Source organism: Gottfriedia sp. NPDC058432, from assembly GCF_042721555.1.
GTDB lineage: Bacteria > Bacillota > Bacilli > Bacillales > Bacillaceae_G > Gottfriedia.
The window spans coordinates 173,014-219,804 of record NZ_JBHXLC010000005.1; the positions used below are offsets into that span (position 1 = coordinate 173,014).

Below are 46,791 nucleotides of genomic sequence, written 5' to 3' on the forward strand. Positions count from 1 at the left end.
TAGTTGCAATTGTATTTCCCTTTTCATCAATCAACGTAATTTTAATTTCTTTTAATAAGCTAGATGGTAATTCATTTACGTCTAGTTTAAATCCTACCTTATAAGCAAAATATCCAGCATTATAGTTATTTGAAAATTTGAAGTCCTGTACATGTACATAGTCCTCTGAATTTGCGATCATGACTGGTCCAGCAACTACAACTTTTACGCTTGCCTTCTTCGTTGTATCAGCTACAGTACCATAAACAGTATAAGTGCCTGCCTTGCTAAAGTTAGTTTGATTCCATTGAACAGCTTTAGAAACCTTTGTACCGTTTACTAGTGTTACGACTACTGTTTTTGGAAGGGGTACATTTTCTTTGCCGTTAACTTTAATGTCGCTAATATTGCTTATACTTGAAACCTGTAATCCAGCAATTTTCTTTGTAATGTCCGACTTAATGCTAGTCAGCTTTGAAATAAAAGCTGATTTAACATTTGCATATTTTAAATTATTTATTACTTTCAAAGCATCATTATAATGAGCAGTCACTTCAGTGCTTGTTGTTTTTACTGTAACATTACCCTTAAATGCTTCAAATTTTTTAATTGCATCATTTGCACCTTTTTCTGCTTTATCTTCTAATGCTTCATAAGAAACTACTTTGTTGTGTTGACTCGTAATTTGTTTAGTAAATAAGCTTTTCTTTGTTTTATATTTACTCGTTAATTTTGCTACTTCTTTTCTAGCGGTAGATTCTAATGATGCGATTCTTTTTTCATCAGAAGTTTGCTTAGGTAGGCCAGCTTTTACAAATTTATCTGTTGCCTTTGATGCATTTACATAAGTTGTATAAGACGAAGCAGCATACGCTGGGGTTACTGAGGTTGCTATTATTGCAGCGATCACTGTTGTAGATAAAACCTTTCGAACAGACTTAAATTGTTCTTTCACTATGATGTTCCTCCTAAGATGTAGCTAGTTAATTTACTTAATTGAAACGAAAACTACAAACTAACTTAAATAGTTTGTTACATATTTCACAAAACAAATTAAGTTTGTTACTCGTTTCACAAATTTAGTTTACATCCTCGCACTCACATTGTATACAATAATATTAATAAGGCTTAATTTACCATTTTCTTAATTTAATTAGAAGAGCTCCATTTAATAGCAATCATTCAAATTTACATAAGTAAATACAAAAAAATTCTTAATTTAGAAACCTTCTTTCATAAAGAAGGAAAGGCAACGTACCATTGTATACGTTGCCTTTTTTAGATATATTAATTAAATTTTAAAACAGCTCAGTCACATACTCTACTTGCATATCACCAGAGTTTTTTATGAACAAACCCTATTTCTTCACTTTCTCAAGACAAAGTTTTAACACACTATTAAGTAAAACATTCGCCCCTTTAGCACAATCCTCATATGAAGTTAATTCATCTTCACGATGACTATATCCATTTACACTTGGTACAAAAATCATAGCTGTTGGAATATAGGAAGCAATGAATTGAGCATCATGCCCAGCGCCGCTGTACATACGATTTTCTTTATACCCTAACTCTTTGCAAGCATATTCCACAGCATTGACTACTTCTTCTTCAAAGTCAACTGTGTCTCGATCCCATAGTCGGGTGGATTTGATTGGACAGCCACTTATATTTACTGGTAATTCTTCAACCATTCGTGTTACTTCTGCAATAACACTCGGATCTTTATGTCTCGCCTCTAAAGTAAAGGTTACTTCTGAAGGAATGACCGTATGAATATTTGGATATGCATCTATACGACCGATTGTGTAAACGAGCTCTGAATCTAGTCTTTGTAATTGCTTTTGTAAATCTACCACCACATTAGCAGCAGTGAACATCGGATCTTTGCGCATGCTGATTGGCGTCGTACCTGCATGATTGGATTCTCCAAATACAGAGATTTCGTAGCATACCATTCCTAGTACACCTTCTACTACCCCGATTTCTAAGTTTTTACGTTCCAGTACAGGTCCTTGTTCAATATGTAGTTCGATATACGCGCTAGCTTCTTTTAAGCGATTTGCTTCAGAACCATCGAAACCGCTTTCATTTAATGCTTTTGCAAATGTAATTCCATTTTTATCTGTAGAAGCAATCATCTTCTTTTTATCAAATTTACCTGATAGTACGCCAGAAGACATAAGAGATGGCTCAAACCTTGCCCCTTCTTCATTTGTAAAATTGACAACGGTAATTGGATAATCTAATTCAATCTTTTCATCTATAATTGTATATACAGTCTCTAAAGCTGTAAGTACACCTAGTACGCCGTCGAAACGTCCTCCCTTTATAACTGAGTCCAAATGGGAACCAATTACAATTGGAGGTAAGTTTTTTTTCCCTGGTAAAGTAGCATACATATTCCCCATATCATCATGCTTTACTGTCATTCCTACTTCTTCACATAATGCCTGAAATTTCTTCCTTACAGCAATATCTTCAGGAGATAATGCTAGTCTAGTTACTCCATTGTTTTCGGTTTTACCATATTCACTAAACAACTCAATTAATTTTTGAAGCCGATTAGCATTCGTCTTAATCATATGAAGGCCTCCTTTAATTATTGGGCAATTTCTTCTGCACCTTGCTCAGCTTTTTCTCTTTCAACCAATGCATTAGTTACTAAACTTACGCCGACACTGATGATAATATTAATGGCAATTGCTACAAATCCAATGTTAATATCATTTATTGAACTTGGAATATTAGGGAAAATATTAACTAATTTAAATGAAGTTATTGCATTAAATAATACGATAGAAACCCCTGTAATAATACCAGCAATCGCACCGTACTTATTCATTAGTTTTGTATTAAAGAAACCGAAGATCAGTGCTGGCACTAATTGAGTAATTAAACCATATGACATAATGTTTAATACAGCCAACGCTTCTCCGCCTGTAATAGTAAATACATACGCTACTAAAATAATAAATAAAACAAATAACTTTGATACATTCAATTGCTGACGATCGCTTGAGTTTGGCTTAATTAATTTGTAAAATCCCGTCATTAACCCTACTGCTCCAGACATAACCATTACAGATACAGGAACTAATGCAGTTAAAAGTCCTGCCCCACCAACAATTCCTACAAACCAAGGATCAAATGTTTTCATAGTAAGACGTAAAAGAGAAAGATCACCTTCAGGTCCTTTTAATCCTGGCACTTGAATTATTGCAGCAAATCCAATAAAAAAGGCAAATAAAATTAAGATTGTGTACAAAGGCAATGTGATCGCATTTTTCTTTAAAGCACGTTCACTTCTAGCTGCTAATACGACACTAAAAGATTGTGGTAAAAGGTAAAAACCAAACGCATTTAGAACAATTGTCGAAATAAACCAAGGCATACTATAACCTTCAGATGCAAATGTTAAAGCTTCTGGCTTAGCTGTTTGAACAGCTTCAAATAATGGTCGAATACCACCAAAATAGTGATAAGGAATATAGATACCTAAGAATACAATGACAAATAAGATTAAAATATCTTTTAATACTGCATTCCAAGCAGATCCATGGATACCAGAGTTAATAACATAAATTGTAACAATAACTGCACCGATTGTAGAAGCAATTAATGGCGAAATGACACCGTAAGAAGCTTCGGATACGATAATACCTAATCCTTTTAATTGAATTACTATGTACGGTACAAGTGCGATTAAACCGATGAAAGCTACAACCATACCTAAAGCCTTACTATTATAGGTTTTCATGAAATATTGAGGCTGTGAAATAACATCATTCTTCTTTGCGAAACGCCAAATTTTTGGGATAATCCAATAGGAAAGTACATAAGCCAAGCATATATATGCTGGCACATAATAAGCTGCCGCACCGTTTGAATAGGCCCAGCCACTGCCACCTAAAAAAGTAAAAGTCGTATAAACTTCACCAGCAATTAATAAGAATACGAATATTGTACCGAATCCTTTATTCCCTACCGCAAACTCATTTACATTCATTTCTTTCCCACGACTTGCGCTAATCCCTAAATATAACGCAACGGCCCCAATAAAAAAGATAATCAGTAAGGCAACATTCATTAAAATTCACTTCCTTTATTGGTAGGATCTAATTTATAAACGATGAACAGAATGACAGACGAGAGAATCATCCATAATACAATCCAAAATAATAAGAATGGCACCCCAAAAATAAAAGGCTCTATACGATTAGCTAAGGGCAGAAGGACACACATTCCTATGAAGGGAAAAATCAGTAATAATTTAAAATAATTTCTCACTTGCTCCCCACACTCCATCCCTCAAATTGATTTGTATACACTACTTCACCATTTAAGATTGTCGAATCTACTTTTACTTCGAGTAAATCTTCCACATGACAATCTAATATAGAAGTATTTAAAATAACTAAATCAGCCAATTTTCCTGATTCTATGCTTCCTTTAGAATCTTCATCAAAGCTTGCATAGGCCCCGTTATACGTATACATTCGAATCGCATCCATTAGCGATACTTTTTGTTGTTGTCCAAAAGCTGTATTTTGTCGCGTTAAACGAGTAACAGCTGTATATATGCCGACTAATGGATTAACTGTCGTGATCGGAGCGTCTGAACCTGCCGCTGTAATGATGCCTTGGTTCAATAAATCACTTGCCGCGTACATATAATTGGTTCTTTCACCATAGTTACGAATATAACTTTCTCCGAATTCATAAGGGAATGAAGGGTTGAGTATAGGAATGACATTTAGGGCCTTGGCTTTTTCTTGTAAATCTGGTGGACAGACGCCTAAATGTTCAACACGATGACGATGATCATCACGTGGAAATTCACTTAAGATATTTTCTATGACACTCAAATATTGCTCAATCGCTCGGTCACCTTGAGCATGCACTGTAATTTGATAGCCATTTCGATGTGCAGGGGAAAAGATAGAATAAAGTTCTTCTTCTGTATACTGTAAATAACCGTAATTATTTCCATCGCTTGTATATGGTTCACGAGTAGCAATTGTCGGGCCCGTACTACTACCATCAGTGAAAAGTTTAGCTGGTCCAATTTTGAAAAATTCATTTCCTGTATTAGTCATTACTCCAGCCGCTAACATATTTTTAGTAAAATTTTCACAATCGTTCAAACTGCCGATTAACGCATAAACTCGAGCTTTTAATTTCTTATTATTTGAAGCAATTTGCATAATTCTAAAGCTGTTTTCATCGAATCCACCAGCATCATGGACACTTGTAATACCATAAGCAAATAATTGTTCCTGTGCTTTCATTAGTGCATTAAATAATTCATCATTACTATAAGTCACATTTTGATTAAATTCTAAAAAGGCATTTTCAATAAGGCGACCAGTAAACTTGCCGTTATTATCTTTTTCGATTGTTCCTCCTTTTGGATTAGGAGTGCTTGGACCAATTTTGGCGATTTTTAAAGCAGTTGAATTGACAATCCCAATATGTCCACAAGTGCGGGTAATAACAATTGGGTGTTCCTGTGTAAGTTCATCAAGTTCTTCAATCGTAGGATACCGTTGTTCCTTTACCATTAACTCATTAAATCCAAATACACGTATTATTTGTCCATTTTTAGTATTTTGAACGATGTCAGCTAATTTATCTTTTAGCTCTTCAATCGAATTAATTGTGGGATTTTTACAGTCGAGGTGCATTAATGTATTACCGTATAAAAAAAGATGCATATGAGCATCAATAAAACCTGGTAAAACAGATCTTCCGTGCAAATCAATGACTTCCGTTGAGGTAGTTATATATTTTTTTATTTCTTCTGTTGTTCCTACAGCTGCAATCTTATTCCCTTCAATTAGACATGCTTCAAAGACTTCATTTTTACTATTTACTGTAATCACTTCACCATTTAATAAAGCTGTCTTGTTCATTCGCACACCTTCTTTGTCTAAATTTTATGAATATACAAAAAATATAACATAGCTTTTTAATCGCTCGATATAAACATAATGTAAAAAAGTTCCCTTTGTCGTTTTACATTATGTTATATTTTCTGTATAAAGCATTGATAAACCTTTTTCTAAAGAGGAGGCTGTTTATTGTCTTATTCACTTAGGGTTCAAGATTTATTTGATAAAAAACATTTCAAAAAGGCTCAAATTCTAGCTGGTCACAGCGGGATTTTGAATGCTATTAAGTGGGTTCATATACTGGAGTCGAAAGAGATTGGTACTTTCATTAAAGGCAATGAATTAGTATTAACTACCGGAATACAACTAACACAAGAAAAGACGCTGTTCGAATTTGTAGAACAACTAATTAGTAAAGAAGCAGCCGGATTATGTATTGAATTTGGTGAACATATACAATCTGTACCGAATAATGTCATCGAGTTGGCCAATTTATATAATCTCCCAATTATCGTGTTTAAAGAAATCATCCCATTTATAGAGATTACACAAGAAATACATAGTATGTTAATTAATCAACAATATGAAATGATTAAACGGTTGGAAAACTATTCACAAGAAATTAACAAATTAACTTTGAAAATAACTCACTACGAACATATTTTAATGAGACTTTATAAATATTTAAACATTAACGTTGCATTTATTATTAACGGTCAGCAACCTTCCTTTATTCCAAATGAAAAACAGCATATGTATATGAACTTAAGAGACAAATACGAAAAGAAAAACGAAAAAAAACATTTTGCAAAATGTGAAGTAAACATACTAGAGGAAAGCTATGGTGAGGTATGTATTTTCACCGAGAACCGTACAATAAATGAATTCGAGTTATTAGTATTAGACAGAACTGTAACCGCTTTATCTCAATATTTGTTACGCAGTCTATACATAGAAGAGAAACAAAATATTTACTCCCGCGTATTATTAGAATCTTGGTTAAATGGATCATTCGAAGATTCCGTCATTACCTCCTTCTTACAAGAACAAAGCTTTCATAATTTAGTAGATTGCTCTTATTTCGTCCTAATCGATCACATAAAGAATTCAAAAAAAGAATACGATTTAAATTATTATAAATTATACTCCCGAAATATTTTTGAAAATAAAGGTTTCGTTCTATTTTTATTGGAAGAAAAACAAAGACTGATTTATATCATTGCAGATATTTATGGATACGATACAAAAAAGCGTATTTTAGACTGCATTGAAAAAATCAAGAACTTCAGGAAGAATAATAATTATATAGACTTAAATGTCACTTCTGCTGTTGGACAGATTGTAAATGATTATAAATTAGTGCACCAAAGTTTCGAAACTGCACAGGATACATTATTAATCCGCCAAAACGCTATTCAACTTTCTTATTTTTATGAAGATCTCTACTTACATCAATTAATTCTTCAAATGCAAAAAAACAAAGCAATTATGGATTTAGCAAAGAACTATTTATATCCCCTCTATGAATATGATGCAAAAAATAATGGAAATTTGATAGAAACATTACAAGTTTATTTGCAATGTAATTGTTTAAAAAATGAGACTGCTAAAAAGCTATTTATTGTCCGTCAAACGTTATATCATCGCTTGTCCAAAATTGAAAGTTTAATAGGAACTGATTATATGCTTCCACCAAAACGACTCGCTGTTGAATTAATGTTGCTGGCTACTCAGGATAATTTCCAATTTACAGACTTAGAAAAACTTTCGTTATAAACGGCCTTTCATATCCCTTTTCTTTCACTCATTACTTGAATGAAAAAAAGGGGATTTTTTTGTTAACAAAGTGTCAATATGTGAAACAGTTTTTAGTAAACATTTTACATTCTGTCTGATGATAATCGCGTTAAAAGACTTCACAATAAAGACAGATTAACAAATTACTAAAGGAGTGACTCAAATGGAAAATGTTCGTATAGCTGAAAATTTGGTTACAAAAGATGAGAAATATTTATGGCATGCAATGAAGCCTTATAACCCACAAGCTACAACCATTATTCAAAAAGCTGAAGGAGCTTGGCTAACAGATATTGATGGTAATCGTTATTTAGATGCAATGTCTGGATTATGGTGTGTAAATGTTGGTTATGGAAGAGAAGAAATTGCAAAAGCAGCATATGACCAACTTCTAGAGAACAACTATACACCATTATCTCTTAGTCATCCTTCTGCAATTTTACTTGCCGAAAAAATCAATGAATTACTAGGCGGAGATTATGTCGTCTTCTTCTCGAATAGCGGCTCGGAAGCAAATGAAACAGCATTTAAAATCGCGCGTCAGTATTATCAGCAAAAAGGTCAAGGAAATCGCTATAAGGTAGTTTCACGCTACCGCGCATATCATGGTAACACTATGGGAGCACTCGCTGCAACAGGGCAAGCCGAGCGCAAATATAAATACGAACCTTTAGCACCAGGGTTTATTCATGTGAAAGCACCAGATCAGTATCGCTACAATGAAGATGGCTTTAAGAATGCTAGCGAATTACCTTCCGTTAAAGCGGTAGACGAAATCATGACATGGGAACACTCAGAAACAATTGCGGCGATGATTTTAGAACCAATTATTACTGGTGGTGGAGTCATTATGCCTCCTGAAGATTACTTAAGAGGCATTAGGGAAGTTTGCGATAAACATGGCGCACTATTAATTGTTGATGAAGTAATTTGCGGCTTTGGACGCACAGGAAAAGCATTCGGTCATCAACATTACGGAGTGCGGCCTGACATCATTACAATGGCAAAAGGACTTACAAGTGCATACATGCCACTTTCTGCAACAGCAGTAAAGAGAGAAATTTATGAAGAGTTCACTAAAAACGGAAACTATGACTATTTCCGCCATGTAAATACATTTGGGGGTTCACCAGCTGCATGCGCAGTTGCGCTAAAAAACCTAGAAATTATGGAACGCGAAAATTTATTTGAACAGTCTTCAAAAATGGGTGCGATTCTAATTGATGAATTAAAAGAGACCATTTCACACCACCCTCACGTTGGCGATATTCGTGGAAAAGGACTACTAATCGGAATCGAGGTAGTAGAAGATCAATATACAAAAAATCCTTTAAGTGTAGAGAAAGTCAATCAAGTAATTGCTAAATGCAAAGAACGAGGACTAATTATTGGGAAAAACGGTGCAACAGTAGCAGGCTATAACAATGTATTAACACTATCTCCTCCGTTAAATATTACAACCGAGGAAAAAGATTTCATTCTTTCTGGCTTAACACAAGCAATAAATGAAATTTTATAAAATCTAAAGCAAAGATAGCTTGATTATTGAAGGGAGAACTTGAAGATGACAAATATTACTGAACTAAAAGAACTAACTCATTATATAGATGGAAAAATGATTGCTGGTAAAAGTGGTCGTTTCCAAGAAGTATTCAATCCTGCGACAGGCGAAGTGATCGCCAAAGTTCCATTAGCTTCTGTAGAAGAAGTAAAATATGCCATTAAAAAAGCAGAAGCTGCCTTCCCTGCTTGGCGTGACCTTTCAGTTGCTAAACGCGCAGAAATTGTAATGGCATTCCGAAACTTGCTAACAGAAAATAAGGATAAAGTAATCGAATTAATTTGTACGGAAAGCGGAAAAACAGAAGAAGATGCATTGGGCGAAATTACTCGAGGTATTGAATCAGTAGATTTAGCAATTAATGCTCCCCACTTGATGAAAGGAGAATATTCAGTAAATGTTGGCGGACAAATTAATGCTTACTCTGCTAAATACCCTCTTGGAGTAGTTGCAGCAATCTCTCCATTCAACTTTCCAATTATGGTGCCGCTAGCACAAACTTGCATGGCAGTAGCAGTTGGAAATGCAGTAATTTTGAAAGCTTCTGAGCGTGTGCCTATGACAGCTTTATATATAAGTGAGTTATGGACTAAAGCTGGTCTCCCAGATGGAATTTGGACAGTAATCAATGGAGATAAAGAAGCAGTAAACGAATTGCTTGAAAACCCAGTCGTACAGGCAATTTCATTCGTTGGTTCTACACCTGTCGCACGTTATATTTATGAAACAAGCGCTAAGTATGGCAAACGAGTTGTTGCTTTAGGTGGTGGCAAAAATAATATGGTAGTCATGCCAGACGCCGACTTAGAACAAGTAGCTAACGCCTTCATAAGTGCTGGCTATGGAGCTGCCTCCCAACGATGTATGGCAATTTCAACATTAATGCCTGTAGGACAAGAAACAGCTGATCGTTTAGTAGAAATTTTAGAAGAAAAGATTAATAGATTAAAAGTCGGAGCTTACACTCAAGGTGCCGACTATGGACCAGTCATTTCGCAGCAAGCGAAAGAGACGATCCTAAAAGCAATTGATCGCAGTGAACAAGAAGGCGCAAAAATCGTATGTGATGGCCGTAATAAAGACATTACTAAAAATAGCAAGGGCTTCTTTCTAGCCCCGACTTTACTAGACCATGTTAAACCAGGTATGGAAATTTATGATGAAGAAGTATTCGGCCCTGTACGTAATATTGTACGCGTTGATTCATTAGAAGAAGCAATTAGATTAATCAACCAGCATGAATTAGGAAATGGCGTAACGATTTTTACAAACAATGGTTTAGCCGCTAGGAAATTTACCACTGAAATTGACGTCGGTATGGTCGGTGTAAATGTACCAATTCCAATACCTGTAGGTTACCATAACTTCGCTGGTTTTAAAGGCTCAAAATTTGGCGACGGGCAAATGTTTGGTCCTGATCAAGCGCGCTTCTATACGAAGACGAAGATGATTTCGGAGCGTTGGTTGACTCCTAGTGAGAATAGTAGTTTATCATTTGCGTTTCCTAGTAATAAGTAATTATTTGAATAGATGCGGTCCCAGTTATTTAATTGGGATCGCGTCTTTTTGTGTTTGAGTTATGAAAATCGTAAATTACTATCTGCCCTATTAGTTTGAACAGCTAATAGTCCATTTACATTCTAATAGTCCAGCTATACCGTGTGCAAACAATTTCTCTACTCTACTCCCCCCCAACTATCTTCCTCAAACGGTTTCCTTCACGATCTCAATTCCTAAATAATTTGCTTTTTTAAAAAAGAATAATTATAATGCTCCACAATTTCTAGTACTTTTCTAACATCTATTTCTATTAATTGTTTGACTAATTCACTATTTTTCAAATCCTCTATCGTTTCATTTACAGCTTTTTCCCTTTATTCATCTGTTCAACTATATCCCTATGAACTCTATCTTGAATTGACATTAATCGTATCCAATTCAGAAAATTTGTATTATTTTGCTATTTTCCATTGATTTGTGTTAATAAAAAGATATAATTATTTTGAAAACAATTTGTGCAAACGCTTGCAATAAATTAGCATTACCTACATACATATTTTTACTGCATCGTTTGTATAATCGTTTTCCTAATTTAGAAAGAGAAAGGGGTTTTTTCATGAGGAGAAAACAGAGATCAATATTATCGCTTGTTACTGTATTAGGATTAGTTCTCCAGATGTTTCCGGGATTTTTTACAAACGGAACTGTAAAAGCAGCAGAAACGACAGCTAGACAAGTTGTACTTGTAGGAAGCCTTCAAAAGTTGTTAGGAAATTCAGGTGATTGGGACCCATCTTCAAAACAAACAGAAATGGTGTATAAAGGTAATGGTCTCTATACATTTACTGGTACTTTACCAGCTGGAGAATATGAGTACAAAATCGCCATTGGTGGAAACTGGTCAGAAAATTACGGTGAAGGCGGAAATCCTGGCGGCAACAACATTAAACTAACACTATCCGAACAAAAGGATGTCACTTTCTATTATAATGATAACACTCATTCAATTACTGACAGCACTCATTACACTCCAATAGCGGACGAAAGACAACCACGCCTTGTTGGAACAATCCAGCCTGCTATTAATGCAGGGCCAGCTTGGAGCCCAGCAGACTCAACAGCCTTTTTAAAAGATGATAATTTCAAAAATATCTATTCCTTTACTACAAAAGTGCCAAGTGGTACTTACGAATACAAGATTGTACTAGGAAAAGATTGGACAGAGTCCTACCCTACTTCCAATCTAAAGTTAACTGTACTCTCTGAATCTACTATTACATTTTTCTTTAATAACCAAACAAAAGAAGTTTATACAGATTATAAACCAGCAGGATCTGATGGCTTAATTGATCAGAATGCCCTCTATCATGATTCATGGGATCAAGTATACAAAAAGCCATTTGGGGCCGTTCCAGAAAAGACACCTGTCACCTTCAGGATATCAGCTAAAAAAGGCGATTTAACAAGCGCGAGCCTTTATGTAAAAAACTATAATTCAGGTACAACAAAGGTTTTGACTATGAAGAATGTAGGTTGGTCAAACACAAAAGACAAAGGTGACCTTGAATACTGGGAGGCTACGTTTACTCCGACGGACAAAGCTGTTCATGGGTATAAATTCATTGTCAGAGACCAAGATACAACGGCAGAATATGGAGAAGACACACAAGAAGGTCATACTGGAAAAGCAGTAGATAAAAATGCAAGCCTTTTCCAACTGACAGTATATGACCCTAACTATCAAACCCCAGATTGGATGAAAGAAGCTGTCGTTTATCAAATCTTTCCGGATCGATTTTTTAACGGAAACAAGACAAATGACAATGTAAAGGACAAGGTTGGAGCTCGTGGTAATCAACCAATCGAACATCCCCCTTCTTGGACAAGCTTACCAGATAATCCTTATGAACAAGGAAATGGATCATATACTGGAGACGGTGAGTTTAGTAATGACTTTTATGGAGGCGACATTGCTGGAATCAAAGCTAAGCTTGATTACCTTCAATCACTGGGAGTCAACACACTCTATTTAAATCCGATTGCTCTTGCACCATCCAACCATAAATATGATGCAACAGATTACAAATTAGTGGATCCAATGTTTGGCTCAGAAAAAGAATTTAAAGACTTCACAAAAGAATTAGCAAAACGTAATATGCATTTAATTTTAGACGGTGTTTTTAACCACGTCTCAGATGATTCAATCTATTTTGACCGCTATAACAAATATAAAACAGTTGGTGCATATGAGTACTGGTCTCGTATTTATGATTTTATGAATAATGAAAAACTGTCAGAGGCTACTGCCAAAGAGAAAGCGAAAAAGCAATTTATCTCCGAAGGCCAATCCTTTAGCCCGTACGGTTTTGAAAATTGGTTCCATATTGAAAATGTTAAAGTGCCTAATGAAAAAGTCAACGGTGTTTCAAATGGAGAACATTATAAGTATGAAGGTTGGTGGGGCTATGACAGTCTCCCAGTATTTGAATCAAAAGAAGGTTCAAAGGTGGATCACCCTAGCGAACTTAACAACACTGAATTTGCTAACTATATAATGTATGATAAGGATTCTGTAAGCAAATCATGGATTGATCGCGGTTCTTCTGGCTGGCGTTTAGATGTAGCGAATGAAGTAGACAGCTCATTTTGGCAGGAATTTCGAAAAGAAATTAAATCCAAGAAGATGACAGGCGCAGGTCAAACTCTTCAAAAAGATGAAAAACCACTTATTTTAGGAGAAATTTGGGATGACGCTTCCAAATACTTTTTAGGAGATCAATATGATTCCGTAATGAATTATCGTTTCCGCGGTGCCATACTAGATTATTTAAAGAATGGTAATGCAGAAAATGCACAAAACTCCCTTCTTGCTGTTCAAGAGGATTATCCAAAGGAAGCTTTTTATGCTCTCATGAATCTAATGGGATCTCATGATACTGCACGAGCTATCTTCCTACTAGGCAACGGAACAGATACTTACAATCGAGCTGAACAAGATCCAAACTATAATTACAATGAAGGTGTGAAACGATTAAAGCTCGCCTCTATCCTTCAAATGGGTTATCCTGGTGCACCGACCATTTATTATGGAGATGAAGCGGGTCAAACAGGATCAAAAGATCCAGATGATCGCCGTACGTATCCATGGGGAAATGAAAACCAAGATTTGATTAAACATTATCAAACGATTGGTCAAATTCGAAGTAAAAATTCCGATCTATTTAGTCACGGAGATCTTCACCATATTTATGCTAAAAACGATGTATTAGCTTACGTTCGTACTAAAGGAACAAAATCAGCCCTCATCATCATCAACAGAGGGAAAACTGCACAAACTGTTGAAGTTGACACTAAAACGCTGATTGCGAACGGAATTCGTCTAGAAGACCAATTGGATAAAAAATATGTTGCTACAGTGAAGGATGGCAAGTTAACATTGAGCGTTCCTGCTGAATCAGGAAGAATGTTAATATCCAATAATGACGTAAAAAATCCACAGTCAGTTAAAAATGTAATTGGTACAATAGGCTCTAAACAAATTACTTTAAGCTGGACAGGAACTGGCACAAAATTCAATGTTTATCAATCTACTATTGCTGGCGGATTATGGACAAAAGTGAAAGAAACTACGAACACTTCTGTAAACATTTCAGATTTAAATAATGGTCGTAACTACTATTTTTCTGTAACTGCTGTAGATGCTAACGGGAACGAATCTGAACCTGCAGTCTCAGTAGGTCTCGTACCTCATTACGATGTTAGCAAAGCTAGCGTGGCCAACATGACAGCCTTAGCTAATCAGGAGCTGAATTTAGCGCTTGATTCTACTGTTAAAGCAACTTTTTACTTGCAAGGTGCAACAGAAACAGGTCCAGCTGAAGGAGTTACAGCCGAGCTTCAAGTAAGAATGAAAGGCCAGACTGCTTGGGAATCATACCAAACTCTATATAATGGTCAGTCTCAGGAAAATCAAGCTAATGAGTTTCAAGGTAGCTTCACACCATTAGAGGCTGGCATATATGAATACAGAATGGCCTTCACACCTGATTTAGGTAATACATGGGTATACTCTGAAACAAAAGAAGTGAATTATACACGTAGCACTTTAGATACTACGCCCCCTGCTAGTAAGGTCACCTTGGAGACACCAATTAAAGAGTCTGGTCAAGTTAACTTGAACTGGAAACTTACGCAGCCAGATCAGCCATATAAAGCAGTCATTTATCGTGACGGTCATTTACTTACTTCAGTAATTGGGGACACTACTACCTTCCGTGATTATCAGGTCACAAACGGTACAGCATATAACTACCAAATCCGTGTCTTTGATCAAGCAGGGAACTATGTGGATTCAAATAGTGTAAGTGTTACACCAGATATTGTCATGGTACAAGTCACATTTATGGTACATGCACCAGATGACACACCATTGTCAGCACAAATGAATATACCTAACAGCTTAAATGGTTGGAATACAGGTGCATGGTCAATGAGCCGAAATGGCGCTGTTACACCAGATTGGGAATATACAGTTGAGCTTGAAGAAGGAACTGAAATTACCTACAAATATACGAGAGACAACACATGGGATCACGAAGGATTAGCAGACCATACACCATCTGATCCATCAGACGATGATATCAGTTACTATGGTTACGGTGCGACTGGAACTGATATGAAAATAGTTGTTTCAAACCAAGGTGGCAACAAAATGAATGTCCAAGATACGATTCTACGCTGGATTGATAAGCCACTTGTAGTTAGCCAAATTGATGTAAATGGTTCAACTTTAACTGTCAAAGGGAATGCTATTAAAGGAGCTAACCTCACGATCAACGGGGAAAAAGTAACTGTCGATAATGAGATGAAATTCACTCAATCTATTAATTTAAAAGAAGGTCAAACACAAGTACCAGTACACATTGAACCAACTGATCCAACCAAATCCACGATTTTTAAAGGTGATGGTGGTTCGATTAATAAAAACACAAAAAACTATGTGATTGATGTTGTTAATAAAACGATTAGTGAGTCTAAATAATTAGAATTAAAGAAGGTCTACCGATTTTGGTAGACCTTCAATTTATTTAACCGTGATTTTTCGTTGTACAGTAGTTTTGTTACCTGTTTTATCAGCAACTACATACTTTAATGTATAAGTACCTTTTTTCTTTGTATTTACAGTTCCCGTAATTTTAATCACTTTTGTTAAATCTCCGTCAACATTATCTTTTGCAGTAACGCCTGCTCTTGAATTGAAATTAGACTTTACTTTAATTGTTTTCGGCAATGCACCATTAATGACTGGTTTAATATTATCTTTCACAGTGATTTTTCTTGTAAGTACCATTCTATTACCGGAATAATCAGTAACCGTATATGTTAATGTGTATGTTCCGATTTTCTTTGTATTTACTGTTCCTGTTACTTTGATAAGCTTTGTTAAAGATCCATCCACATTATCTGTAGCAGTTACACCTGTTAATGGATTGAAATTAGTATTGATATTAATAGTTTTGTTAACTGCACCGTAAATGACAGGTTTAATATTATCAATCACCGTGATTGTTCTTTCAACTGTTATTTTATTTACAGCCTTATCACTAACCGTGTATGTGAGTGTGTAAGTACCTTTTTTCTTAGTATCTACAATACCTGCTATTTTAATGGATTTAGTCAAATCACCATCTACATTATCTACAGCAGATACTCCAGCCATTGAATCAAACTGTGAATTAATATTTAATTTCTTATCTGCCGTGCCATATATAACTGGTTTTGTTGAATCGATTACAGTGATTTTTCTGATAGATGTTGCTGTATTTCCTGCATCATCTGTTGCAGAGTAAACTAATTGATATTCTCCTGGTTTTTGGTTATCCACTGAACCAGATACTTGAATTTTAGAAGTTAAATCGCCATCTACATTATCTGTTACAGTAACGCCTGATTTTGAATCAAATGATGAACCGACTTGTATACTTGTATCTGCAGCACCTGAGAATATTGGTTTTGTTTTATCAAGTGTAAACTTAATTGTTGTTGTGTTACTTTCTTCATCTTGTACAACTAATGTGTATTTTCCTTCATTGGTAACTGTAGAACCGTTTTTGAAAACTGTTCCATTTAATAAAGCAGTACCTTCATCATAAGTAATCGTTACGTCTTCATTGTAAAACGCATTATTTTTAACCCCAGATACAATTGGATCAACGAAATCTTTCTTTTTCGTTAGATAGGCAGATGAAATGTAACCTGATAATGTTCCATCAGTAGATTTAACAGGGAACCAAACATAGTGCTTTTGGTTATAGTCTGTACTATCTAGTTTAGTGTATTCAAAATCTCCATCAATAATAAACGTCTTATTTAAAGGTTGTCCTTCCCCTACTGAATCTCTAGTAGGCTGCTTCCTTAAATTCGCACCATCTTTGGTTACTTTTACAATGTCACCTTTTTTCAGTAAATAAACTGATTCATGAAGCTCATCCGATAAAACATAGTCAAATTTGTTAAACTTAAAACCTGTACTAAAATCAGTTTTGTATTCAAAATCATTATACTCAAATGGATACTGAGCTAATTTTGTATTATTATAAAAACTTTGATCTTCAATTCTACTAAAAACTTTATCTTGATATGTAGTAGTATTTCTGGATCCATTGCTACGGAATATCGGGCTGTTCGATGGAACTATGCCATTATACGCCATTACTGGAAAATACCAGTTCTCAATGATTCCTCTTCCAGCACCTTCTATCCTAGGAATTCTAGGAATACTATTAGGATTTTGTAATGAATATTTTGCATTCAAAATATTCACACCTTGCTCAATATTATAAATAATATCAGTTTGAATTCTTTCTGGGTTTGGAACTTCATCAGTAACTTGCATAATACCATACCCCTTATGCTTATCACCTTCTGAACCATTAGAAATTACATTACCATTACCATCAAACTGTCTCCAACCTGATTCTTGCTCAGCCACGGCTTTTACAACTTCAGGTGGTATTTCCCTGCTTAATGCTGCGTTTGTTAGTAAACAATTAATTTGTTGATAAGGTGGATTTTTACCTTCCACAATTTCACCACACTTTGTTGCCCAATCCATTTCATCTGCTGAAGCTTTTCCAGCAACTAATCCAACTGAAAGTGTTGTTAATAAACCTACTTTTAATAAGATTGACTTCAAGTCCCGACTCCCCAATCGATTTAAATAATGAACTATTAATCTAGTGTATCATAGATAATATTTAAAATTGTTACACAATTAATCTAGCAAAAAAAAATGACTCGGATAACTGAGTCATTTTTTTGTTTTAGTTATTGTATAACATACTTTTGTGAAACCCACTTTAGTTTCCTTCATTAAATATAAGATAAGTGTATAGTCAGAGAAATTTCAAATTTTTTTAACTGGGACTTGAATTTCAAACATCACTTCATTCGGATTATCTGTTACGGTAATATCCACCACCATGATCTGCAATGCGCCACCAATAATACGATAGCCTGTTTCATGAAGGTATGTAAATAATTTATTTAAGCTTTTACTGCGATTCCTTAATAATTCCCCATTATAGCGGATGCATGCAAATAACCCTTCAGGAATCATTTTCAGATACTCTTTTTGTATTTTTTCATCCTTTTTCGCTACAACAAATATCACTGAGGGCTCTTCAAACCGTTTATCCTTAATGTCATCTTCTTCGATGATAATGCCCAAACGATTACTTGCGAGAATGGGTGCCTTCTCTGTTAGCATGGTTTCCAACCGGATAATACTGTAACAAAGTTCCAAATTACTATTAATTTTTTCATTTAAAGTAATTAACTTTCTACTTTTTATTTCGCGAAAGATAATCTCTTGAAATGCTTCTTTTCTTGAAATATTGTCTAAATAGGCTATTTTTTCTTTGATGTTTACTTCTATCTCGGTTAATTCCTTTAGTTTCGAAACAAGTTCAGCATGTTTGGCTTTAAGAATCTCACTTGATTTCTTAAAATTTCGTTGATTGAAATACTGTTTAATTTCATCTGTGCTCATCCCAATTTGACGAAGCTCTTTGATGGTTCCAAGGATCTCGTACTGAAAAATGGAGTAGTATCGGTATCCTGTTTCGGGATCAACAAATTTCGGTTTAAATAAATCAATTCGGTCATAATGACGCAAAGCCTCTGTCGTCATTCCTCTTAACTTGGCTATCTCACTTATCGTTAACCTTTCTTTCATAAAAACACCACCGTTTCCGAGAGTTAGAATAGAAGAAAAATGCTAAAACAAATTCTATTGACTTTTGTGTAACACAAAGCTTTACTATGATTATACACAATATTCAGATTAATCCGAATGAATAAATAAGGGTGGTGATAAAAATAGAAGATTTTTTGTTTAGTAGAGAACCCCAAGTATAACCTCATTGACCTCTGTAAGATTGAAAAGAAACAATGTTTAGAGCTAAAAGACCCTATTAAATTCGTAAAGGAGATATGGAACTTGGCTGAAAAAATAACGCTTAGAAGATCACTTACATTGTTTCACGTTGTTTTTTTAGGTTTAGCATGGAATAATCCGATGGTTTTCTTTAACACTTATGGCATTGCAGCGAATAGTTCTAAGGGAGTGCTGGCGGGTGCGTATGCAATTGCATTTATGGCGATTGTTTTTACTGCATTAAGCTATGGAAAGATGGCAAAGGCTCACCCGGTTTCAGGCTCAGCTTATACTTATACTCAGAGGTCGATGAATTCCGAAACCGGCTTTATGATTGGCTGGACCATTTTATTAGATTATTTACTGACACCGATGATTACCTGTCTTATGTCCGCTGTATTTTTAACATCGCAATTTCCACAAGTTCCATTTTGGCTTTGGATTGTAATCCTAAATATCGGCATTACGATCATTAGTTATATTGGTATAAACGTTTCAGCAAATACAAGCAAGATTTTTGTGATCGCCCAAATCCTTTTTATAATTGTCTTTGCATTCTTAACGATAAAAAGCGTCTTAAACGGAATGGGTACAGGTACACTTTTAGCAGTTGAACCTTTCTTTAAATCAAATGTTTCAACTTCTGTTCTCCTGTCTGGAGCTTCCATTCTCTGTTTCAGCTTTCTAGGATTTGATTCTGTTACAACATTGTCTGAGGAAACCATTAATCCTGAAAAAACGATCCCTAAAGCAATTTTTGTCATGATGGTGATTATGGGTTTAATCTATATTGGTTCCTCCTATCTGGCTCAGATTGTCTTTCCTGGATATGCCTTCAAAAACACTGATTCTGCGGCGCTAGAGCTTGTAAAAATGGTTGGTGGCAATTTATTTAGCTCTTTATTCATAACGGTTATGATAATTGGTAATTTTACTTCAGGTGTTTCCTCTGTTACAAGCGTATCTCGAGTGCTATATGTAATGGGACGCGATTCTGTTTTACCTAAAAAGACATTTGGATACATACATCCACGATTTAGAACACCAACTGCTAATATTCTTATTGTTAGTTTAATTTCTATGTTAGGGACTGTCCTAAGCCTTGATACAGCGATCACTTTTATAAATTTCGGAGCTCTTATTGCATTTACTTTTGTCAATCTTTCTGTAATCGCTCACTATTATATTAAAAATTGTAAGCGTTCTCCCAAAGGGACTATTCAGTACTTAATTTTTCCTTTAATTGGGGCAGGATTCATCTTATGGCTATGGTCCTATTTGAATATAAATGCGTTAATTTTAGGGGTCAGCTGGATGGCAGTTGGGTTTTTATATCTGACTTTCTTGACAAAATTCTTCCGTCAACGTCTTCGAAAACTACATTTTGATGAAGTGAATGATGAATTTATGTTAATGGAAGGTAAAGAGAAAAATATTCCAGTCCATTCATAATAGTATGTAGTAGGAAAAGGAAGCGAATAAAATAAAAAACTGGATTTCCCATTTGTGTTTAAGGAATCTAGTATCCAAAGGACTCCTCAAAATTTGTGGAGTTCCTTTTACTTTTACTCATTAAAACAAAGTACCATAGGGCTCTAAAACAGGCTAAAATGATAAACTTGAGTACAAAGTAGCATTTGTAGTAAATCATTATGAAATAGAGCGTTCAGGATTGGGGTGTTTTGAGTGAATATTTTAATAAATTACAGGACAATTATTTACGCTAACTCGATAACAATGTGATTAAGTTATGAGAAAGTAACGGTCGTAACGGTCCACCTTGTATCCCCAGTAAAACCAATTTATTTATGGCGTTTATGAACACTTCCTCATACACGTTAGGGCACTAATTTAAACCATTTTCCTAAGACGCTGACAGAACAACATCCGTTTGTTCGATTCCTACAATGTGAAAGTTTGATTTCCATAACTTTATTAGGGCTGAAGCAGCGCGTAAAACCAAGCAAAGTTTGCTTGTGCTCCTGAGTGAAGCTGAACAGAACTTCCTTTTTTGCATGCAAAAAGGACAGGCAAGGGTAGTTTTTCCCCTTCACTGTCCTTTTAGCTAGAACTTTCTCCCCTTTTGGTGACGAAACGAATCCGTTTAAAATAGCATTTCGTTCTTCTCTTTTCCGTATATTTTATTCCCTTTTATCTCTTTTTCCTTTAATACATAGCTGAGTAAGTCTAGTACAATACGGGCTGCTACTTGTCCGGTCATGCCAGTAGGATCATATTGCGGAGCAACTTCTACTAAATCAAAACCGATGACCTCTCCTCTTTTGGAAATCCCTTCAAGCAATTCATTAACCTCATCGTAGAGGAGACCACCTGGAGAAGGCGTTCCTGTTCCAGGTGCAATGGATGGATCGATACCGTCAATATCAATTGTTACATAATATTTTTCGCCGGCAGGAACTAGATCCAGCACTTCCTTAAGTCCCATCTTTCTCATCTGCCGCGGCGATAGGATCACGCTGCCATACGATCTTGCTGCTTCGACGTCTTCTTTTTTGCTGCTGCTGATTCCGCGAATGCCAAATTGAAATATTTTCTGAACATGATCTAGTTCTGATAAGCGGCGAATGCAATTTCCATGACCATACCGCATTCCAGAGCGATGGTCTGCCCAGTCTAAATGGGCATCAATTTGAATCACATGAAACGGACCTATATCTTCTAGTCCCTTTCCGACTGCTGCTGTGATAGAATGATCACCGCCTAATACAACCGGCATAGCACCTTTAGAAATGATTTTTCGGATAGCTTCTTCTGTATTCTCATGGCATTGCATAATATCCCCGTGTACCATGTCTACATCACCGCAATCGGCGACTTTCCATTCTGGCCCAAGGTACATAATGTCGTTTTCAATGTCATAAGCACCATCCAGACCGAAACTATATAATGTAGAGCCTTCGCGAATTCCTCTAGGGCCCATTCTTGCTCCTGATTTCCATTGTGTACCCATGTCATTAGGCACCCCGATGACCGCCACATCTGCATCAAGCTCATCCAGGTTCGCACATATTGGATATTTTCCAAAAGTACAAATGCCTGTAAAAGGTAAATTTAATACCTGCTTTTCATCCCGATTAGACATTCATGCTACCTCCTTCCAAATTTTTATCCTCGCTTCTTTATGAAATATTTTCTGCCGGATGACCATTTCTTAACTGAGGATTTTACATTTTGCTTCGATCCATTTTACACATTAATTTAATTTTTAATAAAAGTGGTGTTTTTAACCTCATAAGTTTTTTGAAATAAGTTCAGATAATCTTTCTCTGTCAAATCTCTTGAATTGGCCTGAGTACACAAATGTTTATAGGCTCCTTCCGCTAGGAAAGGGAAGTCTTCGGGATTTACATTCCCTAAATCTTGGAAGCTAGGGATACCAATTTTATTTGCCAGCCCTTTTAACAACGCAACACCCTCGTATGCAGTTTCTTCCATTGTTTTTCCTTCTGGATTTGCCCCAAGTTTGATTGCTACCATAGCGTGCTTTTCTGGATTGGATGGAATATTAAATTCAAATACATGTGGAAGAAAAATAGAATTCGCTACACCATGTGGAGTATCATAAAGTCCTCCGAGTGGTTCAGCCATCGCATGTACTGCCCCAAGATCCGTGTTATCAAAGGCGATTCCCGCAACTAAACTGCCCAATAGCATATTTTTCCTAGCTTCTAAATCGTGGCCATTTTCAACTGCTAATGGAAGATATTTTGCTATTAATTCTATTGCATATAGTCCTAAAGCATCTGATAGTGGTTGTGCAACTTTGCAGGTATAAGCTTCGATTGCATGTGTGAGTGCATCCATTCCTGTAGCGGCTGTAATTGATTTAGGCAATGTTAGCGTCAATTCAGGGTCGACAAGTGCTAGTTTAGGAGCGATTTTCAAATCTAGTATCGCCTCCTTCTGTTTCGTCACGGTATCGGTAATGACAGAACCTCTTGTAACTTCACTACCGGTGCCTGAAGTTGTGGGAATACAAATTAATGGTGGAATTTCACGTTCCAGTAAATTTACGCCGTAACGTTCTCTTAGCTCTCCTCCGTTTGTAAGTAGTGTTCCAATTGCTTTGGCTGTATCCATCGAACTTCCGCCACCGAGACCAATTAAAAGATCAATGTTCTCGTTTTTAAACTGTTGATAAGCACTCTCGCAATCTACATCTTTTGGATTTGGAGCTATTTTATCGTAAACAATATAATTGACACCTTCTTGATCTAATGACTGTGTGATTTTATCCAAGATTCCTGTTTGTGCAAGACCTTTATCGGTAATAATAAGGGCTTTATTTCCACCTAATTCTTTAGCTCTTTTCCCAATATTCTTTACTGTTCCATTCCCAAACTCTATAGAAGTAGGCAGATTAAAATGAAAATCCCATAACATAATAAATTCCTCCTCGTTTTTTTGAATATTCAGAATTTATAACTGATTTTTTTCCTCGATTTAATGGCTAAACCATTCAGTTGGCTTAACATCTAAATTTATATTAATTTGTTTTACTTCAGTAAACGTATCTAAGCCAAAGGTTCCTAACCCGCGTCCAATCCCGCTCTGCTTGTAACCTCCCCACGGTGCTTCATTATAGGCAAGGTTATATGCATTAACATAGGTAATTCCGGCTCTTACTTTTTTAATAACCCTCAAAGCTTTTGCGCCATCTTGTGAAAAAACACCTGCAGCAAGACCGTATGAAGTATCATTTGCCAGTTGGATGGCTTCCTCTTCATCTTTAAACTTTTGAACGACAAGAACTGGCCCAAAAATTTCTTCCTGAACAATTCTCATGTCAGGTTTAGTATCAACAAATATTGCTGGCTCAATGAAGTAACCATTTTCAAGCCCTTCGCTAGAAATACGGTTTCCACCACAAGCTAATGTTGCTCCTTCGTCTACCCCAATTTGAATATATTCAAGAATCTTCTTCATATGGTCTTCACTTACAAGCGGTCCCATTTCTGTAGAAGAATCATCCCCAGGGCCAACCTGAATCTTTTTCGCTCTTTCTACCAATCTAGCAATAAACTTATCATGGATGCTCTCTTCTAACAGCAAACGGGATCCTGCATTACATACTTGGCCGGTATTTGTAAAAATTCCATTCAGAGTATAATCAATGGCTGTCTCAAAATCAGCGTCTGCAAAAACAATATTTGGTGACTTGCCGCCTAACTCGAGTGAAATGTTTTTAATATTTCCTGTTGCAGAATTCATAATGCTTCTACCCGTTGCTGTACTACCTGTAAAAGATATCAGATCTACCTTTTGACTTTCCGCTATTTCATTTCCTACTGTTGAACCACCTCCCAAAACTAGGTTTACAACACCAGCTGGTATTCCAACTTCTTCCATGATTTCAAATAATTTGTAAGTAGTGACTGGAGTGATTTCAGCAGGTTTAAAAACAAGCGTATTTCCCGCAGCAAGCGCAGGGGCTATTTTCCAAGCTCCCGTCAACAATGGAAAATTCCATGGGGCAATAAGTCCGCATACACCGACAGGTTCCCGAATAACCATGGCTTGGACAGGATCGGCAACAGAATAGGTTTGACCATTTGGCTTAGTCACTAGCCCTGCATAATATCGAAAGCAATTCACGGTATCAGCAAGATCAAACTCTGATTCTTTAAGGGGTTTTCCCATATTCTCTGTTTCAAGTTTGCTTAGCTCTTCTGCCTTTTCTTCAATCTTATCTGCTATTTTAAATAAATAAGAAGCACGTTCAGATGCCGGTAATTCTGACCAAATTCCTGAGTCAAAAGCTGTTCGTGCTGCATTAATTGCCATTTGGGCCTCTTCTCTACTCCCGCGTGGAGACTCAGCCATGATTTTACCGTTTGCGGGATTCACAGCATGACTCTTTTCTCCGCTTATTGAATCCATCCATTCACCATTAATAAACATTTTCAACTTTAACATTTTGATAAACCTCCAATATGTTATTTTTACATTGCCTGTAGAGATAACCTCACAGTCGATGCCTAGGATATTATTTGAGATTAATAGATTATTTCATAAAGGTATAAGATAGGTTAAGCTTTTCCCCATCTTACCTTTGCTGAAAAGAATAGCCATAAACGTAATATCATACGCGTCTGCTAGTGCGCCATTCACTAGCGCTTACTTCTTCTTTAACCCCCTCCATATTAATAAATTTAATTATCAAATCATTTTGAAGATTTAGTATTTTTAGTGTAAACCTTGTTGTTACACAAAGGTCAATAAGTGTTTTTTATTTTTTTCATGAGATAATTCCTATGAAAATAAAGGGAAAATTCACCATTAGTGAAATGGTGAGAATAAGTGGGCTAACGAAGGTAATAAAGAAGAGCATAAAAGGCTTGATAAAAAAATAGGGAAAAGGCTTTAGGTGACTATGTTCGTCCCTTTTTCCTTTTCCCCTTTTCTATCAGTTTTCTCAGTCAGAATACTTATGCCAATAAAAAGAAGGTAACCTTCACACTAAATTGTACCCTTTGTAAAGAACGATAAAAAAAAGGGTATAATTTACAAGGGTTAGTTGCCTCCTTTTTCCTATTCTATTAATCCTAAAAAGTTTTTTCCAAGTATGTATTCCTTTTCGTTATCAGGAATTAAAAGGGATTCCACCCATCTTTTCTTGTCCGAATAGTCATATTCATTAAATGTCTTCATTCCATATGGTCCGTCACAGCCAAAAAGAACTTTACGGTAACCTAAAGCCTCTACCGCTTGTTTTACAATTGACGGATTAAGATAATCACTTGATGTATCAACATATACATTTGGTTGTTCCTTAACGTATTTCCATAGTTTTTTCCAAAATGGTAGACCAGCGTGAGCATAAATTAATTTAAGATTAGGGAATTTTTCAGGTAGATATTTATAGGAGTTAATCTCAGAAGAAAGATGAATAATCATGGGTACACCTTTTGATTCACATAGAGCAGCAACTGGTTCAAGAGCTTTAATACTATAACCATGCATAAATGGATGAGCCTTTACACCAATAAAACTAGGGTTTTTAAGATAGAAATCTATTTCTTCCATAAAATTAAGAATCATAGGGTTCACAGCTACCCAACCTAGAAAACGGTCTGGAAATTTAGCAATTGCAGTAGCCACGATATCGTTTTTCGGCTCGGTAAAAATCTTATATGTGTTACCATAAAGTTTCAAATAGCCATCTTTCACTAATCCATCATAAATTTTGTGCCCAATTTGAGGTGTATTAAGTATTAGAAAACGGAATAATCGCTGTATCTGATACTGAATGATACTATCCGATTCAAACATTGTTTCACTCATAGGGGGGATTAGAGCAGTTTTTGCTATATGATTTTTATCCATCTCCTCTATCATTTTTTCTAAAGTCAGCATGGATTCATCCACATGAAAATGGCAATCAATAATTATATAAATCTCCCCTCTTCTATTATTTTCAATGTATTGCTTTATCAACAGTGAAATCAATTTTTAGGATTGTTCACTTTTAACCTATTAATACTAGTATCAAATAAATGCTTTGGATAAAAATTTTTTTAAAATAAAGACTTCTATGCAGATCAAGAAATATTCTTACTTTATAGCTTTTCTCCATACTTGGAGAGTGCGGGTTAATCCTAATTTTTTCATGATTTCCTCCTAACATTAAATTATTCATATTTAATGTTAGCAAAATATTAGAAGGAAAAGTGTTCCATAAATGACATTTCTTTATACTTTTTTGGAATATCCATCAAACCATCCTATGGTATAATATAACAATTAATCTAACAGATTTAGAAGGTGTTTGTGATGACTTATTTAAGTAATTTGACCAAAAAAATAAAACCTTTTTTTATAGCTGTGATGATAGGTAGTCTTTTTATTATTAAACCTCAAAATATTGATTTGAAAATAATTTTAATGTGCATTTTAGGTGGTTCTCTTATATTAGAATCTTGTATTTTAAGTTACAAAAATAAAAAGGTGACTAATCGTATCGATTTGTTTTTTGGTTTGTTTTTAATTTTTTTTTCTATCTTTCAAAAAATAAATTAACGTTCATTTGTAAACTTCAAAAGCCCCAATATTGTATCAAGTTTTTCTTTCATTATAAAAGGTGTTACAGGATTATAAAGGCGAACTGAATTTCCTTTAATAACTTGTTTAACAGCATCTTCTACCTTCATAACTTCTTTTAATTCAATTACCTGTTCAAAACAATCTATATCTTTATCAATAAAGAGTCTAGAGCCACTTTCTCGATCCGTTATAAATTCATAATAGTACTAAAGCAAAATAGGGAAGGATTAAGGTGACTACAATATTCCCTACTTCCTTTCCCCTATTTTCTTTTGTCAATTGTCATTCTGATTTTGACAAAGGTTTATTATTTTAAAACTAGCTCAACCACGCACTCACATGTGTGGACTTTAATTGAAAAAACATTGAATGTTGGTGGGTTTACTAACATTCTTAAAAGCTTTTTATCTCCAGGTAACCTTCATACTAATCCATACCTTTTATTATATATTCGAAAAAGAGGCTATCTCCATAAATAATGAAAGCAGCCTCTTTCTCTTCGATATCCTTTACGTTTTTAATTATTTGCCGGAGAAGGTGCGCTGCTTTCAGGTTGCTTCAGCACTTCTTCTGGGCTGAGCGGTTGTTTATCCCCCGGATATGGTTGATCAAAGCCTTCTGTTGCGTACCAAACTGAATGATTCAGCATGTTGGCGTTGACTTCATCCGGAGAAGCATTTTTTCCGGTGAAAAGGTGCTTGTTCTTGTTAGACCATTCCGTCCATTTTTTTGAAAGTTCTTTTGATTCTGGTGTAACTTGTTCTGTATTGGCAAGTGCAGCCGTATTGGAGTTCGGCTGTCCGTTTAAAGTATCAAGCGGTATCTGGTTAGGCTCGAAGTTATATGGTGTAAAGTCAGGCTTGTCTGTAAAGAGTTCACTCATTGGTTCTGCAGCTGCATCATTTTGGTTCATGGCAGGGAGACCAAGAATTTGCTCGATACTTCTTACCATATTTATGACCGTCCAATAATGGCTGTCTGTAATACCTTTTTTCACCCATGGACTGATTACATGCGCAGGCTGACGATGACCATCGACATGGTCTAATCCATTCTGTGAATCATCTTGAGTAATGAAGATGACTGAGTCCTTCCAATAAGGACTATGTGAAATAAGGTCAACGATTTTACCAATAGCAAGATCATTATCCGCAACCATTGCCTGTGGTGTAGGAGAACCTGTTGCATTTCCTGCAGTATGGTCATCCATTACCCACAATGTGTTTAAGGCCGGTAAATCGTTATTTTTGACGTGTTCTTCAAACCTTTGCTTAAATATTTCATATCGATATTGATCTGGAATATTCGTATCAAAGGTTGGGAAAGGTTTATAGGTAATCGGTCCGAGAGATGGAATATCATATGTTGCCGAATAGTTTCCTATTGGTACATGAAGATCGCCCTCTTTCTGACCGGAAAGGATCTGATAATCTTTGTACCAGTCAGTCCAAGTTCCAAAAGGTGCTGATCCGGTGAAACCTGTTGTATCTTCGCCGAAGTTTTCTACAGATAAATTATTTTTTGCTGCTTGATCCCATAAGTGTCCTGTAGGTGCGTACGCCATAGGATCCCCGGCCCCCCCAGGATAGCTTCTAACATTAGCTGAATCTGTTTCTTTATCCTCATAGTCCGTGTTAGTTCCTTGCATTACCCATTGGTGTCCGCTTGCTGATTGAATACCTGAAGTATATACGTTATCAAGGAGCGGGAATGAACTCGCAAGTTTGTGAATGTTTGGAGTTACTGCTTTTGGGAACTGAGTTAAGGCTGGTTCTCCATTCCCTTTACCTAAATCTCCTAAAACCTGATCATAAGTGCGGTTTTCTTTAATAATATAGAATACATGTTTAATTGTTGAAGGCTCACCAACCCGCTCAGGCATAGCAACAGGTTTTTTATTTTGACGAGGTTTTGCGTTTAGGTTCTTTAAACCAAACCAGTTGTTGTCGGCAAAAACCTGCTTGGTTCCTTTTGCAAGATCCTCGGCAGATGGGAATGGGATTAATGAAAGAGAACCAATTTGGGCATATGACGATTTCCCGGTAACCTTAATTCCTTGAATCGTTAAATCACGTGCAGGTCCACGTGAACCAATACCATCCGCATTAGCAACGATTAACTTCTTATTTTCAGAATCAACAGCGATATCTACTGGAAACCAGGCTGTCGGCAAGAGTCCTTGTAGTTCAGGAGTCTTTTTAGGTCCTTGCCAATCGTATACTGCAATCGCATTATCCCGCCCAAGGCTTACCATTAATTTATTATCTACCACTTTCACAGCGTTAGGTGCTGATCCTTTAGCAGCATTAGGGTATGGTTTAATGTCTATTGTTTGTGCGACCGTATTAGTTTTGGAATCAATGACAGAAACCGTGTCGCTATTTGTATTTGCTACAAATATGTATTGGCCAGACTGCGTCATACGTTCAGGTTGCACACCAACTTCGATCGTTTTTATTACTTTATTCGTAGTCAAGTCAATAACAGATACTGTTCCTGTCGTCGTTGCTCCTGTTTTAGGATCCACAACCACTTTTGTCCCTGAAGAATCTACCGTTGTGTCCCCTTCTTTTGCGGCACGGCCCCCCTGGTTCGTTACATAAGCAAAGTTGTCTTTAACTAATACACCTGTAGGCGCATTTTCTACTGCTACTTTAGTTACAGACCCCGTTTGAGGATTAATAACTCCAAGGCTGTTATCACGATTTAGGGCAACTAGCAGCTTACCTTCTTGCGTAACCGCTATATCAAGTGGATTAATATTTCCGCCAACAGATGCTTTCGGCAGATTAATGCTTTTTGTGACAGATGGGGTTCCATCTTCACTAACTGACAAGACGACTACTTTTCCGGTTGTTCCTGATGAACCTGTTGCATATAACTGGCTACCATCCGCAGAATAAGCTAATCCCCACATTTGAGAGAGGCCAATAGATAAATCTTGAGTAGTTAATTTTCCGGTCGAAAGATCAACAATGTTAATTCCTTTTCCACCGTAATTATTGCGTCCAACGATAGTTGCTGCTGTCTTACCATTTGGATGTACAGCAACCGATATAGGGTTGCCCCCAAATTCAATTTGTTTTCCTGCTGGTGTGATGAGTTGATTGACAGGTGTTAATACAGAGCCGTCTGCCTGAGTGCCTACGAGCCTGTTTCCAAATGCATTATCATTTGCAGCATATGCACCGGCAGATCCTAACAATACCGTACTTAAGGCAACCCCAGCGATCAATTTTGTCTTATTTACTTTTTTCTTCATTAATTTTCACTCCTTTCTGAATCTTCTTAAAGAATACTCCTATTCTATTAATCTACTACTCCAATTTAGTAAATTTATATAAAGGTTATATTTAGTAGAGTTAAGTATTAATTAGTAAATTTTTCCTAAAAGAATAGGATAATTGAATAATCTACCACATCAAAACGTTGGTATATCAATATTGGAATTCCTTGTATGCTCAATCTCTCATCTAAACAAATTTACATAATTTAAATAAAATACAAGTAAATAACATAAATAATTACTTACTAGGAATTTGAACGGCCCCCTCTAATTGGGGACCTAGTAGAACAATTACTACTTAAAAGAAGTAGAAAGATAGAATTTAATTCTAAATGTAATCCAGGAGTCTAGACCGTTTACCGTTATGGACCAGAAATGATCGTATAAATGTAATTCATAAATAGAAAAAAGAACCGTTTTTAAAACGATTCTTTGATATAACGACAAGAATGAGCATAAAGTCTACAGCCAAAACCAAAGACCTAATTCCCGGGATACAATAAATACTAAACACTTCCTAAACGGTTTTCTTAAAGTTATGACTGAAATCATCAACGATGCCGTTGGATTCATAGTTCTTATGTAGCCATTTATACAGAATAGGAATCATAAATAAGCTGATAAATGTGGAGCTAACTAACCCACCAATCACAACTATACCGAGAGTTTGAGAGATAATGGTGTCAGTTCGAGATGATAAAGCTAAAGGCATTAGTGTTAAAATTGTTGTTAAAGCAGTTGTGAGGATCGGCCTAATTCTAGATAATGTACCTTGTAATAGTGCTTCATCCAAACTATGGCCTGCCAACCTATTTCTCTCTATTTTATCTACTAATACAATACCATTCGTAACGACTATTCCGGTTAACATTAACAGTCCGACCAGAGCGGCCAGATTCCATTCTAACTGGAAGATTAGCATTCCAGCGACTGATCCAATGAAGGCAAGCGGTATACAAACTAATACTGTGAGAGGTGCCTTCCATCCCCTGAATACACAACTGATAATGGACAGAACAATCAAAACGGAAAATGATAAAGCAATGGCCATTTCATAAATCATTTCCTTTACTTGCTCAGGAGCTCCTGCAAAAGAGTAATTGACTCCTTCGGGCAGCGGAGTATCCTTAAGTACATTTTTAACTTGTTTCGTTACTTTCCCTACATCTCTAGAGAGAATGTTTCCATTAATAACAGCGTATGGATGACCATCCTTTTCTTGTATCACAGATGAATCTGTTATGGGAGCTGCAACAACAAGCTGATTTAATCTAAAATTTCTTCCCTCTTTATTTATAAACGATTCGTTACCCATCTGATTTAATAATCGCAGAGCCGGATCTGTTTCATTGATTGTCTGGTCGTTCTTACTATCCACACTCTTAAGATGTAAAGCGATAGGATATGTATTATTGTTAATCGAAATCTCGCCTATTGTGCCTTCAGCAGTGTATAACTTGAACCTATTTATTATATCTGATAAATTCAGACCATTTTGTTCAATCATCTTTCTGTTTAAGGTTAATTGATATTGAGAAACTGTTCCTTCTTCATCAGCCAAACCTTGTACGGCAAGGCCCGGTATCAACTTTAGGCGATTTCCAACAGAGCGTGATAAATTTTCAAGAGTTTGGCTATCCGCACCACTTAGATTAATTTTTAATAAAGAGTCATCTCCCGAGATACTCTTATCAGTTACCGTGTAAATTGCTGAACTTTTAAGAGAATTCAACTGCTTTTGTAATTGGCTGGTCATTCTATTTTTATCTGCACTTTTTCTAATACTTAGGGACAGATTGGCTATATTCGGCTGCTGTATCCATCCACCTCCAGCATCAAATACATCGTCTGATTGAGGAGTGAAAGAAGAACCGAGGCCGGAAGAAAATGAAGAAACGTTTGGATTCATTCGCAAAAGTCCTTCAACTCTCCTCACTTCTTCGTCTACTTCACTCAGCGATGTATTTTTCGGTAATTCAATTTGAATGCCGAGCTGCCCTGTATTATTCGTCATGGTCAGGAAATTTACAGGAAGCAAGGCTGAGGCTACACCCAAAACAACAAATATAATTACAGTTATTGTACTAAAAAGCTTCCTTTTCTGAAAAAACCAGCCATAAATCTTATCAGAACGTTGAGCCATGAAATCATCGTGTGCTGTGGGCTTTCCTTTCCAGATAAGATTATATAGAGCAGGAACGACAAGAACTGAAACTACTAAGGAAATAATAAGAGCAATAACAACAGACCATGCAAAACCTGAAAAGGCTGCGCCAACGAGACCACCGACAAGGGCTATGGGAATATAAACGGCAACCGTAGTGGCCGTAGATGAAACAATCGCTGGAATCATCTCTTTTACAGCTAGCGTAATAAATGAAAAGCTTTTTAATTCTTTTCCTTCTTTTACTTTTCTGTTGATATTGTCTAAGATCACAATCGAATCATCCACAACTCTTCCCATCGCCACCACAAGGCCGGAAACGGTAAGAATGTTAAGGGAGATTCCTAATAACTTTAGGATGCCGGTAGTAGCTAAAAGACAGATTGGCAAGGAAATAGCAATCAATAAAGTGGAGCGTACATTGCGAAAGAATAAAAATACGCAGATCATGGAGAACAAGCACCCCAATAATCCCTCTTTAACGAGTCCCTGTAAAGAATGGTTCACCTGCTGCCCTTGGTCAAAAAGTATGGAAACTTCTACATCTTTATTTTTAATCGGTGTTATATCTTGTAGTCGGCTGTGAATGTTTTTCGACAAATTGGTAATATTTGATGAAGGCGTTTTTAATATATCCAGTACTACACTCGGTGTACCTTTTGTTCTGGATATGGTCTGAAGATTAACAATCGAATTCGAAATATCTGCCACGTCAGATAGAGAAATGGTCTTACCATCAGCCCGACTTATAGGCAACTTCTGCAGATCTGTTTTGTTCAGCCCCCAGCCGTTCACTTTTATGGGAAGTGTCATCTGGCCGTCTGATAAGTCCCCTTCTGTTTCAGTTGTGTGTTGTTGTTTGAGGGAATTATTGATATCATCCACACTAAAACCGGACTTAATTAAATCGTCCTTGCGAATTGAGATGGCGTATCCAGCGTTTCCACCGCCTGACACTTGAATGTCCTTTATTCCAGGGACAGTTTTAAGTCCTTTTACCACTTCTTCTTGTACTGAAGTCCTAAGTATGTTTTCGGTAATATTGACATTATTGCTTTTTAGACTGATTGTCATAATAGGAAGCGAATGCGTACTAAGGCGGTTCACAAGGGGTTTGTCGGTTCCTTTTGGCAATGAAATTTCTTCTATCGCTTTATTCACTTGCTGCTCTGCCATTTCCATATCATATTTCATAGGAAAATTTAGACTTATAAACGAGCCCCCATTAAAGGAATTGGTTTCCACATCCTGAAGATTGTCTACTACCCTGACCGCCTCCTGGATCGGCTTTGTTATATATTCTTTAACCTGATCAGCCTGTAGACTCTGTGCTTTTACTGTAACCGTAAGTGTAGGATTATTAATTTCCGGTAGATAATCCCTCTGCATTTGAAAGGCTGATATTGCACCCCATACTAAAACGATGACAGTAAGGGTAATAATGAGGCCAGCTCTTCTGATAGAGGCTTGTAGTAAACGATTCATTTTCTTCCGATTCTCTCCTTTATAAAGAAATTATTATGTACGTATACAGACATTAGATGACCAACCATAGTTGTAAAACTAAGGTCATCTGTTTCACCATTTGCTTTAAATGACACAGCAAGCAATCTTGTTGCCTTCTTTACTCTCCTTTTTAATAGATTAATCCCCATCTGTTAATCTACAATTTCAGATTTGTAAAGCTATATAAATTCTTTGTTAATCCAATTAATTAATTTACACTTTTTTGGGAAGCAACAAGGCACAAAAAGCTCTTCAAAAGTCAGAGCTATCCATCCTCATCTTTTTGAACAACAACCACAAGGGTTAATTGCCTCCTTTTAAAACAAGCTCTGCTACACACTCAACATGTGCAGTATGCGTTATTATATCTCTATATCAATTTTTATTATATATCCTCACAAACCCTATAAAATCATTCACACTAATGAACCGACCCTCATCCATTCGAGTTACCCATTTTATTTTAAAAATAAATCTACTTATAAATTTTAAACAACTAAAAAGGAGTGCAAAAAATGCACTCCTTTTTTACATTCAATTATATTACTTTAGAATATTGTATACCTACATAAACTACTACTTGATGATTTTCCCCATCATTTTCGAGCAATAAGTACTCGCTATTTTCTTGTTTTTTTCCATCAACTAACCATGTTGATTCATCTTGGTTTTGGCCACAAAAAACCTCAATTGAATAGACCGAATCGCCATATCTGTAATCAATACTAAATGAGTCCCACTCTATAGGAACACAAGGTTGTGTATATAGACGGTTTCCTCTACACTTGATTCCCAAAATATATTCTAGACCTGCTTGGTACATCCAACCAGAAGCACCTGTATACCATGACCAACCTCCACGTCCTTCATGTGGATTTGCTGTGTAGACATCGGCCGACATTACATATGGTTCATTTCCATATGTTTTAATATCACGAATATTTTTTGTATGTGAGATTGGGTTTAAAATAGAGAACAGATCAAATGCCTTATCACGACGATTTAAGATTGCCCAAGCAACAATTCCCCAAATAACTCCATGAGTATATTGCCCACCATTTTCTCGAATTCCAGGTGGGTAGCCTTGTATATACCCCGGACTTGGATATGTTTTATCAAATGCTTTTGTTAGTAAACGTGCCAGATTCAAATCTCGATCTACAAGTTCACGATCAAATGAGCGCATTGCTCTTTCCTGACGATCGATTGGTGTCCCGTTAGCAATAACTGACCAAGACTGAGCGATAGCATCAATTCGGCACTCTATATTCTCCATTGAGCCAAGCCATGTTCCTGCGTCAGTAAATGCACGACGGAACCAAGTACCATCCCAAGCATTTTTATTCATGTTTATTTCCAATTGAGCTACTTCATGTTCAAATTGCTTTACGATATCTTGTGAAAGGATACCCTCTTCAAATTTCAAAAACCTCTTTAAAATATCTAATAAAAACCAACCTAGCCACACACTTTCCCCACGTCCCTTAGCACCAATCCGACTCATTCCATCATTCCAGTCACCTATTCCCATTAATGGAATACCATGTTCACCAAACTTCAAAGAATGTTTAATCGCGCGTAGACAATGTTCTAGCACTGACCCCTTCTCATCAGACACAACAGTATCCTCATAGCGCTCCAATTCTCCTTCTTTTAGCACTTCACTATACAAAAATGGTACCTCTTTTTGAAGAATTTCTAGGTCTTCTGTCTGTTCTATGTAACGTGAAACAGCATATGGTAGCCACAGTAAATCGTCAGAAAACATCGTTCGAATTCCTTTGTGAGTTTCTTCATGCCACCAATGTTGAACATCACCTTCAAGGTACTGATGCGCTGCGTTTATAAGTATTTGGTTTTTTAATATTGTCGAATCTACATGTAAAAAGGCTAGTGAATCTTGCAATTGATCCCTATAACCAAATGCGCCTCCTGCCTGATAAAAAGCAGTGCGAGCCCATAATCGACAACTAAGTGCTTGGTACAGAAGCCACCCATTCATCATTATATCCATCGCTCGATCAGGTGTTTTAACTTTCACTTGTCCAAGAGTACTCTCCCAGTACTTTTTAACGTTTGAAAATGTTTCTTCATACGCAGAAGGCCTTCCGTATTGCTGTACTAGTGAACACGCTTCTTGTTTGGAAGCTGCACAACCAAGCAATATGCTAATCGTCACTTCTTCGTTAGCTGGAAGTTCGATAACAGTTTGTACGGCCCCACAAGAATTTGAAAACACACCAGTTTTCTTGTTAAGTGCTTCTTCTAATAATGCTGTTGGACACTCTAATGTATTGCCCCGCCCAATAAATTCTGTACGGTCACTCGTCCAAGAATACGTATGATGAGAATTCGCTATCGTTTCTGGAAGCGCAATATGTATAAAACCAATCGCGTCACGAAACTTTTCTTGGTACTTGTTTTGTGCAAGTAGTGTACTATTATCTAAATTCCATTCTGTAACAATGAATGGTGCTTGAGCCTCTCTAAGTACCCCTAGAACCCATTCAGCATAATACGTTATGGCTATCTTCTTTAATTTATCACTTTTATTAAATAATCGAAGTCTAATAATTTTCAAAGGATCATCTAACGGAACTGTTGTATCCATAGTAGAAACTACATCTCCATCAAGTTGTTCGAAACTACTATATCCCCTACCATGTATAACCTTATATGTTCGATCACCACCCGCAGGTTTTTGAGTAGCTGACCAAACTTGATTTGTTCCAAGATCTCTTATATAAAGACATTCACCAGGAGGATCGAGGACCGGATCATTATTCCAAGGCGTAAGTTTACATTCACGGGAATTTCGCCACCAACTATATCCAGTACCTAATTCAGTTAATAAGCATCCAAATCTTGGATTAGAAATTACATTACTCCATGGTCTAGGTAAATGCTCTCCGTTTTTTACAATCATTTGATACGCATGGCCATCATCGATAAAACTACCCCTACCATTAAAAAATTCACCAACAGGGATACTAATCGCTCGCTTCTCGTGGTGTATTTGTTTTGAAACCTTGATTTTCCGTATTGGATGTAAATATTTTTCTAATAGACGTAATTGTGCACGTAAACTTGGCCCTCCTGCTTTCAATACTACTCGGGCAACAGCTAAGAGTAAATTTCTTTCATCCTCTGACAACTGGGTTGACTTCAATACAACAATTCGATTCATGTGATAGATTCCACGAGAAATAAGATTTTCATTTAAAGTCCTCATGAACTGATCTTGATAATTGCCAATTGTCTCATCTAATACCACTAAATCAATAGCTAACCCCATCTTCACTAAATATTGATGCTGACAAGCTAAAAGAGTAACAAAGGACAAATCAGACTCTTTTTTGATGGAAACTAAAATAATTGGCGTGTCCCCACTAATACCTAGAGGCCATAAGGAAGATTGTCCCAATTTATTGTGTGAAATTGCCTCACTACGAATTTTTGTTAACGGTGGGTTAAATAGAAGTCTTCCCGCTAAAATGTTTGCATCAGTAGCTTGCTTAGGTGTTAAATTCATCTGTCTAAGATCAATTTGTGATCGTACCCAAGCCAAGTGGAATGCTCGATCAACTTGTTTAGAATCACTAAAGCGCTGTACTATTTCAAGCGCTTGTTCATGACTTTTTGTAACACCAGTAACAAAATAAATAGTAGCGGTCTCATTAGTTCCCAATTGTAATGAACGCCTCATTGAAAACGCCGGATCAACAACGGAACCAGTTGATCCTTTTAGATGTGAGTAAATACCTTTTGGTGTTTCAAGAGTATTACCACGACCTATAAATTCTGCCCGATCTGTTTCAAATTCGTAATCGCCTTTCTCACGTCCATCTACAAAAATTGTGTGAACTGCCCAGATTTCATCCTCCTCATCCTCTCGCGGACGACGCTTAGCTAGCAAACATTGTGCATTTTTATCGAAGCTAGTTTCAATAAAAAGCTTACTAAATGCTGGGTGTGCACTATCTGCAGACTGACTTGCTAGCGCTAACTCTAAGAAAGATGTTACTTCTAATGTACGATTTTCACTACTGTTGTTAACTATTTGAAGTCGTCGTATTTCTGCGTCAATCTCAGAAGATATCGTCAAATCAAGTTTATAAGATATCCCTTCTTTCGTTCCTTCATAAGTAGTTTTGTCAAAACGAAATTGTGTTTTCATATCCATCGTTGTCTCATAAGGGAAACCTGATGTACTCCAAGTTTCTTCAGAGTTGACATCATGAATAAAAATAATTGGCCCAGAAGTTCCTGAAACAGGATCTTCTTTCCATCTTGTGACAGCTAACCCATTCCATAAAATCATGCCTGTGCCATCGTTCGTGTTTACACTAGTTAAATGTCCATTTGACAAAACATTAACCTCTGGAATGGAGCTCGGTCCAGTAAATGTACGTTCAGTGTCATCCAAATTACCATCAAATTCAGGAGCTTTTGCATCAATTCCTATTGGTTTTTCAATTAATGCTGCTTTTACTGGCACTCTTTCTTGGAGTAGCAAGTCCGCTGCACAAACTCGTGGATCGTGATGGAATCGGTTTACCATAATATCATCAGTCAATAAATTGACAAGAGTTAACATGCTCATACCTTGATGATGTGCCATAAAGCTTTGTATTACTTTATAATCCTGCCCCTTAGGCATTCTAGCTTTTGTAAAATCAACAGCTTCATAAAAGCCATATTCACCTTTTGCACCATATTCTTTAAATTTTTGAAGTGCCAAAAGAGCATCATCACCTGCATATGGAATAGCCATAATGGTTGCATAAGGTGCTAACACCAGGTTTCGCTCTAAACCTCGTTCAAGTCCAAGCCCTGGAACACCGAATGCACGATATTGATAATTTAATTGATAATCAAACGCGTAATATCCGCTTTCTGATATACCAAACGGGAGTTGATATTTATCTGCATATTGACGTTGACGATAAATAGCTCCTCGATAAGTTGATTCCCAAATGGTATTTTTAAATGTCCTCATAATCAAGCTTGGCATCATGTACTCAAACATTGTTCCCGACCAAGACAATAGTGTCTTTTTCTTATTAAAAATTGTCATAGTACGAGCAAGTGTAAACCAGTGAGAAACAGGAATCTGACCAAGTGCAATCCCTACGAAACTAGCTTGCCTAGCTTCTGAAGCAAGTAAATCGTATAGAATCGTATCTTTATGATTTGAGTCAACGTGATAACCAAGGCTAAACAAGCGTTCATCATTGTTATATAGGCATCTGAAATCTGTTAGTTCAATGAGTTGATTAATTTCAATAATAATATTTTCAATACGAGATTGAAATTCTTCTTCTCTTTTTTTCCATTCTATTAGTCCCTGTCTTACTACCATCATATAAGCAATAAAGTTTCCTGAATCAACAGTGGAAACATATCGAGGAGAAAGCGGCTTTGCAGAGCATGTATCATACCAGTTGAGCAGATGTCCATTCCATTTTTCCATATTAGAAATGGTTTTCATCGATAATTCGATTCGATCAAGCATTTTAGATGTATCAATAAAATCTAAATCACGAGCGGCTACAACACAAGTTAAATATAGTCCAATATTTGTTGGCGATGTTCGATGGGCAACGGTTTCATTTGATAGATACTGTACATTATCAGGTGGTAGCCAAGATTCTTCTGATGTAACATATTTTTCATAGAACGACCAAATTTGAAATGCTAATTCCTTTAATTCAGCACGTGCTTTATCCAACCAAACTCTACTTTCAACTTTTAACGGTCGATTTAATTGCTGTATGATTGGCCTTGCTAAAAACCACATAATTAGTTCCACAGTACCAAATATGTAATTTAAAGTACCTTTGGAAAACCATGCCAATAGACCAAACAATATAATGACTGCACATCCAATAGACTCGTACATAAAGACTCTTTTTGTAGCAGGATTGTTACTAGTCTGAGCAAATGTGACCCACTCTAGCAAATTACGTCGGCTAATGTATAGCCGGTAAAGAGTTCGTAAAGTAGCATCTACTACAAGAACCGATGTAAACGGCAATGTTACAAATTTAACCAGATTCTGCATAAAATTAATCTTTATTGCACGAATGCTTCCTCTCCCAATTGCACCTTGTAAAAGTGAAAAAAGAAAGGGAAGAAAAACAGTTAAAAGTACGATTGTTTCCCAAACCCAAGCTTTGCCCGGTAATACACTAAATCCTAGTAAGGCAATTAGTAAAAGAGCTGGTGCAAGTAGACTACGGCGCAAATTATCAATAATGTGCCAACGTGTTAATCCACATAAATCAACTCGTTTATTCTCACCATTACGATCTACACAATTTTTTCCTAACCATTTTATAAGTTGCCAATCTCCTCGGATCCATCTATGCTCTCGATGTTGGTATGAATAAAAGGAACTCGGATACGACTCAACAACTTCAATATCAGAAGTTAGTCCTGTTCGAAGAAACCCACCCTCTAATAGATCATGACTAAGTACATGATTATCCGGTATCCGATTTACCAAGGTTTTTTGAAATGATTCTACATCAAAAATACCTTTACCCACAAAAATTGCATGACCAAACAAATCTTGATATACGTTTGATACGGCAAAAGAATACGGGTCAATTCCTGGCTCCCCTGCCCATAAAGAAGTAAAGCGTGACTTTTGTGTTGAGTCAAAACTCACGCCTACTCGTGGTTGTAATAATCCGAAACCTTCAATTACGCGTGTTTCATCTGCATTTAATCGTGGTCGATTATACGGGTAATGAATGGTCCCAGCCATTCGGCCAACAACTCCAATTGGTAATTGGGTATCTTGGTCTATTGTAAATACATATCGAATCTTTCTTAATATATCTTTATTTCCATGAATTGTTGTAAAACTAGAATTATCACTACCAGTCAATAACTCAACAAACTCTACTATTTTTCCACGTTTCCTCTCCCATCCCATATAAAGATTGTCTGTTGGATTGTAAAGTCGGGATCTGTGAAATAAGAAAAATTTATCTTCCCCATATTCCTTACACAATGCATCGATCCTTGAAGTAACATATGTCAATAGTTCATGATCTTCAGATTTTGATTCAGTCAACGCATCTGTAAAATCACCTAAAATACCAAAATAAATATTATTTTGACGATTTGCAAGATAATGAACTAAAAGTTGATCCACTACTTCATCTACATCTTTGGTGTTTGACCATATAACTGGAATAACGACCATTGTACTAGCATCTTCCGGAAGTTCTTCTGAATAATCAAACCTTAAAAGTTTTACAGTGCGACTATATCGACAAATTAATTTATGGGCAATCGTTATAGCCCACTCACTAACAGGTAATACAAGAGCTACTATTATCGCTATCCACGATAAAGGTCGAAAGAATCCCCCAGCTGTTATCCATCCACCAGAGAGAACCAATATTCCAATAAACAATAAAGCTACAGTTGATAAATACAAATACAATGGTCGTTTTCGTAAAGATATCTGTGGAAGAATACGTGGTCTAGTTTTCTTCAAAAGTGCTTTACGTATTTCTATGTTTCCTTGGGCATCAAACAAATAATAATCAATATAAGCCTTTCTCGGCATTACATTTGTTTGATCCGGCTCTACTATTTTCGATTTGGCCAGATGTAGTGCTGTCTCAGCTACTAACATTTCTGGTACTTTTAACTGGTTTGCAATCTCTGCAACACGTCCACGAATTATGTCTCGACTGTCTAAATCTAAACTTTTATAATCGATAGTTGATGGATCAGAGAGTAAAAATTGTTCTAGATGTGAAATTTTTGTAAATGTTAATCTCCATGGCTGTCGCTCTAACTTATGCAAGCTTTGAACTAAATTCCCGCAACTTACTTGCAAGTCTGCTTGCAATTGGTTCTCAAACGAAACAATCTGCTCAAGGCTTGATTCACTATTCTCTATGTGAGCTGCAAGCCAGTCATGAACGATATGCATATTCGCTTCCAATTCGCTCAAATGTCTCACTAAATGTACAATTTCAATTGGACCAAACGGTTTTTTACTTGCTTCCCTATCCAATAAAATTCGAATTTTATCGTCTGATAACTTTGTTATTTTTTCAAGAATTGAAGTAATAGAATCACATATTTCGTGACGACGTTGTACTTCAACCATCGCTCCAGACAAACGGCGTATTAAAGTAACTCGCATAGCACTTGGCAAAGCCCAGCATTCTAGATCTTTTAAAACAGATACCTCTTGGTAGGCTTTTATATACCCTTCAAATGAGTTGGCCTCATATCGACCACCCACATGCTCTAAGTAATCATTGCAAAGTGCATATATTCTTGGCATCCCAGTAGAATTTAACTTTGGTAGTTTATGTAGTGTTTCACGTGGCAGCTTACTTAACACTTCTTGAGCTTGAGTCTCTATAAAATTAATGTGATCTAGTAGCCAGTCTTCCGCTGGTTGCCTACAATTCACTTTATTGTTACTCAGTTTTTCTGCAAACGTATGTAGATTAGCCATATCTTTTCGAAATCCTGGCCAATAACGAACAATTAAAAAATTGTTCACAAAAATTTCCTGAGTTAAAGCAAACTCACGTCCTCTTTCTTTTAATTGTTCATTACTCAGTATCATATAAACCTCCTATGTAACTCGAAAAATAGTCCATAGTGGTAAATATTCCCTAAATCTTATTTTTTATTTATGAAGATTAAACTTGTTGGAGATAGGAGGATGAATTTTGAAAGAATGGAAGGAATAAAAACTTTTGAATCTGAAATACTAAAAAACTGACCCTAAAACAATTCAGTTTGGCAAATCTCTTAAAAGAAGAAAAAGGCAACGTACTAATTTCCGCTGCCTTTTATTTTGTATTATTTAGTTTTTAAAACAAGCTCTGCCACACACTCTACATGTGAAGTACGTAATTGACAATACATGACATGATGCTTTAGTTTACATCTAATCACTAAATATAAAGGACATCTGACCATTAGTATGAATACAAATTGGTGCCAAGTACTACAAGATCAGTTTATCGGTATCTAAATTATTAAGTACTCATACCGCTCTTCCCTCAAAGCCGTAAAGCTTTTAAATAACTGATTTATTAGCTGATCTAACTCTTGGCTACATTGAATGGTATTAGAATGAAGAAATCCATACCGCTTACAAAAATCATATAATTGATTTCTCTTTTTCTCTATCTCTAGTTTTGCTTGTTGTTGTAATAAAGTAGCCATCCCTAAACCCCTCCATTTAATAACTCTCCAGTAAGAATTCTATCTTGGTGTGACTGCTGAAATAAGCTGCCCATTGTTAGCTTCTGAAACTGTTACAGTATCTAGTTCTCATGAATTCTGGTGGGTAAACGCTCAAATCCATAATCTCATCTGTAGTCTCTTTTCTCTGCTTATTCCTATAGAATAGAGAAATAAAGTGTAAAAAACCGGCAACGTCATAATGAAGCGTCACCGGTTCTTGTCATCATTTAAGTCAACTAGAATCTATCAGTAGTTTCACATTTGATGTCATAACATACCAGTTGCTGTACTTGCTTATTTTTTTGTCAAGACCAATCAAACGAATGGAGTACTCTAAGGCTTTTCATTTGCATTCTGAATGATTGTATTGAACCTAATTTATTTTTTCACTACAACTTTTTTCGCTTTACCTGTATTCCCTGCCTTATCTTTTGCATAGACGTAAAGGACTGTTCCCACTTTTTGTTTTTTATAAGAAACGGTATAAATTCCTTTACTGTTAGCAGTACTAGAACCAATGATTACTTTTCCCTTTTTCACATAAACTTTAGCACCCGGTTCGGCTTTCCCTGTTACTTTTGTATTCGTTATACTTTTAACAGAAGGAATTGCTGGTGGTGTTATGTCTTTTATTACTACCTTTTTTGCCGCTCCAACATTCCCAGATTTGTCTACTGCGTATACATAAATGATTGTTCCTACTTTTTGACTTTTGAAGGTAATAGAATAAATTCCTTTGCTGTTTACAACTGAGGAACCTATGATTACTTTGCCTGCTTTAGCGTATACGTTGGAACCGATCTCAGCTTTTCCAGATATTCCTGTATATGTCACCTTACTTACCGAAGGAATACTCGGTGCTGTTTTGTCTGGAACAGGCTTAGGAATTGGTTTGCTAATTACATATAGCTTTCCTGCTGCCGTGGAACTTAATGAATTTCCATACATATCTTCTACTTTTACCACTATTTGTGCACCGTTTAATGTAAGCTTGTTAGTTGCTTTCCAGTAGCCCTCATAGTGTCCAGTGCCATTTCCTTTTGCATCCTTTACTTCGGTCATAACTACTTCAAAGTTGCTTAAACTTGCAGTTGGCACAGATGCTGCACTTGTTATGCCATTAATCGGAGCATTAATTGTAAATACTGCATTTTTCAATCCTGGCTCACTGTCGAATTCAACCTTTAATGTTTGATCTGCCTTTAATATTACATTACTCGATGGCATGATATTTTTAATTTCACGTATTGAATATTTTACATTAACTGTAATGCTCTTAGCAGTTTCATTTCCTGCTTTATCTCTAGCGACAACATTTATTACATTTTCACCTTCCTTGGAAATAAGCTTTGCTGTCCAATTTCCATTTGAATCTATATCTACCTTTGTTCCGTTTACATCAACATAATCTAGATCATCTTTAACTGTTCCTGTTACAGTTATTGCTTGACTATTCATATATGCGTTATTTTGTGGACTTGATATTTCTAAAACTGGTGCTGTCTTGTCTACTATAACCTTTGTTTCCTTCGAATAAGTAGTAGATCCGAGTTCTGTTATAGTTTTTGCCTTTAGAATATTAACTCCCTCTTGAAGTACAGCATCAATTGAGAAGCTTCCATCATCATTTGTCTTTCCATTTGCTATATCTTTATCACCGCTAAATATATGAACGTCCATTCCTGGAGCTGCCATACCTTTTATTGTTACTTTTTCATTATTTACATATAGGTTGTCCACTGGTGATGTTATAACTGGAGCTAGTGCTCCAAGCTTAACTGTTGATCTAATCATTACGTTTCCATAATCTTTACTTGCTATAGTGAATGGACCGTCTTTTACAAACACCCATGATCTTCTTGTTGGTACTGTCGTTTTATCCAATGCAATTGCTGGGCTTGCAGGAGCCATCTGATCCTGTATTAAAACCATATAAAAATCGCCTGTTACAACTATTTGCTGCGCGGATAAATCAACGACTGTCCATTTCCCGTTCTCCTTAGAAGCAGTTGCATTAAACGGCCCTGCTATCATTTTTCCAGGGGCGCCATCCTTTCCACTTGCATCATAAACTGCCACCTTAAATGTTTTTCCATATGTTGTATCAAGCATAAATAATCCAGAGGTTACTATTCCTGTGGTCTCTCCCTCCGGAAGTGACATTCTTACTGCAAAGCCACCTCCAGCTTCCCATTGACCCACTGAATATTCTGCTGTTCCATCATCATAGCCGATCTCTCCTGGAAAATTTATAAATGGTTTTAGTTGAAGATCATGTGAGACATTTTCATTACCCGTAATATCTACAGTAAATTTCTCATTAAAATAGTTCTCTGCTGTAACTTGAACTGTATATTTGCCTTCATATCCAGTTATTGAATAATTACCGTCTGCATCAGTTGTAACTGGTGCTACTGCTGCATCCTCGATTAAGTAAACTTTAGCGTTTTTCACAGGTTTTCCTGTTTGCGCATTAGTGATTTTACCTGTTAATGTTCTCTTAGGTATTGGAGCCAATGTAATGTTTGTATTTTCAAGAACTTGGTTAGCTGCTACTTGAACCTTCTGATCGTGTGGATAGTACCCATACTGTTCAGCTCTTAATGTATACTCTCCTTCTTTTACCTTAAAACTATATGACCCGTCTTGCGGATTTGTTTTTGTTGAACGACCATTTTCAACAATAGTCACTGTGGCTGATAATGGAAGTCTTGCTTTCTCAGTGTTTTCTTCTGATACTTGGCCTTTAATTTCAGCAAGTCCTGTCATAACTGATGATACAGCCTTAAATGCATTAATCACACCATATCCATATCCATTGTTAGGGGTTTCAGGATATTGAGAGTTAGTACAAGGAGTTGCTGTTTCCTTTATTATTCTTTCAATATCACTAACTGTTAAAGATGAATTGGCTTGAAGTAATAATGCTACAAGTCCTGATGTATGTGGACCTGCCATCGAGGTTCCATTCCATCCCCCCTCATATTTACCTCCTGGAACTGATGATCTTATATTAACTCCAGGTGCTGAAATATCAGGCTTAAGTGTTCCGCCATATGGTGATGGTCCCCTTAATGAGAAATTGGCTAAGTTGTTGTTTATGTCAGTTGCCCCTGTTGCAAAGGATTCTTGATAGTTTGCAGGATTAGCAACTGATCCAGGTCCACCAGGATTGTATTGAGTTGTATTTCCTGCTGAAAATTCCGGGAATATATTTGCTGCTCTCCAATTTGTGATAATCGTTTTATACCAATCATTTATTCCAGGACTGCCTCCCCATGAGTTATTAATTACATTAGGAGCCATTTCTGGATGTGGTACGCCATTTTTATCTTTAGGAGCAAGCATCCATTCACCTGCTTCTAT

General features: G+C 36.3%; 24 protein-coding genes (1 of these 24 only partly in view). 6 read left to right on the top strand and 18 right to left on the bottom strand.

Going from position 1 to position 46,791, the window contains the following annotated elements; translation table 11 throughout:
• The 5 genes from ACFWM3_RS07710 to ACFWM3_RS07730 all read right to left on the bottom strand — a co-directional run.
• A protein-coding gene (locus tag ACFWM3_RS07710; protein ID WP_390310942.1) for a glycosyl hydrolase family 28-related protein crosses the window boundary here: on the bottom strand, nucleotides 1–934 show its start. It extends 1,523 nt beyond the left edge of the window; the window shows 934 of its 2,457 coding nt (coding positions 1–934); its start codon is at nucleotides 932–934; its stop codon lies off the left edge, out of view.
• A gap of 403 nt (nucleotides 935–1,337) precedes the next feature.
• Nucleotides 1,338–2,564 carry a Zn-dependent hydrolase gene (locus ACFWM3_RS07715; RefSeq protein WP_390310943.1) on the bottom strand — a complete coding sequence of 409 codons (1,227 nt, stop codon included), beginning with the start codon at nucleotides 2,562–2,564 and terminating at the stop codon, nucleotides 1,338–1,340.
• Between the two features lie 17 nt (nucleotides 2,565–2,581).
• On the bottom strand, nucleotides 2,582–4,069 hold the full coding sequence (locus tag ACFWM3_RS07720) for a sodium:solute symporter family protein (RefSeq protein WP_390310944.1): 1,488 nt from the start codon (nucleotides 4,067–4,069) through the stop codon (nucleotides 2,582–2,584).
• Nucleotides 4,069–4,287, bottom strand: a complete 219-nt coding sequence (locus tag ACFWM3_RS07725) for a DUF3311 domain-containing protein (protein ID WP_390310945.1) — start codon at nucleotides 4,285–4,287, stop codon at nucleotides 4,069–4,071. Before ACFWM3_RS07725 ends, ACFWM3_RS07720 begins: the two co-directional genes overlap by 1 nt.
• Nucleotides 4,266–5,894: an amidohydrolase gene (locus tag ACFWM3_RS07730; RefSeq protein WP_390310946.1), complete on the bottom strand. Its 1,629-nt coding sequence runs from the start codon at nucleotides 5,892–5,894 to the stop codon at nucleotides 4,266–4,268. Before ACFWM3_RS07730 ends, ACFWM3_RS07725 begins: the two co-directional genes overlap by 22 nt.
• A gap of 168 nt (nucleotides 5,895–6,062) precedes the next feature.
• Here ACFWM3_RS07730 and ACFWM3_RS07735 point away from each other — a divergent pair, with 168 nt between their 5' ends.
• The 4 genes from ACFWM3_RS07735 (at nucleotide 6,063) to ACFWM3_RS07750 (ending at nucleotide 15,772) form a co-directional block, all read left to right on the top strand.
• Nucleotides 6,063–7,649, top strand: coding sequence for a PucR family transcriptional regulator (locus ACFWM3_RS07735; protein ID WP_390310947.1), 1,587 nt, complete (start codon nucleotides 6,063–6,065; stop codon nucleotides 7,647–7,649).
• A gap of 184 nt (nucleotides 7,650–7,833) precedes the next feature.
• Nucleotides 7,834–9,189, top strand: a complete 1,356-nt coding sequence (locus tag ACFWM3_RS07740; protein ID WP_390310948.1) for an aspartate aminotransferase family protein — start codon at nucleotides 7,834–7,836, stop codon at nucleotides 9,187–9,189.
• Between the two features lie 45 nt (nucleotides 9,190–9,234).
• Complete coding sequence (locus ACFWM3_RS07745; protein WP_390310949.1) at nucleotides 9,235–10,749, top strand: CoA-acylating methylmalonate-semialdehyde dehydrogenase; 1,515 nt, start codon at nucleotides 9,235–9,237, stop codon at nucleotides 10,747–10,749.
• A 598-nt stretch (nucleotides 10,750–11,347) separates the two neighbouring features.
• Nucleotides 11,348–15,772 (top strand): pullulanase X25 domain-containing protein, encoded by a 4,425-nt coding sequence (locus tag ACFWM3_RS07750; protein ID WP_390310950.1) that lies wholly within the window; start codon nucleotides 11,348–11,350, stop codon nucleotides 15,770–15,772.
• A gap of 42 nt (nucleotides 15,773–15,814) precedes the next feature.
• Here the strand turns inward: ACFWM3_RS07750 and ACFWM3_RS07755 are convergent, their stop codons facing one another.
• Nucleotides 15,815–17,926 (bottom strand): immunoglobulin-like domain-containing protein, encoded by a 2,112-nt coding sequence (locus ACFWM3_RS07755; RefSeq protein WP_390310951.1) that lies wholly within the window; start codon nucleotides 17,924–17,926, stop codon nucleotides 15,815–15,817.
• A gap of 210 nt (nucleotides 17,927–18,136) precedes the next feature.
• The gene (locus ACFWM3_RS07760) at nucleotides 18,137–18,967 is read right to left on the bottom strand and encodes a MerR family transcriptional regulator (RefSeq protein ID WP_056467972.1); all 831 of its coding nucleotides are present in this window, start codon (nucleotides 18,965–18,967) and stop codon (nucleotides 18,137–18,139) included.
• 264 nt (nucleotides 18,968–19,231) lie between these two features.
• Here ACFWM3_RS07760 and ACFWM3_RS07765 point away from each other — a divergent pair, with 264 nt between their 5' ends.
• Nucleotides 19,232–20,620 (top strand): APC family permease, encoded by a 1,389-nt coding sequence (locus tag ACFWM3_RS07765; protein WP_390310952.1) that lies wholly within the window; start codon nucleotides 19,232–19,234, stop codon nucleotides 20,618–20,620.
• Between the two features lie 652 nt (nucleotides 20,621–21,272).
• Here ACFWM3_RS07765 and speB read toward each other — a convergent pair.
• The 4 genes from speB to ACFWM3_RS07785 form a co-directional block, all read right to left on the bottom strand.
• Nucleotides 21,273–22,271: an agmatinase gene (speB, locus tag ACFWM3_RS07770; protein ID WP_390310953.1), complete on the bottom strand. Its 999-nt coding sequence runs from the start codon at nucleotides 22,269–22,271 to the stop codon at nucleotides 21,273–21,275.
• A 116-nt stretch (nucleotides 22,272–22,387) separates the two neighbouring features.
• Entirely contained in the window at nucleotides 22,388–23,572 is a 1,185-nt protein-coding gene (locus ACFWM3_RS07775; RefSeq protein ID WP_390310954.1) for an iron-containing alcohol dehydrogenase, read from the bottom strand.
• A 60-nt stretch (nucleotides 23,573–23,632) separates the two neighbouring features.
• Nucleotides 23,633–25,105, bottom strand: a complete 1,473-nt coding sequence (locus ACFWM3_RS07780; protein WP_056467956.1) for an aldehyde dehydrogenase family protein — start codon at nucleotides 25,103–25,105, stop codon at nucleotides 23,633–23,635.
• A gap of 615 nt (nucleotides 25,106–25,720) precedes the next feature.
• Nucleotides 25,721–26,545, bottom strand: coding sequence for an amidohydrolase family protein (locus ACFWM3_RS07785; protein WP_390310955.1), 825 nt, complete (start codon nucleotides 26,543–26,545; stop codon nucleotides 25,721–25,723).
• Nucleotides 26,546–26,962: 417 nt separating this feature from the next.
• Here ACFWM3_RS07785 and ACFWM3_RS07790 point away from each other — a divergent pair, with 417 nt between their 5' ends.
• Nucleotides 26,963–27,208 (top strand): hypothetical protein, encoded by a 246-nt coding sequence (locus ACFWM3_RS07790; RefSeq protein WP_056467943.1) that lies wholly within the window; start codon nucleotides 26,963–26,965, stop codon nucleotides 27,206–27,208.
• Here the strand turns inward: ACFWM3_RS07790 and ACFWM3_RS07795 are convergent.
• From ACFWM3_RS07795 to ACFWM3_RS07825, 7 genes are all read right to left on the bottom strand, one after another.
• Nucleotides 27,205–27,339 (bottom strand): hypothetical protein, encoded by a 135-nt coding sequence (locus ACFWM3_RS07795; protein WP_390310956.1) that lies wholly within the window; start codon nucleotides 27,337–27,339, stop codon nucleotides 27,205–27,207. The two genes, ACFWM3_RS07790 and ACFWM3_RS07795, sit on opposite strands and share 4 nt — an antisense overlap.
• A 410-nt stretch (nucleotides 27,340–27,749) precedes the next feature.
• A complete protein-coding gene (locus ACFWM3_RS07800) occupies nucleotides 27,750–30,494 on the bottom strand; it encodes an alkaline phosphatase family protein (protein WP_390310957.1) in 2,745 nt (914 codons plus the stop codon).
• 541 nt (nucleotides 30,495–31,035) lie between these two features.
• Entirely contained in the window at nucleotides 31,036–34,167 is a 3,132-nt protein-coding gene (locus ACFWM3_RS07805) for an efflux RND transporter permease subunit (protein ID WP_390310958.1), read from the bottom strand.
• Nucleotides 34,164–34,337 carry a hypothetical protein gene (locus ACFWM3_RS07810; RefSeq protein WP_390310959.1) on the bottom strand — a complete coding sequence of 58 codons (174 nt, stop codon included), beginning with the start codon at nucleotides 34,335–34,337 and terminating at the stop codon, nucleotides 34,164–34,166. Before ACFWM3_RS07810 ends, ACFWM3_RS07805 begins: the two co-directional genes overlap by 4 nt.
• A 389-nt stretch (nucleotides 34,338–34,726) precedes the next feature.
• Nucleotides 34,727–42,796, bottom strand: a complete 8,070-nt coding sequence (locus tag ACFWM3_RS07815) for a glycoside hydrolase family 94 protein (RefSeq protein WP_390310960.1) — start codon at nucleotides 42,794–42,796, stop codon at nucleotides 34,727–34,729.
• Between the two features lie 410 nt (nucleotides 42,797–43,206).
• A complete protein-coding gene (locus ACFWM3_RS07820; RefSeq protein ID WP_390310961.1) occupies nucleotides 43,207–43,404 on the bottom strand; it encodes an aspartyl-phosphate phosphatase Spo0E family protein in 198 nt (65 codons plus the stop codon).
• Between the two features lie 399 nt (nucleotides 43,405–43,803).
• Nucleotides 43,804–46,791: S8 family serine peptidase (locus tag ACFWM3_RS07825; RefSeq protein WP_390310962.1), on the bottom strand; the 2,988-nt coding region annotated here is incomplete at its 5' end.

Coding starts and splice junctions, on each gene's coding strand:
- ACFWM3_RS07715 (WP_390310943.1), bottom strand. CDS start 2,564: ATGATTAAGACGAATGCTAATCGGCTTCAAAAATTAATTGAGTTGTTT.
- ACFWM3_RS07720 (WP_390310944.1), bottom strand. CDS start 4,069: ATGAATGTTGCCTTACTGATTATCTTTTTTATTGGGGCCGTTGCGTTA.
- ACFWM3_RS07725 (WP_390310945.1), bottom strand. CDS start 4,287: ATGGAGTGTGGGGAGCAAGTGAGAAATTATTTTAAATTATTACTGATT.
- ACFWM3_RS07730 (WP_390310946.1), bottom strand. CDS start 5,894: ATGAACAAGACAGCTTTATTAAATGGTGAAGTGATTACAGTAAATAGT.
- ACFWM3_RS07740 (WP_390310948.1), top strand. CDS start 7,834: ATGGAAAATGTTCGTATAGCTGAAAATTTGGTTACAAAAGATGAGAAA.
- ACFWM3_RS07745 (WP_390310949.1), top strand. CDS start 9,235: ATGACAAATATTACTGAACTAAAAGAACTAACTCATTATATAGATGGA.
- ACFWM3_RS07750 (WP_390310950.1), top strand. CDS start 11,348: ATGAGGAGAAAACAGAGATCAATATTATCGCTTGTTACTGTATTAGGA.
- ACFWM3_RS07760 (WP_056467972.1), bottom strand. CDS start 18,967: ATGAAAGAAAGGTTAACGATAAGTGAGATAGCCAAGTTAAGAGGAATG.
- speB (WP_390310953.1), bottom strand. CDS start 22,271: ATGTCTAATCGGGATGAAAAGCAGGTATTAAATTTACCTTTTACAGGC.
- ACFWM3_RS07775 (WP_390310954.1), bottom strand. CDS start 23,572: ATGTTATGGGATTTTCATTTTAATCTGCCTACTTCTATAGAGTTTGGG.
- ACFWM3_RS07780 (WP_056467956.1), bottom strand. CDS start 25,105: ATGTTAAAGTTGAAAATGTTTATTAATGGTGAATGGATGGATTCAATA.
- ACFWM3_RS07785 (WP_390310955.1), bottom strand. CDS start 26,545: ATGCTGACTTTAGAAAAAATGATAGAGGAGATGGATAAAAATCATATA.
- ACFWM3_RS07790 (WP_056467943.1), top strand. CDS start 26,963: ATGACTTATTTAAGTAATTTGACCAAAAAAATAAAACCTTTTTTTATA.
- ACFWM3_RS07795 (WP_390310956.1), bottom strand. CDS start 27,339: ATGAAGGTAGAAGATGCTGTTAAACAAGTTATTAAAGGAAATTCAGTT.
- ACFWM3_RS07800 (WP_390310957.1), bottom strand. CDS start 30,494: ATGAAGAAAAAAGTAAATAAGACAAAATTGATCGCTGGGGTTGCCTTA.
- ACFWM3_RS07805 (WP_390310958.1), bottom strand. CDS start 34,167: ATGAATCGTTTACTACAAGCCTCTATCAGAAGAGCTGGCCTCATTATT.
- ACFWM3_RS07810 (WP_390310959.1), bottom strand. CDS start 34,337: ATGGGGATTAATCTATTAAAAAGGAGAGTAAAGAAGGCAACAAGATTG.
- ACFWM3_RS07815 (WP_390310960.1), bottom strand. CDS start 42,796: ATGATACTGAGTAATGAACAATTAAAAGAAAGAGGACGTGAGTTTGCT.
- ACFWM3_RS07820 (WP_390310961.1), bottom strand. CDS start 43,404: ATGGCTACTTTATTACAACAACAAGCAAAACTAGAGATAGAGAAAAAG.